Source organism: Sphingobium sufflavum, assembly GCF_021403115.1.
Taxonomy (GTDB): Bacteria; Pseudomonadota; Alphaproteobacteria; order Sphingomonadales; family Sphingomonadaceae; genus Sphingobium; species Sphingobium sufflavum.
In genome coordinates, this window is sequence record NZ_JAJSSH010000005.1 from 1 (window position 1) to 56,560 (window position 56,560).

55 protein-coding genes and 2 pseudogenes (1 of these 57 cut by a window edge) are annotated in these 56,560 nt (G+C 62.2%); 31 read left to right on the plus strand and 26 right to left on the minus strand.

Annotated features, from left to right (window positions below; translation table 11 throughout):
• Together LWE61_RS09075 and LWE61_RS09080 are read right to left on the minus strand one after the other, a co-directional pair.
• On the minus strand, positions 1-244 hold a 244-nt coding region (locus LWE61_RS09075; RefSeq protein WP_234149742.1), incomplete at its 3' end, for a transposase.
• 130 nt (positions 245-374) lie between these two features.
• Positions 375-1,070: a TetR/AcrR family transcriptional regulator gene (locus LWE61_RS09080; protein WP_234149743.1), complete on the minus strand. Its 696-nt coding sequence runs from the start codon at positions 1,068-1,070 to the stop codon at positions 375-377.
• 273 nt (positions 1,071-1,343) lie between these two features.
• On the opposite strand from LWE61_RS09080, the gene LWE61_RS09085 reads away from it, so the two are divergent.
• From LWE61_RS09085 to LWE61_RS09120, 8 genes are all read left to right on the plus strand, one after another.
• Entirely contained in the window at positions 1,344-2,699 is a 1,356-nt protein-coding gene (locus tag LWE61_RS09085; RefSeq protein ID WP_234149744.1) for an NtaA/DmoA family FMN-dependent monooxygenase, read from the plus strand.
• A gap of 71 nt (positions 2,700-2,770) precedes the next feature.
• Complete coding sequence (locus LWE61_RS09090; protein ID WP_267961666.1) at positions 2,771-3,565, plus strand: SDR family NAD(P)-dependent oxidoreductase; 795 nt, start codon at positions 2,771-2,773, stop codon at positions 3,563-3,565.
• A gap of 29 nt (positions 3,566-3,594) precedes the next feature.
• On the plus strand, positions 3,595-4,815 hold the full coding sequence (locus LWE61_RS09095; RefSeq protein WP_234149746.1) for a sulfotransferase family protein: 1,221 nt from the start codon (positions 3,595-3,597) through the stop codon (positions 4,813-4,815).
• 88 nt (positions 4,816-4,903) lie between these two features.
• A complete protein-coding gene (locus tag LWE61_RS09100; RefSeq protein WP_234149747.1) occupies positions 4,904-5,860 on the plus strand; it encodes a hypothetical protein in 957 nt (318 codons plus the stop codon).
• 4 nt (positions 5,861-5,864) lie between these two features.
• On the plus strand, positions 5,865-6,620 hold the full coding sequence (locus tag LWE61_RS09105) for an SDR family NAD(P)-dependent oxidoreductase (RefSeq protein ID WP_234149748.1): 756 nt from the start codon (positions 5,865-5,867) through the stop codon (positions 6,618-6,620).
• Between the two features lie 94 nt (positions 6,621-6,714).
• Entirely contained in the window at positions 6,715-7,482 is a 768-nt protein-coding gene (locus tag LWE61_RS09110; RefSeq protein ID WP_234149749.1) for an SDR family NAD(P)-dependent oxidoreductase, read from the plus strand.
• A gap of 42 nt (positions 7,483-7,524) precedes the next feature.
• Entirely contained in the window at positions 7,525-8,280 is a 756-nt protein-coding gene (locus LWE61_RS09115; RefSeq protein ID WP_234149750.1) for an SDR family NAD(P)-dependent oxidoreductase, read from the plus strand.
• A 63-nt stretch (positions 8,281-8,343) separates the two neighbouring features.
• Positions 8,344-9,153, plus strand: a complete 810-nt coding sequence (locus LWE61_RS09120; RefSeq protein ID WP_234149751.1) for an SDR family NAD(P)-dependent oxidoreductase — start codon at positions 8,344-8,346, stop codon at positions 9,151-9,153.
• Positions 9,154-9,182: 29 nt separating this feature from the next.
• Here the strand turns inward: LWE61_RS09120 and LWE61_RS09125 are convergent, their stop codons facing one another.
• Positions 9,183-10,451: a cytochrome P450 gene (locus LWE61_RS09125; protein ID WP_234149752.1), complete on the minus strand. Its 1,269-nt coding sequence runs from the start codon at positions 10,449-10,451 to the stop codon at positions 9,183-9,185.
• 189 nt (positions 10,452-10,640) lie between these two features.
• Between LWE61_RS09125 and LWE61_RS09130 the strand changes: the two genes are divergently transcribed.
• From LWE61_RS09130 to LWE61_RS09140, 3 genes are all read left to right on the plus strand, one after another.
• A complete protein-coding gene (locus LWE61_RS09130; RefSeq protein ID WP_234149753.1) occupies positions 10,641-11,042 on the plus strand; it encodes a nuclear transport factor 2 family protein in 402 nt (133 codons plus the stop codon).
• A 233-nt stretch (positions 11,043-11,275) separates the two neighbouring features.
• Entirely contained in the window at positions 11,276-12,175 is a 900-nt protein-coding gene (locus LWE61_RS09135; protein ID WP_234149754.1) for an SMP-30/gluconolactonase/LRE family protein, read from the plus strand.
• 129 nt (positions 12,176-12,304) lie between these two features.
• Positions 12,305-13,174, plus strand: a complete 870-nt coding sequence (locus tag LWE61_RS09140; RefSeq protein WP_234149755.1) for an SDR family NAD(P)-dependent oxidoreductase — start codon at positions 12,305-12,307, stop codon at positions 13,172-13,174.
• A 55-nt stretch (positions 13,175-13,229) separates the two neighbouring features.
• On the opposite strand, the gene LWE61_RS09145 is transcribed toward LWE61_RS09140, so the two are convergent.
• The gene (locus tag LWE61_RS09145) at positions 13,230-15,440 is read right to left on the minus strand and encodes a TonB-dependent receptor (RefSeq protein WP_234149756.1); all 2,211 of its coding nucleotides are present in this window, start codon (positions 15,438-15,440) and stop codon (positions 13,230-13,232) included.
• A gap of 341 nt (positions 15,441-15,781) precedes the next feature.
• Between LWE61_RS09145 and LWE61_RS09150 the strand changes: the two are divergent.
• A pseudogene (locus LWE61_RS09150) lies at positions 15,782-15,973 on the plus strand (IS3 family transposase); the annotation flags it as partial.
• An 86-nt stretch (positions 15,974-16,059) separates the two neighbouring features.
• Positions 16,060-16,155, plus strand: a pseudogene (locus tag LWE61_RS09155) (IS5/IS1182 family transposase); the annotation flags it as partial.
• On the opposite strand, the gene LWE61_RS20950 reads toward LWE61_RS09155, so the two are convergent.
• Positions 16,121-16,258 carry a LysR family transcriptional regulator gene (locus LWE61_RS20950; RefSeq protein WP_407696219.1) on the minus strand — a complete coding sequence of 46 codons (138 nt, stop codon included), beginning with the start codon at positions 16,256-16,258 and terminating at the stop codon, positions 16,121-16,123. The pseudogene LWE61_RS09155 and the gene LWE61_RS20950 sit on opposite strands and share 35 nt — an antisense overlap.
• A 104-nt stretch (positions 16,259-16,362) precedes the next feature.
• Between LWE61_RS20950 and LWE61_RS09160 the strand changes: the two genes are divergently transcribed.
• Complete coding sequence (locus tag LWE61_RS09160; protein ID WP_234149757.1) at positions 16,363-18,666, plus strand: arylsulfatase; 2,304 nt, start codon at positions 16,363-16,365, stop codon at positions 18,664-18,666.
• Between the two features lie 291 nt (positions 18,667-18,957).
• A complete protein-coding gene (locus LWE61_RS09165) occupies positions 18,958-19,650 on the plus strand; it encodes a hypothetical protein (protein WP_234149758.1) in 693 nt (230 codons plus the stop codon).
• Positions 19,651-19,656: 6 nt separating this feature from the next.
• Here LWE61_RS09165 and rsgA read toward each other — a convergent pair whose 3' ends face one another.
• A complete protein-coding gene (gene rsgA, locus LWE61_RS09170) occupies positions 19,657-20,691 on the minus strand; it encodes a ribosome small subunit-dependent GTPase A (protein WP_234149759.1) in 1,035 nt (344 codons plus the stop codon).
• 361 nt (positions 20,692-21,052) lie between these two features.
• On the opposite strand from rsgA, the gene LWE61_RS09175 reads away from it, so the two are divergent.
• Positions 21,053-21,403, plus strand: a complete 351-nt coding sequence (locus tag LWE61_RS09175) for a glycine zipper 2TM domain-containing protein (RefSeq protein ID WP_234149760.1) — start codon at positions 21,053-21,055, stop codon at positions 21,401-21,403.
• Between the two features lie 30 nt (positions 21,404-21,433).
• Here LWE61_RS09175 and LWE61_RS09180 read toward each other — a convergent pair whose 3' ends face one another.
• The 3 genes from LWE61_RS09180 to LWE61_RS09190 are packed head-to-tail and all read right to left on the minus strand — an operon-like array spanning position 21,434 to position 22,540.
• Positions 21,434-21,883, minus strand: coding sequence for an oxidoreductase (locus LWE61_RS09180; RefSeq protein WP_234149761.1), 450 nt, complete (start codon positions 21,881-21,883; stop codon positions 21,434-21,436).
• Positions 21,837-22,214, minus strand: coding sequence for a hypothetical protein (locus LWE61_RS09185; protein ID WP_234149762.1), 378 nt, complete (start codon positions 22,212-22,214; stop codon positions 21,837-21,839). The genes LWE61_RS09180 and LWE61_RS09185 overlap by 47 nt, the downstream gene beginning before the upstream one ends.
• Complete coding sequence (locus tag LWE61_RS09190; protein ID WP_234149763.1) at positions 22,211-22,540, minus strand: nuclear transport factor 2 family protein; 330 nt, start codon at positions 22,538-22,540, stop codon at positions 22,211-22,213. Before LWE61_RS09190 ends, LWE61_RS09185 begins: the two co-directional genes overlap by 4 nt.
• A gap of 132 nt (positions 22,541-22,672) precedes the next feature.
• Between LWE61_RS09190 and LWE61_RS09195 the strand changes: the two genes are divergently transcribed.
• From LWE61_RS09195 to LWE61_RS09215, 5 genes are all read left to right on the plus strand, one after another.
• Positions 22,673-23,599 (plus strand): LysR family transcriptional regulator, encoded by a 927-nt coding sequence (locus LWE61_RS09195; protein ID WP_234149764.1) that lies wholly within the window; start codon positions 22,673-22,675, stop codon positions 23,597-23,599.
• 317 nt (positions 23,600-23,916) lie between these two features.
• On the plus strand, positions 23,917-24,492 hold the full coding sequence (locus LWE61_RS09200; RefSeq protein ID WP_234149765.1) for a sigma-70 family RNA polymerase sigma factor: 576 nt from the start codon (positions 23,917-23,919) through the stop codon (positions 24,490-24,492).
• The gene (locus LWE61_RS09205) at positions 24,485-25,171 is read left to right on the plus strand and encodes an anti-sigma factor (protein WP_234149766.1); all 687 of its coding nucleotides are present in this window, start codon (positions 24,485-24,487) and stop codon (positions 25,169-25,171) included. Before LWE61_RS09200 ends, LWE61_RS09205 begins: the two co-directional genes overlap by 8 nt.
• A 74-nt stretch (positions 25,172-25,245) precedes the next feature.
• On the plus strand, positions 25,246-25,815 hold the full coding sequence (locus LWE61_RS09210) for a fasciclin domain-containing protein (protein WP_234149767.1): 570 nt from the start codon (positions 25,246-25,248) through the stop codon (positions 25,813-25,815).
• A gap of 58 nt (positions 25,816-25,873) precedes the next feature.
• Positions 25,874-26,242 (plus strand): response regulator, encoded by a 369-nt coding sequence (locus LWE61_RS09215; protein WP_234149768.1) that lies wholly within the window; start codon positions 25,874-25,876, stop codon positions 26,240-26,242.
• Between the two features lie 3 nt (positions 26,243-26,245).
• On the opposite strand, the gene LWE61_RS09220 is transcribed toward LWE61_RS09215, so the two are convergent.
• A complete protein-coding gene (locus tag LWE61_RS09220; RefSeq protein ID WP_234149769.1) occupies positions 26,246-26,872 on the minus strand; it encodes a hypothetical protein in 627 nt (208 codons plus the stop codon).
• Positions 26,873-27,214: 342 nt separating this feature from the next.
• On the opposite strand from LWE61_RS09220, the gene LWE61_RS09225 reads away from it, so the two are divergent.
• From LWE61_RS09225 to LWE61_RS09230, 3 genes are all read left to right on the plus strand, one after another.
• Complete coding sequence (locus LWE61_RS09225; protein WP_234149770.1) at positions 27,215-28,816, plus strand: SulP family inorganic anion transporter; 1,602 nt, start codon at positions 27,215-27,217, stop codon at positions 28,814-28,816.
• Positions 28,817-28,899: 83 nt separating this feature from the next.
• On the plus strand, positions 28,900-29,145 hold the full coding sequence (locus LWE61_RS20620; protein WP_267961669.1) for a ParB N-terminal domain-containing protein: 246 nt from the start codon (positions 28,900-28,902) through the stop codon (positions 29,143-29,145).
• Positions 29,048-29,446 (plus strand): ParB-like protein, encoded by a 399-nt coding sequence (locus LWE61_RS09230; RefSeq protein ID WP_267961670.1) that lies wholly within the window; start codon positions 29,048-29,050, stop codon positions 29,444-29,446. Before LWE61_RS20620 ends, LWE61_RS09230 begins: the two co-directional genes overlap by 98 nt.
• A 525-nt stretch (positions 29,447-29,971) precedes the next feature.
• Here LWE61_RS09230 and LWE61_RS09235 read toward each other — a convergent pair.
• The 3 genes from LWE61_RS09235 to LWE61_RS09245 all read right to left on the minus strand — a co-directional run bounded on the left by LWE61_RS09235 (position 29,972) and on the right by LWE61_RS09245 (position 32,778).
• Entirely contained in the window at positions 29,972-31,132 is a 1,161-nt protein-coding gene (locus LWE61_RS09235; RefSeq protein WP_234149771.1) for an alpha/beta hydrolase, read from the minus strand.
• Between the two features lie 76 nt (positions 31,133-31,208).
• On the minus strand, positions 31,209-32,237 hold the full coding sequence (locus LWE61_RS09240) for a glycosyl hydrolase family 79 N-terminal domain-containing protein (protein ID WP_234149772.1): 1,029 nt from the start codon (positions 32,235-32,237) through the stop codon (positions 31,209-31,211).
• Between the two features lie 271 nt (positions 32,238-32,508).
• Positions 32,509-32,778 (minus strand): hypothetical protein, encoded by a 270-nt coding sequence (locus LWE61_RS09245; protein WP_234149773.1) that lies wholly within the window; start codon positions 32,776-32,778, stop codon positions 32,509-32,511.
• Between the two features lie 174 nt (positions 32,779-32,952).
• On the opposite strand from LWE61_RS09245, the gene LWE61_RS09250 reads away from it, so the two are divergent.
• Positions 32,953-33,627 (plus strand): TetR/AcrR family transcriptional regulator, encoded by a 675-nt coding sequence (locus tag LWE61_RS09250; RefSeq protein WP_234149774.1) that lies wholly within the window; start codon positions 32,953-32,955, stop codon positions 33,625-33,627.
• 25 nt (positions 33,628-33,652) lie between these two features.
• Here LWE61_RS09250 and LWE61_RS09255 read toward each other — a convergent pair whose 3' ends face one another.
• Positions 33,653-34,270 carry a TetR/AcrR family transcriptional regulator gene (locus LWE61_RS09255; protein ID WP_326490629.1) on the minus strand — a complete coding sequence of 206 codons (618 nt, stop codon included), beginning with the start codon at positions 34,268-34,270 and terminating at the stop codon, positions 33,653-33,655.
• An 85-nt stretch (positions 34,271-34,355) separates the two neighbouring features.
• On the opposite strand from LWE61_RS09255, the gene LWE61_RS09260 reads away from it, so the two are divergent.
• On the plus strand, positions 34,356-35,198 hold the full coding sequence (locus LWE61_RS09260) for a TauD/TfdA dioxygenase family protein (RefSeq protein WP_234149776.1): 843 nt from the start codon (positions 34,356-34,358) through the stop codon (positions 35,196-35,198).
• Between the two features lie 119 nt (positions 35,199-35,317).
• Here the strand turns inward: LWE61_RS09260 and LWE61_RS09265 are convergent, their stop codons facing one another.
• From LWE61_RS09265 to LWE61_RS09275, 3 genes are all read right to left on the minus strand, one after another.
• On the minus strand, positions 35,318-36,574 hold the full coding sequence (locus LWE61_RS09265) for a family 43 glycosylhydrolase (protein ID WP_234149777.1): 1,257 nt from the start codon (positions 36,572-36,574) through the stop codon (positions 35,318-35,320).
• A gap of 52 nt (positions 36,575-36,626) precedes the next feature.
• Entirely contained in the window at positions 36,627-37,709 is a 1,083-nt protein-coding gene (locus LWE61_RS09270; protein WP_234149778.1) for a pectinesterase family protein, read from the minus strand.
• A gap of 80 nt (positions 37,710-37,789) precedes the next feature.
• On the minus strand, positions 37,790-40,651 hold the full coding sequence (locus LWE61_RS09275; protein ID WP_234149779.1) for a TonB-dependent receptor: 2,862 nt from the start codon (positions 40,649-40,651) through the stop codon (positions 37,790-37,792).
• A 355-nt stretch (positions 40,652-41,006) separates the two neighbouring features.
• On the opposite strand from LWE61_RS09275, the gene LWE61_RS09280 reads away from it, so the two are divergent.
• Both LWE61_RS09280 and LWE61_RS09285 read left to right on the plus strand, forming a co-directional pair.
• Positions 41,007-42,335, plus strand: coding sequence for an MFS transporter (locus tag LWE61_RS09280; RefSeq protein ID WP_234149780.1), 1,329 nt, complete (start codon positions 41,007-41,009; stop codon positions 42,333-42,335).
• A 110-nt stretch (positions 42,336-42,445) separates the two neighbouring features.
• Positions 42,446-44,188 (plus strand): hypothetical protein, encoded by a 1,743-nt coding sequence (locus tag LWE61_RS09285; protein WP_234149781.1) that lies wholly within the window; start codon positions 42,446-42,448, stop codon positions 44,186-44,188.
• Here the strand turns inward: LWE61_RS09285 and LWE61_RS09290 are convergent, their stop codons facing one another.
• The 5 genes from LWE61_RS09290 to LWE61_RS09310 are packed head-to-tail and all read right to left on the minus strand — an operon-like array spanning position 44,189 to position 50,382.
• Entirely contained in the window at positions 44,189-45,085 is an 897-nt protein-coding gene (locus LWE61_RS09290) for a LysR family transcriptional regulator (protein WP_234149782.1), read from the minus strand.
• Between the two features lie 45 nt (positions 45,086-45,130).
• Positions 45,131-46,546, minus strand: coding sequence for a glycoside hydrolase family 28 protein (locus LWE61_RS09295; protein WP_234149783.1), 1,416 nt, complete (start codon positions 46,544-46,546; stop codon positions 45,131-45,133).
• 50 nt (positions 46,547-46,596) lie between these two features.
• Positions 46,597-47,973: a mannitol dehydrogenase family protein gene (locus tag LWE61_RS09300; protein ID WP_234149784.1), complete on the minus strand. Its 1,377-nt coding sequence runs from the start codon at positions 47,971-47,973 to the stop codon at positions 46,597-46,599.
• A gap of 11 nt (positions 47,974-47,984) precedes the next feature.
• Positions 47,985-49,391, minus strand: a complete 1,407-nt coding sequence (gene uxaC / locus LWE61_RS09305; protein ID WP_234149785.1) for a glucuronate isomerase — start codon at positions 49,389-49,391, stop codon at positions 47,985-47,987.
• Positions 49,392-49,401: 10 nt separating this feature from the next.
• Positions 49,402-50,382: an alpha/beta hydrolase gene (locus LWE61_RS09310; protein ID WP_234149786.1), complete on the minus strand. Its 981-nt coding sequence runs from the start codon at positions 50,380-50,382 to the stop codon at positions 49,402-49,404.
• Between the two features lie 117 nt (positions 50,383-50,499).
• Between LWE61_RS09310 and LWE61_RS09315 the strand changes: the two genes are divergently transcribed.
• Together LWE61_RS09315 and LWE61_RS09320 are read left to right on the plus strand one after the other, a co-directional pair.
• Positions 50,500-51,885: a pectate lyase family protein gene (locus tag LWE61_RS09315; RefSeq protein WP_407696220.1), complete on the plus strand. Its 1,386-nt coding sequence runs from the start codon at positions 50,500-50,502 to the stop codon at positions 51,883-51,885.
• A gap of 41 nt (positions 51,886-51,926) precedes the next feature.
• Complete coding sequence (locus LWE61_RS09320) at positions 51,927-52,271, plus strand: cupin domain-containing protein (RefSeq protein ID WP_234149963.1); 345 nt, start codon at positions 51,927-51,929, stop codon at positions 52,269-52,271.
• A 1-nt stretch (position 52,272) separates the two neighbouring features.
• On the opposite strand, the gene LWE61_RS09325 is transcribed toward LWE61_RS09320, so the two are convergent.
• The 4 genes from LWE61_RS09325 to LWE61_RS09340 all read right to left on the minus strand — a co-directional run bounded on the left by LWE61_RS09325 (position 52,273) and on the right by LWE61_RS09340 (position 56,020).
• The gene (locus LWE61_RS09325) at positions 52,273-53,283 is read right to left on the minus strand and encodes a sugar kinase (RefSeq protein WP_234149787.1); all 1,011 of its coding nucleotides are present in this window, start codon (positions 53,281-53,283) and stop codon (positions 52,273-52,275) included.
• Between the two features lie 7 nt (positions 53,284-53,290).
• On the minus strand, positions 53,291-54,046 hold the full coding sequence (kduD, locus tag LWE61_RS09330) for a 2-dehydro-3-deoxy-D-gluconate 5-dehydrogenase KduD (RefSeq protein ID WP_234149788.1): 756 nt from the start codon (positions 54,044-54,046) through the stop codon (positions 53,291-53,293).
• 1 nt (position 54,047) lies between these two features.
• Positions 54,048-54,884, minus strand: a complete 837-nt coding sequence (kduI, locus tag LWE61_RS09335; RefSeq protein ID WP_234149789.1) for a 5-dehydro-4-deoxy-D-glucuronate isomerase — start codon at positions 54,882-54,884, stop codon at positions 54,048-54,050.
• A 107-nt stretch (positions 54,885-54,991) separates the two neighbouring features.
• Positions 54,992-56,020 carry a LacI family DNA-binding transcriptional regulator gene (locus LWE61_RS09340; RefSeq protein WP_234149790.1) on the minus strand — a complete coding sequence of 343 codons (1,029 nt, stop codon included), beginning with the start codon at positions 56,018-56,020 and terminating at the stop codon, positions 54,992-54,994.
• A 116-nt stretch (positions 56,021-56,136) separates the two neighbouring features.
• Here LWE61_RS09340 and LWE61_RS09345 point away from each other — a divergent pair, with 116 nt between their 5' ends.
• Positions 56,137-56,560, plus strand: the 5' portion of a protein-coding gene (locus LWE61_RS09345; protein ID WP_234149791.1) for a UxaA family hydrolase. It continues 1,055 nt past the right edge of the window; only the first 424 of its 1,479 coding nucleotides appear in the window; its start codon is at positions 56,137-56,139; the stop codon falls past the right edge of the window.

Consider the following 56,560-nt stretch of genomic DNA (forward strand, 5'->3'; position numbering starts at 1 on the left):
AAAACCATCGGTAGACTGTGCGCCATGGCGGAAAGCTGTCGGGCAGAAGCCGCCAAGGACATCCTGCCCGCAGCAAATAGAAAATAGCCTCGAAAATCTCGCGCATCGGCCAACGCCGTCGCCGTCCGCATTGGCATGGCGCGGGCAAATACGGCTCGATCAAATGCCATTCCGCGTCGGTAAGATCGCTTCCATAGCGAACCCCTGCACGGCTATGATGCGCGCGGGCGGTCGGGTTCCACATGATGGCTTCCAAGGTTGGTGTCGCAACCCCTCGGAATCATATCGAAACTCGATCGTCCACCGTTACATCAGCGTTCCGACACAGCCTCTAAGGCAGCAGCAGATGTCATTTGCTTCGAAAATGTCGTAGCCTAAGGCCGCTTTTCCGTCTGGAGCAGGAAATTCTCGACGACCGCCTTGGCGTCATCATGACCTGTCGTGACACCCAGTTCGGCCTCCCTCTTCATGGACAGCGCCAGACTTGTTGCGAGTAGCGCGATGACAGCAGGCGGCAGGGCTCCCCCCATCCCCGACTTGGCAGCAGCTTTGCTAAGGACCTTCATCTGCATCTCCCGGGATGCCTCAATGAAGGTGATGACCTCGCCACGCAGCGCCTGATTGCGGTTGGCCAGCGCCATGAATTCTGAGATCAGCCGGGCATCGCTGGTATGGACGCAGAGATCCCAAATTTCTCGCGCGGGCTGATCTGTCTCCATGGCTTCGGCGAGGCGCTGCAACTCCCTTTCCGACAAGCGGCGAAACGTTGCAACGATCAGGTCGTCCATCGTCTCGAAGTAATAATAGACCAAACGCTGCTTTACACCAATTCGGTCCGCGACGGCCCGCGAACTCAGCGCACCATAGCCCTCCTCTCGCAAAATGGCTTCGGCGCTGTCGAGCATGGCGAGCCAATTGGCCGAACCCGGCTGCGCCATGCGGCGTTTTGTAGTCGATTGCACTTTTGTCATACTTTCGCCGCCCTGCTCGCTGCTCCTAACGTCCAGACGGTGGAGCGTAAAGTGCTGGCTACTTGCTGCCTTGACAGCACCTTCACTTGCTAACATCATGACGAACGTCCTGCGAGCCAGTTTTCTGTCAAACTTGGGTCGACACACACCGCGATCGCGCGGGTCGCAGCTTCCATTGATGGGAGCGCAGAAATCGGGAGAAGGATGGTGGCCCTCAATTCAGTCCCCATGGATTGCGAGCGACTAACTCGCGGCTCCAGGCGGGCGCTGGGCATCTCCTCCCTTTTTCCGTTCGCCCTCTGATCGGCCAACGGACGATTTTCATGCATCGACATCCTTTGCAAGCGGAGCGCAGCAATCATGACCAAGAGAATGATCTTCACCCTCGCCGTCATGGATTCGGTTGGGCACAATTTCCAAGGTTCTTGGCGCCACCCCGACTCCCGATCGAGCGAATATAAGAAACTCGATCTGTGGACCCACCTCGTCCGTAAGGCTGAGGCGGCAAAGATCGATGCGATCTTCTTTACCGATCAACTGGGGATGACGGGCACGTGCAATGGATCGGAAGACATTGTGCTGGAAATGGCCGTCACCGTTCCGCTGGGCGAGCCAAGCATGCTGATCTCCGCTCTCGCCCAAGCGACGAAGAATATTGGTCTCACGTGGACGAGTTCCATTATTCAGCATCCGCCGTTTACCTTTGCGCGCATGGTCTCCACCCTCGATCACATCAGCGACGGACGCGTGGGATGGAACATCGTCACCTCCACCAACGACCGGGCCTATCGCGCTTTCGGCTTTTCCGGCGTGCCGAGCCATGAGGAACGTTATGGTCGGGCGGACGAATATCTGGAGGTCGTCTACAAGCTGTGGGAGGAATCCTGGGAAGATGGCGCGGTGCTCGCCGACCGGGAACGGGGCATCTACACCGACCCGCGCAAGGTACACAGCATCTCACACCATGGTCCGCGCTTTGATGTGGACGGCTACCACCTGATGGAGCCGTCACCGCAACGTTCGCCCGTGCTCATGCAGGCGGGCGGTTCGCCCATCGGGCTGGATTTCGCGAGCCGTCATGCGGAGGTTATGTTTCTCGCCGCCATGTCGCCGGAGGGCGCCGCCAAGCAGATCAATGCAGTGCGAGATCTTGCCCGCGGATATGGGCGCACCGCAGACGACATCTTGTTTCTTCAGGGCCTGTCCTTCGTCATCGGTTCTACCGAGGATGAGGCCGCCCGCAAGCTGGAGGAATGGGAGGGCTGGCGCAGCGCAGAGGGGCAGATCGCCTATTGGACCGGCCTGACCGGTCTCGACCTCGGACAGTTCGACCCACAAACCCGGCTGGAGGATTTGGTCGATACCATTCCCGGCATAAGGGGCGCGTTCATTTCTGCCATCAACGCTGCCCCGCCCGGCGTTAAGCCGACCGTCCTGAATTTTCTGACCACAGCGTTCAAGCCGCATACGATCGCCGGCACGCCAGACATGATCGCCGACAAGATCGAGGCGTTTCAGGCCGTCGGCGTGGATGGCATCCAGATCATGTCTGTCGTCATGCCCGGCAGTTATGAAGAGTTTTTCGAACATGCCGTGCCGGTCCTGCAAAAGCGTGGACTGATGCAGCAGGATTACGCGCGCGGCACCCTGCGCGAAAAACTGTTTGCGGGACGCGGGGCACATCTGACCGCCACCCATCCCGCTGCTCGATGCCGCCGATATACATGACGCACACATCGCATTGACGGGCAGTGGCTCGCTTGCTAACAATATGACGAACACGGAGAGGAGCGGAAACAATGCCGCAGTCAGGCCTATTGACCGGACGCGTCCTGTTTATCGCAGGGGTAGGCGCTCAGATGGGTGCAGCCACAGCGTCCATCGCCGCGCGAGAGGGAGCGAAAGTCGTCTTGGCGGCCCGCAATCGCGACGTAATAGATCAGGTCGCCAACGACATAGGCGACGCCGGTGGCGAGGCCATGGCCATCCAGTGCGATCTCACTGACAAGGCATCGACCGAATCCGCTGTCAGCGCAGCACAGCAGCACTTCGGTCCCATTGACCGCGTTTTCTACAATGCCGGTTTCTACGATAACGATCGTGACTCCATCGATGTCGACGAGGATCTTTGGCAGACCACGATGGATGTCAATCTGAACGGGGCGCTGCTGCTGTCCCGGCTCACGATCCCGTCGATGGTGGAGCATGGCGGGGGCGCCTTTGTGTTCAACTCCTCCGCCGCCTCCCTCGTCGCCGGGCAGGTCCGGTTCGGCTATCAGGTCGCCAAGGCGGGGGTAAATGCGCTGACCCGCTTCATCGCCGCGAAATATGGCCGCGACCGCATCCGGGCCAATGCCACCCTCCCCTTCGTGGTGGGGGGCGAAGTGGGGGCCGTGGCAGGCGCCCAGAATTGCATCGGCCGTTCAGGCACGGCGGAGGAGATTGGCGAGGCCGTCACCTTCCTGCTGTCGGACCGCGCATCGATCATCACCGGACAGGTCATCCATCTGGATGGCGGGCTGTTCGCGCGGGCATCCTGGCCGACCAACGCCGCGCCCTTCCAGCCGCCCGCGCCATTGAAGACATCCCATTGACCCCATCACCAATGAATGAGGAAATGCCCATGGAGAGCGATCACGATTTTCAGTCCTGCCCTCGCACGAACGACCTGCTGGCCATCGCCAAGGCGCGCACAGGCTTGGACGATTTCGGCGATCCGGCCCGCAACGCCGGGCTAGATGCCTTTCTGGAATCATTGCGTGCCGAAACCTGGGACGGGATGACGCCGCGCGCACGATCCATCGCGATTGATTTCCTGATCCATCATCTCGAAAGTCGGCTCAAGATGGTGGCCGACCGAAAGGCGAACCCGGAAGTAAGCGCGCAGCGCATCATCGCGCCGTTGATCGTCGTGGGGCCACCACGCTCCGGGTCGACCCTGCTGCATACCCTCCTCAGCCTCGATCCCGAGACGCGGGCGCCGGAACATTGGATCTGCCGCGAGCCGTCTCCCCCTCTCGCGCTGGCCGCCCCGTCGAAAGAGCGGCTGGAGGAAGCGGAAAAGCGGATGATGGAGTTGTTCGAACTCATCCCGGACATTTTCATCACCCACCCCTATATGATCGAGGAAGGCTCCGGCGCGCTGGCGGAATGCGGCAGCGACATCAACAATATGGTGTGTACCAGCCAGCAGATGTGGTGCTTCTGGGGCGGCGAAATCTATCGCAAATATCTGCTCGAAGCGGACCACACGGCGGCGATGGGCTTTCACCATGATTTCCTCCAGCACGCCCAGTGGGGCAACAATGGCAAGCGTTGGGCGCTAAAGGGATCCGACCATATGCTTTGGATGGCCGAACTGGCCGCGCAATATACCGATGCGAAACTGATCTGGACCCACCGCGACCTGGCGCAACAGTTGGGATCGCTCGCTAGCGTGCAGTCAATCCTCCTCGGCCTGCGCGGCCACCCCGTCACGCCCGAAGACCGAAAAGCGCAGGGCAAGCGGGCCATCGAACTGCAATCCGCCAGCGTCGCCAAGGCCATGCGCGCGCGGGAGGCCATTGGCGACGACCGTTTCATCGACATTTCCTATCATGACATGATGGCGGACCCGTTGCGCACCGTCGAGCGCATCTATGCGCAGAGCGGCCTGACCGTATCGTATGAGCACAGGGCCGCTATCCGCGCATGGCTAGCCGACCATTCGTCCACCAAACATGGCGTCCATAAACATTCACCGGAGGAATTCGGCATGGATGCGGATGATGTGAACGACCGGTTCCGGGCCTATCTCGACAAGTTCGGTTTCGGCTTCGGCATTCGCCCCGCGCTGACGGTCTGACATGGCGCTCAATCACTCAGGGGATCTTTCCGGCGGGCTGAATCCCGACTTCGAATATTTCCGCGCGGAAATGCCTCACGATCCGGGGATGCGGGATTCCGCAACCATCTGGGTGATTGACCAGGGCGGCGAACTGGCGCTGCCCCGTGTCACCTTCGACGGCATCGGGGAAAGCTGGGAGAGGCCCTGGCTGCAACTTAACTTCGTGCATGCGGACGGACGCACCCTGCGCATCTGGGATCAGGTGCCTGGGAACGTGGCCTGCGACGATGCGGGGAACGCGGCCATTCGGGGCGTAGGGCCTTTGGCCATCCAGTGTCTCGAGCCGTTTCGCCGCTGGACATTCGCATTCGACGGGATAGCGAACCAGTCCACGACGGCAGAGGAACGAGCGGGCAGTCGCAGCGACCGAACGATGCCACTCTCTTTCGCGGTAGAAGCCCAAATGGCGGCTCCGCCCTGGCTGATGGGTGGCCTGTCCGCAGACGCAGCGGCGCGGATGCAGGCCTGCGACGCCAGCGCTCTCATGGGCGGGGTGCGGTATGAACAGATTTGCCGCCTGACGGGCACTGTCTCGTTCGACGGCAGGACATATCCGATAGACGCCACCGGCATGCGGGTCAGGCGGCAAGGCGTGCGGAACATGGGCGCCGCCTTGGGCCATTGCCAGCATTCCGCGCTGTTCCCCTCCGGCAAGGCGTTCGGGGCTATCGTCATGGCGCCGGGGCCGGAAGGACCGGATGCCTTCAACGAGGCATTTCTGCTGACCGCAGACGGACGCAAAATCGCTGCCCGCATCGTTAGCGCGCCATGGATGACGCATTTGCAGGACAGCGGCGACGACGCCAGCCTCCTGCTCGAAAGCGAATGGGGACGGGTCCGCATCGAGGGCACGACTTTGCTCACCATGTTCGACCATCATAATTTCGAAATGGCGGCGACCTCCATCCTTCACCAGGGCACAGCGCGTTACATCTGGGACGGGGAGGAGACGATCGGCCTGATTGAGCGATGCACCCTGCGCGACAGATTGCAGGGGATTTGACCTTATGACGAACGGCATCAAAACGGCGCTGGTGACGGGCGGCGGCGCGGGCATTGGGGCGGCGACATGCCTGCGATTGGCGCGCGATGGGATGGCGGTCGGCGTGCTCGGACGCCACCTCACCAACGCCGAACAGGTCGTGCGACAGATCGTGGATACCGGTGGCATGGCCCATGCGGTCGAGGCCGATGTGGCGGATCGCGCACAGGTAGGTGCCGCGGTTGAACAGGTCCGGCGTAATCTCGGGCCGATCACTGTCCTCATCAACAATGCGGGCGTGGAGGCTTTCACACCCTTTGCCGAAATCGATGGCGCCGCATGGGACCATATGATGGATGTCAACCTCAAGGGCATCTATCATGTTACCCAGGCCATATTGCCCGACATGCTGGCGGCAGGCTGGGGGCGGATCGTCAACCTGACCGCGCTGGGTGCGCAGATCGGTGCGGCCAACATGGCGCATTATACCGCCAGCAAGGGCGGCGTCACGGTCCTCACCCGGTCGCTGGCCGTGGAACTGGGGGCGGCGGGAATCACGGTCAACGCCATCTCGCCGGGATTCATCCTGACCCCCATGGCGCAGCGTGCCATCGACGGCGCGCTGTTTACGGTCGCCTATGAGGAGATCGTCGCCACCTACCCCATCCCGCGTGTCGGGCGCCCGGACGAGGCGGCTGCCGCCATCGCCTTCTTTACCACCGATGACGCTGCCTATGTCACCGGTCAGGTGCTGGGCGTCAATGGCGGCTGTTGCCCCTGACACACATTCGACCGGGGGAGTGGCGTCGGCATGATTGACCGGCCCCGCTCCTGTTGCTACCAAACCGACGAACACAGATATGCAGGAGAAGGCCATGAGCGGAATCGGAGAGCGGCTGAAGGGCAAGGTCGCGATTGTCACCGGCGCCGGACAGGGCATCGGCGAGGCTATCGGACGCGGATTTGCCAGTCAGGGTGCAAAGCTGGTCATCACCGGGCGCACGGCCAGCAAGCTGGATGACGTCGTGGGCAAGATCAGGGCCGATGGCGGCGAAGCCATCGCTGTAGAGGCTCTTGCAGGAAACCGGGAGCATGCGGTGCAGACCGTGGACCGTGCCATTGCCGAATGGGGCCGCGTCGATGTGCTGGTGAACAACGCACACAGCTTCACCGACTATCTGCCGCTCGAAGATCCCAGGATGGAAGAAAATTGCCTGATCGACATACAGTCGGCCTTCATGGGTTCGCTGCAACTAATGCAGTTGGCCTTTCCCCACATGCGGGATCAGGGCGGCGGCTCCATCATCAACATGGGGTCCAGCTTTGGCATTCGCTGTGAGCCGGGCTTCCTCGCCTATGCAGCCAGCAAGGAGGCAATCCGCGCGCTGACCAAGACCGGCGCGCGCGAATGGGGCAAGCACAAGATCCGCGTGAACACCATCCTCCCCTCCGCCCTCTCGCCCAAGGCGATCTGGTATCTGGAGGAGAGCAAGACGCATGAGCAGGAACTGGCAAAGGTCGCCATGGGCCGGTTCGGCGCGCCCGAGGACATTGCGCCGACCGCCATCTTCCTCGCCAGCGACGAGTCCGACTTCGTCACCGGCCAGACCATCGGCGTCGAAGGCGGCGCCACCATGCTGTAACCGCGCCGCGCACGGGCATATCTTTTGAAGACAAGGACCGATATGACAGATTTGAAGAAGGTCGCACTCGTAACCGGCGGTGGCGCAGGCATGGGGAAGGCGACCAGCCTGCGACTGGCGCGCGACGGCATGGCTGTCGGCGTGCTCGACATCGACGGCGATGCCGCCGACGCGGTGGCGCGCCAAATCGTGGAGTCCGGTGGCAAGGCCGTGGCGCTGAAAGCCGACATATCGGACCGTAGCCAGGTCGAAACGGCTGTCGCGACCCTGCGCGCGGCGCTGGGGCCGGTCACTGTCCTCATCAACAATGCCGCGATCGAAAATTTCTGTCCCTTCCCCGATATTCGGGAGGATGTGTGGGACCGGGTGATGGCGGTCAACCTGAAGGGCAATTACTTCCTGATCCAGACCGTCTTGCCCGACATGATCGCCGCAGGCTGGGGCCGGGTCGTCAACCTGTCGGCGTTTGGCGCACAGCTCGGCGCGCCCAACATGGCGCTCTATACGGCGACCAAAGGCGCCATGATCTCCATGACTCGCTCTCTGGCGGTGGAACTGGGCGCCAGGGGCATCACCGTCAATTCGGTGTCGCCGGGCTTCATCGATACGCCCATGGCCCGGCGCGCTATCGACGGCGATCTGTTTCCCGTTCCCTATCAGGACATCGTGGCCAACTACCCTGTGCCGCGGCTGGGTAAGCCGGAAGAAATCGCCGCCGCCTGTGCCTTCTTCGCGTCTGACGATGCGGCCTATGTCACGGGACAGGTGCTGGGCGTCAATGGCGGCGCGGCCATGTAGCGCGCGCACCGCCCCCTGCCCTTCTCCCCCATGTACGCCCCATAACGCCCGAGGACCAATCCCATGGCCATTGCCGATGTTTCGCAAAACAGCGTTGCCGAACTCATCTCGCTCGCGGGTCGACGGGCCGTCGTCACTGGCGGTGCACAAGGATTGGGCAAGGCGATGGTCCGGCGACTGGCCGAGGCCGGCGCGTCAGTCCTGATCGGCGATCTCAATCTCGACCAGGCAGAGGCGGCTGCGCACGAAATCAGCACGCGCTACGGCGTGGACGTTATCGCGACGACGTTGAACGTCTCGGATAGCGGCTCCATCATGGCGGCGGCGGATCTGGCAGTGCAGAATCTGGGTGGCCTCGACATCTGGGTCAACAATGCCGGTCTTTATCCCAATATCCCGCTACTCGACATGACCGACGCGGTCTGGAACGATGTCATGGAGGTCAATCTGCGCGGTGTCTTCGTCAGTTGCCGGGAGGCGGCCCGCCGCATGATCGACGCGGGAACCAGCGGCGTCATCGTCAACGTCGTGTCGACGGCAGGCTTCAAGGGCGTGGCACCGGGCGTGTCGGCCTATGTCGCCTCCAAACATGGGGTGCGGGGACTGAACAAACAGCTTGCCATCGAACTGGCACCACACAGCATCCGCGTGCTGGGCGTTGCCCCCACCTTTTGCGAGACGGAAGGGAATACGGCGGCCCTCGCAAAGCTGCCGGATCGGGTACGGGCGGAGATTTCGGCCACCCTCACGTCCATGCTCGGCCGCGTCGGCGTGCCTGACGATATTGCGCGGGCCGTACTTTTTTGCGCGTCCGACATGTCGCTGTTCATGACGGGCAGCACATTGCTGGTCGATGCTGGCGAAACGGCCTGAGCCATTCGCCAGCATGACCGGTGGCCGGTTCAGACCGGTGTGAACTCAACGTACAGATCGGCCAGACTGCGAAACGTATAGGTCGGCTCGAACCGATAGCGCCGGTCGCCAGCGGGACCATGATGGGCGTCGGACAAGCGAATGTCCGATGTCCGCGCCAGCAAGCGCTCGATAGCGATGCGCGATTCCATCCGGCCCAGCGGCGCACCCAAGCACCCGTGAGCACCCCGGCTGAAACCCATATGATCGCGCACATGCGGGCGGTCGATGTCGAACCGCTCCGGTTGTTCAAAATGCGCCGGGTCATTGCTGGCTGCGGCCAGTGCCACCGTCAGGATCGTGCCTGCGGCTATATCCAGTTCACCGACCTTCGTGTCGACCAGCGCAAGGCGATAAGCGACCTTGACCGGCGCATCATAGCGCAGCACCTCCTCGATGAAGTCCGGGATTCTTGCCGGGTCGCTTCGCAGCCGCGCCTGCAACCCCGGCTCTTCCGCCAGCATCAGGACGGCCATGGCGATCAGCCGGGATGTCGTGTCCTGCCCCGCCCCGAAGAGAAAGCGGGCCAATGCAGACAGCGCATCGAAGTCAGGCTGCGATCCATCCCTAAACTTTGCATGGACCAGTTCGGTCATCAGGTCCGCGCGCGGCGTCGCCAGCCGATCCCGCAAATAGCCATCGAAGCGCTCCTTGAGAAAAATCAGCGGGTCTGATCCGACCTTGTGAACCGCATCGCCATCCACCTGGCTGGGCGGCGCGCCGATCAGTTCCAGAAGTTCAGCGCGATCCTCCACCGGGATGCCCATCAGGTCCGAAATGGCATAGGTGGTCGTGGCGTGGGCATAGGCCGGGACGAGATTGCAGGCACCGTCCGCGATAAACCCGTCGATCAACCGATCGGCCAGATTGTGGAGATACTCCTCATTCTGTTTGAGCCGCTTGTAGGTCAGCAGGCTGAGCAGAAGCGCGCGATGGTCCGTATGCGTCTTGCCATCCATGCAGACGAGGTGATCCGCCCAGGGCATCTCCGCACGATGGGCATCCAGGCTAGCCCGTATGTCCGGCGCCTGCGGCTCGAACGGCAGACCCGGTATGGGGCCGACGACCGAGCAGGCGTTGGAAAACACACCATCCTTGTCGCGCAATATCTCCGTCGCCTCCGCAAAGCCTGTCACCATGACCGTATCATGATAGCCTTCACGCGCGACCGGGCACTTGGATCGCATATGGTCGAAATAGGATCGGGGGTTTTCGATCACCGCCGGATCGCTGAAAAAATCGGGTTCCACCTTCTGCATCATCCCCTCACCTTTCTGCACCCTATCGGATGGCTGTTCTATTGCCGTTCACCGGCAGGATCAGGAGGCGACCAAATTTTCTGTGGCCAGCACCCCTGTTCGTCATTATGTTAGCATGCACTATGCGGCGGAGCAATGGTCTGCGGCAAGCAAGCAAGCCGGCTTCGCACAATATGGAGATGATGGATAATGCCTGACAACAGCAGCTTCGAAGATCGCTTTCTCATCCGCGAGCTTTATGGTCGCTACGCCCTTGCCGCCGCGCAGCAGGACGGTGACACATGGCTTTCCTGCTGGGCCGAAAATGGCAGCTGGAAGACACCGCACTTCGAACTGACCGGCAGGCAGGCCCTGCTCGGCGCGTGGGATGCGACATGGACCAATTTCAGCAAGGTGTCGGCCTTCAACGAAGTCGGCGAGATTCACCTGTCCGGCGACACCGCAAAAGCGACATCCTCCGTATTCGAGATCATAACTCTGGTCAGCGGAGGACAGACGCAAATGGTGGGCATTTATGCGGACGAATTTATGCGTGAAGACGGTCAGTGGCGCTTCGCACGTCGGGACTACACATTGATGAGCCAGCAATAGAATTTGGCGGCGCTCGCGTCCCTTGGGCATACCGCCCGCACCCGACGCGCATTGCGCCGACACCAGAGCATTTTCGCAGCAGATGACATCATCTGCCGGCTCGGAAAATGCGCGAAGCAAGACAAATAGGGCGGGGCATAACCACCTAATTCAGGGCGATGGCGCCTCCTGCGGGGGGACGCTATCGCCCATTCACGCCGGGTATAAAACCGTTCGGAGAGAGGAACGCAGTCATGGCAGAACAGACCGTGGATTCATTCGTGAAATTGGCATCCGGCACATATCTGGAAGGCCTCGCCATCGATATGGCGCGCGACATCATCTGGTATAGCGACGTCATCGCAGGCGGCATCCACGGCATCAAGCCCGATGGCACGAAGGTCACATCCTTCAACGAAGAGCGGATGTGGACGGGCGGGATCATCGTCAATGCCGACGGCGCGGTTCTTTCCACCGGCGAGGGTGGCATCATGTGGAACAATCCCGATACGGGTGCGTCGGGATGGCTGCTGTCCGAACTGGACGGACAACCGATAAGCGGCATCAATGAGATGGTGCCAGATGGCACAGGCGGCATCTTCTTCGGGACCACCGACATCGAAATGGTCATCAAGGGCGAAGCCACCCGCCCCACCGCCTTGTATCGCCTGACGGTTGATGGGGAGGCGATCAAGCTTGCCGATGGCATCGGCTTTACCAACGGCATCATGTATGACGCCGCGCGCAAGCGGCTTTACTGCAACGACACGTTCCATGGCACTTGGGTCTTCGATGTTCGCGACGACCTGACTCTGGAAAACAAGCGCATGCTACTGGCAAAAGAGGATGCCGACGGCATGGCCCTCGATGCCGATGGTAACGCTTGGATCACCGGCTTTCGATCCAGCTATTTCGCCCGGATGGCGCCCGATGGCACGGAGCTGTCGAAACTGGAAACCGGTGGCGGCTCCATCACGCAGGTCCGCTTTGGCGGTCCTGACCTGCGCGACTATTATTTCAATTCGGTCCCCTCCGATGGCGGCGACACACTGAAGGAGGGTGGCGAAATGACAGGGCACAACAGCTTCCTGTTTCGCGGTCGGTCCGACACGCCCGGCATGGCCTTCTCACCACCCCGATTTAAGCTGAGGTAGGGTCAAAGGCCACTCACCGCGTCCGCCGCGATGGCCATTACAATCCCGGCAGAGTGAGACAATCCATATCCCGCGGCATCCTGCGGCCAACATCAATCTCAACATATTCCACGATCGGAGAGGAGCATCATGTCGGATAAATCTATCGTCGCCGTCGTTACCGGGGCCAGTCGCGGCGCAGGCCGCGGTATCGCTATCGCGCTGGGCAGCCACGGTTGCACGGTCTATATCACGGGTCGCTCGCAAAAGACCGGGGATCACCCCCTTCCCGGCACGATCTACGAAACGGCGGCCGCTGTGAGCGCTGCTGGAGGCAAGGGCATTGCCGTCGTTTGCGATCATAGCGACGACGATCAGGTGAAGCGCCTGTTCGACCAGATACGGTTGGAGCAAGGCCGCCTGGACATTCTCGTCAACAACGCAGCCGCGGTCTATGATGAACTAGGCGCACCCGGCAATTTCTGGGAAAAGCCGCTAAAGCTTGGCGACATGATCGATGTCGGCATCCGCAGCGGTTATGTGGCAAGCTGGCTGGCCGCACCGACGATGATCGCCCAGAATGAAGGGCTAATCATCTTCACCTCCGCATCTGGCGCTGCGCATTATTCGCTCGGTCCGGCCTATGGCGCGCACAAGGCGGGCGTCGACAAGATGGCCTTCGACATGGCTGTGGATTTTCGGGCAGCCGAAAGCCAGGTGGCAGCCCTGTCCATATGGATGGGCGCGCTGGCGACGGACAGGTTGCTGGGCATGATAGCGGCCGATCCGGACAAGTATGGCTATCTGCGTAATCAGATCGAAACGCCGGAGTTCACCGGGCATGTGATATGGGCGCTCTATAACGATCCGCAGCTATCGGCACTGAACGGACAGACAGTCATCGGTGCGGAAATGGCCGTCAAATATGGCATTCAGGACGAAGGGGGACGCCAGCCCCCCTCCTATCGCGACACGCATAAGATCGTCCCTCATACGCACCATCCACTGGTCATCCGGTAGGTATTGCGGGGTGTGGCGGCACGATATTCGCCATATCCCGCAAGTTTATCCCCGGTCAGAACTTCGCACCCAGCTCAATTCCATAAGTCGTCGGCGCGCTCCAGTTGGCGCCAAGGCCGAAACTGTTATATTGAACCGCCGTAAGATAGCGGTTGTTGGTCAGATTATCCCCCCACAGTGCGATGGTGTAGGTATCGCTAGGATCCGTCCATTGCGCGCGGGCCGTGGCAACTTCATACGCTTTTTGCGGGAACTGAATTCCGGCCGGTCCGAAATTGAAGCTCGACGTATAATAAAGATTCCCCGACAACTGGAATTCGCCACCCGCCAAATCCGTTTTATAGCGGGCGCCGACATTGCCGGTAAATTCGGGCGTCCTCTGCATGGGCACATTATTCAAAGTCGTGCCGGCAGGAATGAAGAAAGACGTACCGAAACCGCAACCTGCGATCGTCGGGCAACGCTGATAGACTGGCGCGTTGGTGAATTCTTTATACCGCGCATGCGTCCAGGACGCTCCCCCATTGATGCTGAACTGGCGGCTCAGTTCATAGCGCAGCGAACCCTCGACACCATAGATTTCGGACGTCGCAGCATTGGTGATGTTGGCGCGACCGTCACCGAGATAGCTTGAGACCTGAAGGTTCTTGTAGTCATAGTAGAAGGCGGCCGCCTCGATGGACAGCCTGCGATTATCAAATTTCGCACCAACCTCGAAGGCGTTTACATCTTCGGGCCGCACGACATTGCATTGGAAGGCGGGCGGGTTCTGGCAGGAACCGCCAACGTCGAGGATCGCTGCCTTGTACCCTTTGCTATAGGACGCATAGATGCTGGATTCGTCCGATGGCTTGTAGCGGATGACGGCACGCGGCGTGACCTTGTCACTGCTGATCGACGGGACGTAAAAATTGTTCGTGCCGACGCTGTAATAGGCATCGGTCACGGAATCATGCGCGTAACGCACACCCGCCGTCAGGAAGAGCTGGGACACGAGTTCATAGGTCGCATCGACAAAAGCAGCATAGCTTTTCGTTGTCGTGCTGGACCCGCCCAGCCGGTTCGGTCCCGCCGGTGTGCGAAAGGCGCCGCCCGTGTCCAGATAGGTCTGGTATCGGTCCTTGTTGCTGAAATAAAATAGCCCTGCCGTCCACTGGAGCGGCTCACCGGGCTTGGCACTCAACAAAATCTCCTGGCTGAATGTCTGGTTAAGAACAGGAATGCCGATCTGAAAGATAGGCAGTCCGGTCGCATCGAGATCTTGGGAGAGATTGACGTCTTCCGTCCGATATTGCGTATAGGAAGTGAGGTCGGCGATCCCCAGATCGACCTTCCATGTGGCCTGAAGCGTGTCGTTCTTTGACGTGAAAATACCGGCCCTGTCCTTTGCCACGAGGCTCGGGTTAGCCGTATAAGAACTGGGAGGCGCAAAATTGGGCGCGCCGACACCCAGCACCGGATCGAAATAGCTGTTTGCATTCATGGATGTCGGGTCATCGACATTGCCGTGCATGTATCTAACGAGCAGCGACACGCTGTCCGAAAAATCCATTTTCAAGCCGAGCCGCACGGACCAGGATTCATATTTGCCGATTTTATTGTTGCCGTCGACGATATTGGTCTGGAAGCCGTCCCCCCTGCGATACATGCCCTCGGCATCGATAGCGAGACCTGGAGCAAGTCCATAAGTGGCATATCCCTGCGTGACCAGCTGGTTGAATCGACCATAAGACACTTTGACGCTCGCGGCGGGATCCTCGCTGGGTTCCTTCGACTGGATCAGAATGGCACCGCCGGTCGTATTCCGGCCGAACAATGTCCCTTGGGGCCCTTTAAGCACCTGGATGCTTTGAACATTCAACAACTGACTGTTCGCGGCAAGTGGATTAGGAGAGTAGAAGCCGTCTATGTAGATACCAACATTGGACCCCACGCCCGATGTTACAACAGCAGTACCGATCCCTCGAATCGTTGGCTGTGCGAAGGCCGCCGCATTGTCGAAACGCAACGAGGGCGTGACACGTGATATGTCCGAAAGGTCCCGGACATTTGCAGTTGCAATCTGGTCTGCACCCAACGTTGTTACAGTGATTGGAACGTCGACGGAGCGCTCCGCTCTACGCTGAGCGGTGACCACTATTTCACTGTAGATCTCCGTCTCAGCTGACTTGGGTGAAACAGTTGGCTCAACAGCGCCACTTACCTGTGCTTTCGCGACGCCCGGTAATGCCCCAAACGAAGCGAGGAGCGCCAACATCGATGACATTTGAGATCTTTTTAAGGCCAACACATCCTCCTCTATGACGGCTGCATCTCCCAATTGAAGGAGACATATAGCCGTGCATTCCATATTGTGCCGTCTGCGCGGCGAGCTTGTTCGTCATTTCGTTAGCAACGAAGGATTTGGGAGTCAACGTTCGCCCTTCCGACGTCATTACGCGTCCCTTTTCCCCCGACCGCAGGGTGGTGGCGCCCACGTGGTGGCACTCAAACTTGAGCCCCCTCCCCGGCCTCGAGCCAAGAGGAAGTCGAGCACTCTTGTCCAGATAAACACTTTGCGGCCGAGAAAGATTAGGCAGCTTCAAGAGCTGATTTGGCAAGATTTTGCGACGCCTGATGCTGGAAGGAGGGATCATCGCGGTGAGTGGCGACGATGATGTGACGAACAACAAGCTGGTTCGCCAGATGGAGCAGCGCATCCGCGAGCTCGAGCGTGATCTGGGACGCAAGACGCTCGAGGCGGAGATTCTCAGGGAGGCGTTGGATAAGGCACGCCCAAAAAAACCGATCTTGCTTAGAGGCTGTGTCGGAACGCTGATGTAACGGTGGACGATCGAGTTTCGATATGATTCCGAGGGGTTGCGACACCAACCTTGGAAGCCATCATGTGGAACCCGACCGCCCGCGCGCATCATAGCCGTGCAGGGGTTCGCTATGGAAGTGATCTTACCGACGCGGAATGGCATTTGATCGAGCCGCACGGGTGAGCGCAGGTTGCGAGATGCCCAGTTCCTCCGCAGCCCGCGCAAAACTGAGGCGCCGCGCCAAAACCACGACACACCGGAGGTTCCGCAAATCCATCATCAGCTATAGGTATCAAAAATCATATCTGAATGTATTAGACACATGTCCCCTGCCCAATCAAACCTGTTGGAAAGAGCGCATCATCGCGTAGCAGGGGAATTGCCATGATCCTTCGCCGCACCGTCCTTGCCATCGCTCTGGCGGCAACGGCTTTGTCGCCGGTTCCGGCGCAGGTCGAGGCCGCGTCGCCTGCTGCGCCGCCTGCCGCTCCCGCGCCTGTCCAGCAACAGCGACCCAACGTCCTGCTCTGGCTGATGGATGATGTGGGCTTTGCGCAAGTGTCCAGTTTTGGCGGCCTCGTCCAGACGCCCAATATCGACCGGGCGGCGGCGATGGGCCTACGCTATTCCAACTATCACACGGCGCCGATCTGCTCGGCCTCGCGCGCTTCCCTGCTGACCGGACGCATGCCGCATAGCGTCCATATCGGTGGCCATGCGACAGCGGCGCGCAATTTCTCCGGATATGACGCCCATATCCCAGCGGGGGCTGGGACCGTCGCCGCCAATTTCCACGCCGCAGGCTATGCCACCTATGCGCTCGGCAAATGGGACCATCTGCCCAATGCCGATGTCTCGACCGCCGGCCCCTTTACCTATTGGGCGACGGGTCAGGGTTTCGACCGCTTCTATGGCTTCCTCTCGGCCGACGCGAATAATTGGGAGCCGCAGCTTGTCCGCGACGTCACAACTATCGGTCGCCCGCGGACTGCCAATTATCATTTGAGCGCCGATCTCGCCGACCAGGCCATCGCGATGATCCAGTCGCGCGGGGCCACGGATCCCGAGCGCCCCTTCTTCATGTACTGGGCCACCGGCGCGGCCCACGCACCGCATCACGCACCGCCGGAGTGGATTGCTCGATACAAAGGCAAGTTCGATCAGGGCTGGGACAAGGTCCGCGAAGAGATATTGCACCAGCAGATCGCCAAGGGCCTGATGCCCAGCGGTACGAAGCTGGCGCCATTGCCCGACACCATGCCGCGCTGGGACAGTCTGAGCGCGGAAGAAAAGCAGCTTTACGCACGGCAGATGGAGGTGTTCGCCGCCTCCCTTTCCTATGCCGATGCCCAGTTCGGGCGGATACTCGATACGCTTCAGTCATCGGGCGAACTGGACAATACGATCATCGTCATCACCTCCGACAATGGCGCCAGTGCGGAAGGCGGTCCTCATGGACTGTATAATGAGGCTGCGGTTACGGGCCGGGGCCTGTCCGTGGCGGATAACCGCGCGTTTCTGGATCAATGGGGGAGTGCATCGACCTATCCCCATTATGCCTATGGCTGGGCGGTCGCGGGGGACACCCCTTTTCGCTATTACAAACAGACGACGCATGAGGGCGGGACACGCGTTCCTCTGGTGATCGCCTGGCCAAAGGGCATCGCCGCACGGGGGGAACTGCGCCCGCAGTTCGCCCATGTCGCGGATATCGCTCCCACCCTGCTGGCTGCGACCGGCGTAAAGCTCGCCGAAACGGTGAACAATGTGCCGCAACTGCCGATGGAAGGCCAAAATCTGACGGCGAGCTTCGCGTCCCCAAGGGCGCCCGGCCATGAAGGGCCGCAATATGTCGAACTCTATGGCAACAAGGGCCTGTGGCAGGATGGTTGGCAGATTGTCACCTCCCATCGATACAAGACATGGGACTGGCAGACCGCCAAGACCTTTGATGAACCGTGGGAGTTGTACGATCTGCAAAAGGATCCCGGCCAGACGACGAACCTAGCCGCGCGCTACCCAGAGCGCGTCACCGCCATGGCCGCCGCATTCAACGAGCAGGCCAAGCGCTATAATGTCTATCCCATCCATAATCTGAGCGACACGGCAGGCGAGTCCGCCAGAATCGCCGCGGAGGATTTCGCGCGGCGCAGGGGCAAATGGCATTATGCCGGGCCAACCAGCAACCTCGCCTCTATGATCGCACCGCCGATCAACACACGAGGCTTCCGCATGTCGGCCAAGCTGAACCTGGCGGACGCGGGCGTGACCGCGCCGATCTTCTCCATGGGCGGACGGATGGGCGGCATCGCCTTTTATCTGAAGGACGGTATTCCCATGCTGGTGATGAACGATCTGGGTGGTCGCAGCGTGCCGGTCGCCGCGCGCCAGGCGCTGACCACGGGGCCACAGCGTATCGCCATCGATGTGGTGCGCGGCACAGCGGATGCAGCAGGCGCGGTACCGTTCAACGTCACGATCCGGTCGGGCAGCAAGATTATTGCGCAGGAGAAGGTCGACTTTACCTTGCCCGCCTATTTCGGCATTCCGGAGACATTCGACATCGCGACCGACTGGGGCTCGCCGGTGCTAGCGGGCTATCGGGCAGGCACGGCGTTTCCCGGTACTTTGACCGACATTCTCTTCGACTTCAACGGCATGGGCGGCGGCGGACTATCTCTTCATTGAGCGTCGCTTCTGCTGCATCCAACCCATTCTGGTTACTCAGCGCCTGACTTTCGCTCCCTCGATGCGGAAGGTCGGCTATTTCTGATGGCTATCGAACAGCCGGTCATCTCTACGTTCTGCTAAGCTGCGGGAGAGGTCATCGGCCATAATCAGGCCAGCGCAATATTGGTGGAGAGACTTGCCCCGGCACTACAGCATCACCACCGCCCCGGCTGATGCGAGCGTGGATATAGCATGGCAGAGGCACCCCCTCTCCTTGACTGCTTGGGGCTGGGATGGTGGAACGGCACCATGACCGAAGAACCCTCCCGCAACGATACGCCCACACAAACAAAGGCCACCGCAAACGCCGAGGTGCGCGCGGCAGAAGCGGCAGCCATTCGGCGACGCTGGATCACATTGGGCGAGATACTGGCGGTCATCGCGGTGCTGATCTCCGGGCTGACCCTGTGGAACAGCTGGAGCGAACGCAGCGCTACAGAGGCGCGGACAAATGCCGACGCCCGGCAGTCCTCTGCCCGCGCCGCGTCTCTGGTGCTCCTTGCGACCAGTTCGGGCGATCACGAACTGCTTTTGAAGCCGGTTTCGGCGGATCAGTCCGTTCAGAGCCAGACGATGACCTTCCCCACCGCGCTCGGCGTCGCGGCAGCGGAAACGACGGGTGAACCGAGGATCGAGGCCGCCTGGTTCGAGGACGCGCTGAAGACGGCGCGCAACCACGCGAGGCTCCCCGATGATAGTCGCGGCGACGAGCGACTCCCTATCGCAATATCCACTCGCTTTCTGGTCGATGGCGAACCCCATGAGGACATGGCGATCTATGATGTCGGTTACAGCATATCCGGTCGGTGGCTCAGCGGTCACAAAGTCGCTTTGCGCGGCCTCTCTTTCGTGTCCCATGTGAAAGGCAGCCATGCGCAGACAAAGCTGGATGCGCGTTGGAAAGCCGTGCTTGCCTCAAAAAGAGGCGCCGCAGGAACGTGACCAGCGCTATCGCTTGCCGCGCCTGAACGGCACCGCCTTTGGTGCTATCCGCGCCAGCGCCCTGCGCTCGGCCATGCTGGCGCTGTTCAGACGATCCTCCGCCGCCAGGTTGCGCCATCGCTCGAACCGGGCCGTGGTCAAGGTTCCGGCGGCGATACCGGCCTGAACGCCGCAGCCCGGTTCCGCCTGATGCGCGCAGTCGGAAAAGCGGCATTGCTGGGCGGCCGCCAGGAAGTCGTCGAAAACCTCGGCAATGCCTGATGCGGTATCGGATAATTGCAGGGCGCGCATACCCGGCGTGTCGAGCAGCCAGCCCCCCTGCGCCAGTCGGTGCATCTCCCGGACAGTCGTCGTGTGACGACCGGTCCCGTCTGCCTTGCGGATCGCCTGGGTGGCGATACTGTCGCTCCCCCTCAGCGTGTTGACCAGCGTCGACTTGCCAACGCCCGATGATCCCATCAACGCGACCGTCAGACCTCTGGCGCACCATGCCGCCAGTTTGGCGACGCTGGCGGGATCGCGGGCGTTCACCATTTCCACCAGCAAATCCGGCTGGAGGCCCCGTGCCGCTTGCGCAAAGCGTTCCGGCGCATCGGTCAGGTCGATCTTTGTGAGAACGATGACCGGCCGCACGTTCACCTCGCGCGCCAGGACCAGATATCGCTCCAGCCGGGCGACGCTGAAATCCTCGTTGCAGGATGCGACCAGGAACAGAGTGTCGACATTCGCGGCAATGAGCTGATGCTTCCGGTCGGTTCCCGGCGCCGGCCGCCTGAAGAGGTTTTCGCGGTCCAGTACCCGTCTTGGCTCATGACTGCGCCGATCGAGCAGAACCCAGTCGCCGACCGTGGGATGTTCCTGCGCAACGCCATCCACACAGATGTGGGGTGAGATCAGCACATTCAGCCCCGCGCCCGACACCGCGATTTTGCCGCGATGCACCGCCATCACCCGGACGGGAACGGTGGTTTCCCGGTCGCTGTCGGACATCTGCTCGTCAAAGGACGGCCGCCAGCCAAGCTCGATCATCACCTCGGTCATTCCGTTTCCAGCCGTCAAACAAACGATAGCGGTCATCCCTCACATCTACGCGCCTCAAACGATGAGGCCTTTCAGTTGCAAAGTGGGCCAATGCCATGTCTGCAACTCGGTCAAAGCGCTGCACATCAACCCACTGTCTTTCACTGCGATCGGTGCGTCCTTCTCCGACAGATGCGTTTCGGCGTTCCTGGCGGGCGATCGCTGCCTAGCGCAGATCGTTCCGTGTGGCACAGAGATTCTGGATATCGTTCCCGCTCACTTCCGTTCCGACAAGGTGAACGCAGGCTGCACGGCTGGTTCAGCGTTGCGCCACCTGCATCATTGCAGAAGATGATCACGGCTTTGATAAGGGAACAGGATCATGAAGAAGACACTCTTGAGCATCGCTCTGGTCACTGCAACGTTGACTGCGCCGGTCGCCGCGCAGGCGCGTGACCATGATCGTGGCTGGAGCCGGCATGAGCGCAGCGGTTATCGCAGCGACGAGTATCGTGACCGCTATGACAACCGTCGCGCCCATAATGATCGTCGCTATTCCAACCGCAGCAACTGCCGCTCGGGCGGCACAACCGGCCTGTTGCTGGGCGGCGTGGCTGGTGGGCTGCTGGGTCGGGCCATCGACACCAGAGGAGAGCGCACGACCGGAACCGTTCTGGGTGCTGGTGCCGGCGCCCTGCTCGGCCGTGAGGTCGAGCGGTCAGGCAAGTGCTGATCGGCAGCAGAACCGCCGATCAACTCTCATTCACGCCGTCGGCACCGTCCCGCCGTCGATGACATATTCAGTTCCGGTGATGGAGCCGGCAAGATCGGAGGAGAGGAACGCGATCAGGCCGGCAACCTCCATCGGCATCGACGGCCTGCCAATTGGAATACCGCCGAGCGAGTCCATGATAATTCGCCGGCCGATCTCGATGTCTCCGCCATGCTCGGCGGCGACCCGCGTGAGGAACGCCCCGGTGCCCTCCGTTTCGATCCAGCCGGGCGAGACTCGGACGACCCGCACACCACTCGGTGACACCTGCTTCGACAGGGCCTTGCTATAGGTGGAAAGCGCGGCCTTTGCGGCGGCGTAGGCGGTCGTCGCCTCCGGCAGCGGGAGTTCGTGCTGGATCGAGGTGACGTGGATGACGACGCCGCTCCCTCGGTCAACCATCTCCGGCACCAATTCGCGATCGAGGCGAATGGCAGGCATCAGGTTGAGATCGATTTCCGCGCGCTAGTGCTCGTCGCCCAGTGCAGCGAAGCCGCCTGCGGGCGACGATGAAACCGCCGAGCATATGGACGATAACATCGACACCACCCAGGCGCGTCCGCACAGCGTCAACAAGGTCTGCGCAGCCCTTGAGGGTCGTGAGGTCGGCGGCAAGGAATTCCTCGTCCGATATATCCGACGTCTTGGTCCGGGCCGTCGTCAAAATCCGGGCGCCAAGCTGGCGGAACAGGGACACGGTGGCCTTGCCTGCACCACGGGTGCCCGAGATGATGAGCGCGCGCTTGCCTTCCAGGCTGAGGAACGGGCTCATGCGGTGATCTCCAGAGCCGAGATCTTCCCGCTGTCGAGCGTGAAGACGTAGCGCAGATCGACGGGGCTGCCGGGGAAATCGCCCTGCACATGTCCCGTCACAACCGTGTGACCACAGTCCTCCGCCATCGCGATGGGCTCGACTGTGGAGTTGTATTTCTCGGTATATTCCCGCTTCCAGTCGCGAATGGCATCGTGTCCTTTGCGAGTCTCGCCATCGTCCTTCACGACGGCATCGACAGTGAAGCACCTTGCCAGCCCCTCGGCATCATTCGCCGTGTCGGACAAGAAGAAGCGGGCTATGACGTCTGGCAGGTGGATGTTCATGATGTCCTCCATTGACCGGTGACCAGAGCATGGAGAGGTCCATGGCGCCGCGGGTATGGAACCGATTTAGCGCTGGACGCGCTTCGCGATAATCGGGACAAAGATGGATGTGATATTGCGAATAACGGAACAATGAACCGACACAATCTGATCGAACTTGATGCGGTGATCGCGATCGTGCGCCGGGGCTCGTTTCGGGCGGCGGCGATCGACCTTGGCGTTTCGACCACGGCGCTCAGCAACGCCATAGGCAAGCTGGAGAAGCAGCTTGGCGTTCGGCTCTTCAACCGCACCACCCGGAGCGTCTCTCTGACGGACGCCGGAAAGGACTTCGTCGGCAAGGTCGGTCCCGCCTTGCAGGATATTCACGATGCGATGGAAACAGCGCGCGCGCAGCAGGAGGTGCCATCCGGAACGCTGCGTATCAACGCGTTCGCGACCGGTGCGCGCGAAGTTTTGAAGCCGCTCATCCTGGAATTCCTGCGGCGTTATCCCAAGGTCCATATCGACCTGGTCACGGAAGGCCGCCTTGTCGACGTCGTTGCCGATGGCTTTGACCTGGGTATCCGCACTGCCGATCTGGTTCCAAGCGATATGATCGCCGTATCCCTCGGAACGGCGCGCCGTTTCGCTGCCGTCGGGTCGCCAGCCTATTTCGAGCAACATGGCACGCCACAAGTTCCGACGGACCTTCATAACCACCAGTGTATTCGTGTCAGGCTGCCCAACGGGGCGCTATACCGATGGCATTTTGAGAAGAACGGACAGCCGGTCCAGATTGACGTCGCAGGCCCCGTCACACTCGACGAGGCAAGCCTCTCCCGCATCACCGTCTTGAACGATTTCGGGATCGGCTTCTTCATGGAGTCCGATGTCCGCGAGGATCTGGAGTCAGGCCGGCTGGTGCGGGTGCTGGAGGATTGGACACCACCGCTCGCTTCGCTTGCCCTATATTATCCAAGCCGACGCAATCCGTCTGCGGCCTTCAAGGCCTTCATAGATCTCGCCCGCGATTTCGCGGCAGATAGAATAGTGCGTCGATCAGCCGTACAATCATAAGCGGATGCCAGATGGCCCTGTCCGTCAGGTGCCTCTCGAAACCAGCCAGGCTCTTGCTTGCCTTATCGACCCATTACAGACCTTCAGCGGTCAAATTTCTTTCTCCTGCCGCAGACCGTCCGCTAGTCCGGCCGGGACGATCGGGAGTGGCAGACTGCCGCAAGGAAATCATTGCGCGAGATGAGTGCCAACAACGCGTGCCGACAAGGGCGGAGGCGACATCCATTATTTTTATCTGTGTCCGGGTGCTGGGATGGGAGATTATCGCCATACTATTGTATTCATGCAGTGCATGAGATGCAGGAGACGGGGTGGTCGTGGCGAGGACAGTCGACAACAATGCGCACAACGCCCGAGTCCGGCTGGTGTCCGCCCTACATCGGACCGCTGCCGGGGACCGATCCGGCCTGCGCCATGTCTATGATCTCACCTCCGCGAAACTTTTCGGCATCTGCCTCCGTATCTCCGGGGACCGGGAAGCCGCGGAGGATATTTTGCAGGATGTCTATGTGAAGGTGTGGCGGCGGGCAGCATCTTTCGACGAAGGATTGGCAAGCCCGATAAGCTGGCTGGCGATGATCGCGCGCAATGCCGCGATCGACTGGCGACGGACGCAAGCTCGCCATGATGCGGCGGGCGAGGATGCACTTGACACGGTCGCCGATGACGCCCCGCTGGCGGATGCGACGATACAGCAGGACGAGGCGCAGAGGCGTCTGCTCACCTGTCTCGATGGTCTCGACATCAGGCAGTCCGACGCCATCCGCCGGACATTCCTGGGCGGTCTGACCTATCAGGAACTGGCCGAACGCATGGGAACCCCGCTCGGCACGATCAAAAGCTGGATCAGGCGCGGGATGCAGGGATTGAAGGAGTGCTTGGGCGATGGTTGACGGTCCCCTTCCCCCGGATCGTGCCGATCTGGCGGCGGAACTGGCGCTGGGCCTGCTCGAAGGGTCGGAGCGTGCCGAGGCGCTTCGACTGTGCTTGTCCGACCCCGGTTTCGCGGCCGAGGTGGAGGCATGGGGACACCGCCTGTCCCCGCTGCTCGACGCCACGCCGCTGGAATGGCCCTCGCACCGGGTGTGGAACGCCGTCGAGGTGCGGATCGCGGACCGCCCCTCCAGCGGGCAAATCCGCAGCCTGCGCCTGTGGCGTGGCGGCGCCATCGCCGCGGGGGTCATGGCCGCCAGTCTGGCGCTCGTCCTCATCCTCCCCCGCCCGGCATCGCAAGCGCCGGAAACGGTCGGTGTATCGCAACTGGCCGACGCGCAAGGGTCGGCAACCATGGCGATCAGCTATGATCCGCAGGCCGGCGTGCTGCGCCTCGGCCCCAATAGCCTGCAAGGCGGCACAAAAAGCCCCGAACTATGGGTCATACCGGAGGACGGGGTGCCCCGCTCGCTCGGCCTGATCGGGGCGGATGGGGGCAGGCTCGCGGTCGAGGGCCGACTGCGCCAGTTCCTGCGCAATGGCGTGACACTGGCGATCACGCTGGAAGATCCGGCGACCGCCCCGCACAAGGCACCCACATCGACACCGATCCTGACAGGAAAAATCTCAATAATCTGATCCGCCCCTGCATCCGGCACGCAACCGCCGCCGTATCTTCTCCCGCACTCCGGTTTTGGTGTGCCAGAAGAAGGATGCTCATCGTGAAAGCACACCCCCGCAAGATTGCCTTCGCCCTCGCCGGCGCGCTGCTGCTGACCGGAACCGCATCGGTTCAGGCCAAGAACCCGATGGTGGGCGGCGCGGCCATGTACCCCGCCAAGAACATCATCCAGAATGCGGTGAACTCGAAGGACCACACCACGCTCGTCGCCGCGGTCAAGGCCGCCGGTCTGGTCGAGACGCTCTCCGGTCCCGGCCCCTTCACCGTTTTTGCGCCGACCAACGCCGCCTTTGCGAAGCTGCCGGCCGGTACGGTCGACACGCTGGTGAAGCCGGAGAACAAGGCCACGCTGACCAAGATCCTGACCTATCATGTCGTCCCCGGTCGCCTGACCGCCGCGAACATCGAGGCCAAGGCCAAGGCGCAGGGCGGCAAGGCCATGCTCACCACGGTTCAGGGCGAGCAACTCACCGCGTCCAAGGACAAGATGGGCGGCTGGTGGCTGACCGACGCGAAGGGCGGCAAGGCCAAGATCACCATCGCCAATGTGATGCAGTCCAACGGCGTCATCCACGTCGTCGATACCGTCCTGATGCCCTGAGCGGGTCTGGCGGAGGCGCCCATCGGCACCTCCGCCTTCCCGTCAAGCCGTGGAGCGCATGATGCGGCCAGACGTGATATTGCTCGTCGAGGACGAGGCGATGCTGCGACAGATTCTGTGCGAAACGCTGGAGGATGGCGGCTTTCTGGTGGAGAACGCCGCCACGGCCGACGCGGCGTGGGCCATGGTCGACGGGGGCCTCACCTTCGACATCCTCGTGACCGATGTGCAGATGCCGGGCGAGATGGACGGTCTCGACCTTGCCCGCAGGGTGAGCGGGCGGTGCCCCGATGTCCGCATCATCGTCATGTCGGGCTTTACCTCGCGCGCCGATTTCGACAGGCGGCTCGGCAAGTTCCTGAGAAAACCGTTCACCTCCGCAACACTGGCGGCCACGATCACCTCATATGACGGCTGCGCGAATTGAGCCTCAATCCTGCCGCCGCCAGTCGCCCGCGTCACAGCGCCCGACAAAGTTTGTGGCTGCGTTGATACGGATGCTCCGGGTGCGGCGGTCTATGTCCAGACGCGGCTTGTTCATGCCGTTGAGGCGATAGCGACCTGTTATCCGATCGGGTGTCACCACCAGTTCGTCGATCGGCCACCATCCGTCAGTGCCACCGGAATGAATGGGTGAGACCAGCTTGCCCGCCAGGTGGATGCGGCCACGACCGCGCCAGATCTCGACCTGAACGTCGGATGCGAACCCCTCCCGTCCCAGCGTTGTGCCGAACTGCGGCTCGAACCGCTTGCTCCGGCTGTTATAACTATAGCCCGAATAGCTTTGCGCCGCAGGGCCACTGCCAGAGCCGTAACAAATGAGCGTGAGCGACTCCCCGGAGGGGCGCTCCGCTTCAGGCTGGGGCCGATAATCAGGGCGTGATGATCTGTCTGCCGTGACGCGGCAATTTTCCTCCGGGACGGCGTTGATCGCCGTATAGCGTCCGTCGGAGGTCGCAACCTGCGCGCACTGCCGGAGCCGTTGATTATACCAATAGGACCATTTGGTATCGCGGACTATGTTGGTCGTAACGAAGCTATACCCCCGTGCCTCCAATTGGGTTTCCCCCCCAGCCGCCCTGGCCCCCACGAGGTCGGCAAGCCCGCTTGTCGGCTGTGCCACGACGGCCGTGCCGATGACCGCCACACACAATGCTGCGCCCAATCCAAGATACCGAGACATCATTACGAATCCTCCGAGATGCCACTGAAGATTAATAGTTTTCAGCCGCCTAGCCAGCGCCAATCGATGACTTTTCATTTCACGTTCGTTACCCCAAGCCGATGCGGCGGCGCCTCACACCTGACACTCGACCGTCGAGCCTGCGCGTCCGCATTGAGAAGCGGTTGTGTCAGCCTCTCCCGCTCGTAATGTGAGTTTGTGAGAGGACTCGACGGGATGAAAATATTGCCGGGGCGCGATATGCTGGCGGGGCTTGCGGTGGCCGGTCTCATATTGCCGGAAGGCATCGCCTATGCGGGGATAGCGGGACTGCCGCCCGGCCGGGCGCTGGCGGCGGGCATCACGGGCGGCCTTGCCTATTTACTCGTCGGACGAAGCCGTTTCGCCATTATTTCCCCCACCTCATCCTCTGCCGCGATCCTCGCCGCCGCGTTGGTGGGCCTCAACACCGATCCGGCGCACAGGGCCATGATGGCGACCGCGCTCACGCTGATTGTCGGTGTCATCTTCCTGGGACTCGCCGCCTTTCGCGTTGGCGGTCTGGCAGGCTTTGTCTCCCGCCCGGTGCTGCGCGGCTTTGCATTCGGCCTCGCCATCACCATCGTCATCAAGCAATTGCCGAAACTGACGGGCGTTGCCACCGGGGGCGGTTCCATCCTGTCCATTCTGACAACACTGGGCGAACAGACGGGCCAGTGGCATTGGCCGAGCATCCTTCTGGGCATGGCGGCGCTCTGTTCGCTGATCGTCCTGCGACGGGTGCCCCGTATGCCGGCGGCGCTCCTCATCATCGTGGCCGGGATCCTATTCGGGCAAGTGGTCGACCTGCACGCGCTGGGCATAGCCGAGGGCGGGCCTGTCGCCCTGAGCCTGTCCGCACCGTCATTGCCGGACACTTTCGCGCTATGGGCGCATCTGGCGCAACTCGCTGCACCGATCGCGCTCATCCTCTTTGCGGAAAGCTGGGGAACGATGCGCGGACTCGCACTGGCGCACGGCGACACAGTGAACCCCAATCGGGAACTGGCGGGGCTTGGCCTTGCCAATGGACTGTCGGCTCTGGCGCAGGGTATGCCGGTCGGGGCGGGGTTTTCGGCAGGAACGGCGAACGAGGCGGCCGGCGCCACCAGCCGCGTCGCGGCGTTGACCGCCAGCCTTGCCCTCCTCGCCCTCGCGCTGTTCGCCGCGCCGATGATAGCCCATATCCCGGAGCCCGTTCTGGCGGCGGTCGTCATCGCCGCGCTGACCCACGCGCTGTCACCGCGGCCGCTCGTCAGGCTGTTCCGCATCCGCAGGGACCAATGGGTCGCCGTGACGGCGACACTGGGCGTTCTGGTGCTGGGCGTCCTCAACGGCATGCTCGCCGCCATCGCCCTTTCGATCGTGGAATTGCTGTACCGCCTGTCGCATCCTTCGTTCAGCGAGCTGGGACAACTCGATCACGGGCATGACTTCGTCGATCGCGCCCGTCATCCGGAGGCGACCGCCCTTCCGAACATTCTGATCTTTCGCCCCAACGCACCGCTGATTTTCGCCAATGCCGAAAGCGTTCTGCACGCCATCGCGGAGCGGGCGCGGATCGGCGGCGCCGGCACGCTGATCCTGAGTCTGGAGGAAAGCGATGACCTCGACAGCACTGCCGTCGAAGCGCTGGGTGAGTTCATGACCGCCCTTGGCTCCATGCAGTGCCGCCTGCTTCTCGCTCGCGCGCATGATCGCGTGCGCGACATATTGATGACGAGCGGTCAGGACCAGTTTGCAGACATATTCACCTACAGCGTCGCGGATGCCACAGCGCGCGCGGGCAAGGAGAGTTGATCATGGCGATCGGCAGTCTGGTACAACCGATATTGAACCCCGTGAAAATCAGCGACCTGCGCCCCACGCAGATCACCGTTGGCATGCGTGAGGTGGACCGCAAGGCGCACGAGTGGCGCGGCCGCGCGCAGAACGAGGCCGGGCATTATCTGGGCGAGCGGATGATCCCGGCGGTTATCGGCCCCGACAAGCGCCCCTTGGATCGTCGATCATCACCATCTGGCGCTCGCGCTGCATCTCGAAGGGGTGGAGATGGTCCTGATCTCCATCCTCGCGCGTCTCGACCATCTGCCGAAGAAGCGCTTCCTCGCCTTCATGGACGCGCATAACTGGCTGCATCCCTATGACGAGGAAGGACGGCCATGCTCGTGGAAAGACATTCCAAGCCATGTCGGCGGTTTGATCGACGACCCCTATCGCTCGCTGGCGGGGGACGTCCGCGAGGCGGGCGGGTTTGCGAAAACGCCGACGCCCTATTCCGAATTTCTCTGGGCAGACTATTTCCGCGATCATATCCGCAAGCGGATGCTAAAGGAGAAATACCCCAAGGCACTGGAACGCGCTCTGGTCGTCGCCCGCGCTCGCGATGCCCGCCATTTGCCGGGATGGGCGGGTCGAAGCGGCGAATAGTCAGGCGCAGAGGACCATCCCTGTTTCGTCAAGCCCACTGCGAAATCGACCCTTGCCGATCGTTAGTTCCCCAACATATGCGTCCAGGTCGGTCATGGTGAGGCGGCATTGCGCATCCAGTTAGGGGAGGCAGCGTCTTTCACAGAATCCTCCATTTACTGACCCAAATGCGCGTTCAGTGCCTTACCCTGGAATGAGGTGAGGAAAACGCAGTCGTTTGCTCTGAACCGATCATCGCCACGGCGAACTGAGAATCCCTCTGCATCTCCCGCCGTGCCAACATTGCCCGCCAGACGCTGTTGGTCAGCCTCAGCGGCGTGGATGGCGAGTGCATCGTCCTTTTCGTGGCCGGATAGACCCTTCATCGTCTCGCTGACCGCGCCCACACGGAGCGTCGCCTTCTGCAGGCTGTACCCATTGCAGTGGAAGGCCCGCCACGAAGGAAGGCAACAAGGCTAAACGTAGTCCGATAAGGCCATGACGATGCCGTCACCGATGCCGCGAAACCGCCTGGCATTGGCCGCGTCAGGTCCAGTGTCGCGCCAGCCACCGCAAGGCATCCGCGACCGCATCCCTATCTTCGGGGGTGCGCCCGCCGAAACCGCCGTGCGGCATGGCCTCCCCAACATAGAGATCAGCATCAACACCGGCCTTGCGCAGGGCGGCGTGGAAGCGAACGGTGTCGGACAGGAAGAGGTCGCGGGTGCCGGTGCGCAGATAGGTCAGCGGAAAGCCGCGCGACAGATCTCCCATAAGGGGGGAGAGATAGGGATTGGCGAGGTCAGCGCCACCTGCATAGAGCGCGACATTCGCATCCTGCCGCCAGACTTTCAGCAGCGTATCGAGATATTGATTGGTTTGCAGGGAGTCGCTGGTGCCCGTCAGGTCCACCACCGGCGTATCCAGCAACAGCGCGCCCGGCTGCGGTAATCCCGCGTCCCGTGCCTTGTGCATCAGCGCAGCCGCCAGATTGGCGCCTGCGGAGCCGCCCGAAACCAGAATCTTCTCCGGCCGATAGCGTTTCGTCATGTCGCGATAGACCGCAAGGCAGTCATCGAGGGGCACCGGGAAGGGATGATCCGGCGGCATGCGATAGTCGACCGCGTAGATTATGCCGCCATATTGCTGGGCCTGCACCTGCGCGAGAACGCGGTTGATCTTGCCGCCCAGGCTGGTCCAGCCGCCGCCATGGATGCTGAGATGCGGCTTGCCCTGATTGGGCGCGGAAGCGGGCGGCGTGATGACATAGACTTTCGCGCCCCCGACCATGCGGTCTTCCACCGTGAAGCCCGGAAGGACAAGGTCTCCGCCGTTCATCATGCGCAACATGCGGGCATCGTGATCGGCGATCTTCTTGCGCCATGCCGCGGCATCGTTGACCGGCGGCGACGGCTCTGCCGGTGTACTCGCGCCCTTACGCAGATAAGCGCGAGCAGCCTCGCTGATGGAGAGCGGCGGTTCGATATTGCGAGCCGGCAGGTGAACCGCGCCATCGGCTGCGGTCGTTACCGCTGCATCTGTGGTCGCGTGCCCCTCTACAATCGTGGCCCCCTCCGCAGTAATGGATAGCGTTCCGGCCGCTCCGACAAAGGCGGCAGACAGGCCCAGCATACCACGGCGGCTCATCGCAAGTGCCGGATCGTCTCCGCCAGACTGTTGGCCCTTCATCACGTCCCCGCTCGCCATGCTGTTACCCTTCCCTGTTCCGGGACGTTCCGCAATATCCGATACATTACATCTTTTGCCGACACTGCCGTGTATTCTATTGGCGGCAGACAGGATTGTTCGCGCCCCGTTGCACCAGAAAATTGATGCTGGTAGGCGCCAGGACGGCGTTGCCCGAAGGCAGAGACTGCGGCTTCAGGACCGGGATGCTGTCCCGATCACCCAGCCTCAGCGGACGGCCGTTCAGCAACACCGTCTTGTCCTGCAATTCGGGGGCAGTGAGCGCGTAGAGATCGCTCTTCGCCCCCAGTTCCAATGTTTGCGGCTGCGTCGCGGTGTTGATGGCGACGATGGTAACGCCGCCCTTCCCGCCGCGCTGGCAATGGCCGTAGAGATGGAGGCCCGGCTTACCGGACCCCGCATCGAGGACCGTCGACCCGATCAGCCGCCGCCAGAGCAGCGCAACCCAATAGTTCGGGCGCGGCGTGAAGCTTTCTGGATCGAGCAAGCCATAATTCCCGCCCACCAGCGTCTGATGGAAGACCATGCTCGCGCCCATTTTTGCCAGCCTCCCCAACTGGTCGATATAGCGGAAGGAGTCGATGAAAGTGGCGCTCCAGGGTGCGCCACTGCACGCCGCGCCGGCCGTCTCCGTATTCCAGATCGGCGCGCCGGGGGCGAGACGGTCGCGCAACGCCTTATGATCGAGGAAGGATTTGTCCGTCCGCGCAAGCCAGTCGTCGGTCAGCGCCTTGTCCGGGCTGGTGCCGACCGGCGTGTCGGACGGAGCGCAGCGCGGCGCCACAGCGGGATAGAAATGATAGGAGATGACATCGAAGCGCGGCGTCGGCGTGCCGGTCATCAGCGCGGCTCCCGTCATATTGCCGGGCAGCGGCATGTTCGCCACCACCACATCGCCCGGTCCCACGATCTTCATCTTCGGCAGTGCCTTGGCGGCAAAGGCGCGGAACGCCACCTGATCCCGTGCGAACCGGGCCGCGTCATAGCCCTTTGGCGCGCCGCCATAGTTTGGCAGATTGGGTTCGTTGAACAGTTCCGCCGCGTCGATCGCACCGCCGATGCGGTGGGTATAGTCGACCAGAGGAGCCGCCTGTAAAGGGTCCACACCCCTTCGCTGTCCCGCACCGCCATATTGACGGTGAAGGACATGAGCAGCTTTGCATCGACGGCGCGGGTGAAATCGATGACGCCCTTCCACTGGGCGCGGGTCAGCACCGAACCATAGCCCGCCGGGGACTGCGCCAGCGGCGACCTGTCATCATTCTGGAAGTAAACGGAATTGGCGGACGTACCGCTGGTGCGCAGATAGGCCGGACCCAGGGCAGCGGCCAGCGCGCGCAGGCGCCTATTGCCAAGGTCGAGCGGCTTTTCGAGCTTCACCCGCTCATCACGGTATGGAGGCGCTCATCGCTGTCTGCTTCCTCGCCCGCCCGTGGTGCCCCAGGAGCCTTTGGCGCGGGCGTCGTCATACCCGTGATCGCGATAAGATCGAGATTATAGGATTGGAAACGCGGGTCCATCTGCCCGACTTTCGGCAGGCGGGACGGAGCCACGCTGACCGTTTCCGCTCCGACGTTCGAACCCGCGACGCCCGTCAGGCCGATCAGGACCGCTGTTGCCGTGCGGCATGTGAAAGCCCTCATCATCCTCTATCCCCGTAGTGCCGTTGTGCCTGACCCCAGCGATATCTCTGGTCAGATCGGGGATGTCAATTAAATATACTATTAGTATATTTATGGGCGCGCGCTTTCGGGTTGCCGTCATTTGCATTACGCGCGGAAAAAACGCCCTCTCTGCGTCCATGGAAAGGAAATCATCCGGTGAGCCGACAGGACGAACCCGACAGTCTGCCATCGCCCCCGGAAAGCGAGAAAATGCGGCGCGGGCGCCCATCGCGCAAGGAAGCCCAGGCGATTGACCGGCGTGTCCTGGATGCGGCGCGAGCCTGTTTCCTCGCCAACGGTTTCGCCGGGACGACGATGGATGCCATCGCCAGCCATGCGGGCGTCACCAAGGTCACGCTCTACCAGCGTTACGCTGACAAGGTGGCGCTGCTTCGCGCCATGATGCGGGAGCGGGTGGAGACATGGTCGGTGATGGCGCAGCAACGCCCCGCACCGCGCGGCGACACGCTGGAGGACAGGCTCCGCTATTTTGCCAGATCGATGCTGCACTGGAGTCAGGATGCGGAAGTAAAAGCCTTCGGAAATCTGATCCGCGAATGTTGGGGTAGCGCCCGTCCGGTGGCCGAGGAGGTGCAGAGCATCCGTGACGGTCGGATGATCGATGTGCTGGAGGAGCAGATGGCGCAGTTCAGGGTGAAGGAGGGAGTCGTCATTGAAAATCCCCGGCAACTGGCCGCCATTTTCGTGGGGATGCTGACGGCCTTTCCCGGCAACGCCGCCGATCCGGGCGCGGTGGTCTCCGAGCAATCCATGGCTGGCTATGCCGACAAGGTCGTCGATATTCTCTTTTCCGGACGAGCGGGCTGGTAGCCACGGATCGGCTGTCCATATCGCGCTACCCGCGGAAGAGTGCGTCGCGTCCCTTGGTGAGCTCCCCTTCCCGCAACCGTGCCAGCAACGCGTCGACGCAGGCCCGCACTTCGGAATGGCCGCGTGTAATACCGACGCTCTCCTCATTCGCCAGCGTGCGCGCGATCCCCACCAGCATCATCGCCAGCGCCACCGGCGGCAGCACGGTCGTATCGACGCCCGAACGCTCCAGCGCCTTTGCTATCGCACTGGCCTGCACGTCTCTCGCCGCCTCGGTGCGCTCCGCGATCAGTGGCCGGATAGCCTTGCGATGGTTGGCGAGCGCGATAAACTCCACGCCCAGCGCGGACTGCGCCCAGCCTGCCTGATACTCCCACAATGCTGTCACCGGATCGGCGCAGTCCAGTATCCGGCCAAGGTCCGCCACCTGCCGCTCTGTCATGCGTCGGTGCAAATCCACGAACAGGTCGTCGGTCGTCGGATAATAATAATGGACAAGGGGCGCAGTCAGCCCCGCCTCCTTGGCAACGCGCCGCGAACTGACGGCGGCATAGCCCTCCGCCTGCATCAATGCCTCAGTAGCATCGAGAATCAGGGTCCGCGTCTCGGCTGGCTCGCGCCTTATGCGTTTTTTCTCGCTCACGTTACCCCGTTGACAGATGGATACTCGCTACTAAACATATGTTCAATAGTGAGTCAAAAGCCTGTTATAGGGGTAAGCGGAAACCATGTCCTTTGTCATCGAACCCATCACTGCGGGCCTTGGCGCCTCTGTGCATGTTCGCGCGGAGGATGTGCTGGCGCCCGGCGTGCCCGAAAAAATGCTGGAGGCGCTCAACCGCTACAATGTGCTCGTCTTTCCACAGGTGAACATGGACGACGACATATTCGCCGCCTTCACCGCCGCGATGGGCGACCAGCACCATCTCTCCGTCACGGCGGACAATTCCGCCGCCAGCGACAAGGGCATCTACCGCATCGCCCTCGACAAGGATGACAAGACACAGCTCGATTATGTGAAGGGCAATGATTATTGGCACATGGACGGCACCGTTTACGACACGCCGGGCAAGGCCACCCTGTTGAAATGTGAAAGCCCGCCCAGCACCGGCGGCGACACCGAATTTGCCAGCCTCTTTGCCGCATGGGACGCGATGCCGGACGATCGGAAACGCGAACTGGAGGGACAGCGGGTCATCCATTGCCTGGCTGCCGTCGGTCGCCTGATGTACGTGCATCCAAGTGAGGCGGATTATGCGCGCTGGCACAGCGTCTTCCCGCCTACCGAACATCCGCTGGTCTGGCACCAGAAGGACGGCCGCACCTCGCTGCTGATCGGCTCCACTGCCGATACCATGGTCGGCATGGAGCGGAAGGCAGGCCGCGCGCTCCTCGACGGTTTGCTCGATTGGGCGACCTCCGCTCCATTTACCTATCGCCACCGCTGGCAAAGGGGCGACCTCGTCATCTTCAACAACCCCGGCCTGCTCCACCGGTCGCATCCCTATACGGAGGCAGCGGGCCGCGTCATGCATCGCACCACGCTCAAGGGGCATGAGGTCATCGCATAGCAAGGCTGCGCCCTTTTCCAGCCTTCGGCCATCGACGCCGCTAGACCCGCATAGACAAACGTCCAGATACACCGGGCCCGAACGGATCGAAATTTACATTGCCGTGGAATATAGCCCAGCTAGACGGAACGGCGTCCAAAATCCGGCACGAGATGACCGCGTTCATCCATTCGTGCAGGAACGATTCCCGGCTTTTCCCGGAACGGCGCTTCATCGTCATTGCCGAAAATGGTGCACCACCACTGTCCCTGCTTGTCGCGGAAGACGTTGCCGCCTCCGCCGCACGATACGCTTTCATAGCGGTCGCGATAGGGACCGAATGGCGAACGGGATGTCGCAAAGGCAAAGGAATAACGGTTATTCTCAAACCGGTCGACCGCACCGAGATAGTAGCGGCCGTCATGCTTGAACATGGTGGCGCCCTCAAAGCCGATATCGGTATAGCCGTGCCGCACGCATTTCTTGTTATGATGCACCGGGTCCAGATCCGGCGTTTCGAGCGTGACCGCCCGCCACTCCCCGTCATAGCCGGACAGGTCGGGCTTCAGGCGCACCATCTCGAAGGCGCCGCCATAGGTCAGATAGACCGACCCGTCGTCGTCACCGAACAGGGTCGCATCAATACCGTTGCGCAGCGGTTTGTCCGGCGAGAAGGCATGGACATAGGGGCCTTCCGCCTTGCCAGTCGTGCTGCGCAATATGGCAATGCCGGAACGGCTGATCGAATGACAGATATAATAATTGCCATTGATGAAATGGATTTCCGGCGCCCAGATTGCCCGGAAATAATCGCCTTTCCTGACCTTCCACTGCTTTTCCCAGCCGCCGTCCCGCTCGATGCTCCAGACAAGACCCAGATAATCCCAGTTCTTGAGGTCGGGCGAGCGCCACAATTCTATGCCGTCATTATGTTTCCATATGTCGTCCCCGGTCGATCCCGTCATGTAATAATGCCCGTCTCCGCCGAGGCAAATGATCGTATCGCGCAAGTGCAGGTGGAGCAGCGGCTTTACAGGAGGGATCAATCCTTGTGTCACCACGCGCCCGGAATCGGAATTGCCCCATGGCAAGGGGTTCGCGGGTGCCGGGCCCGGCCCCTTGAAGCGCACCCCCTTGCGATCCACCGCCGCCTCGCTGGTCACCCAACCGCCCCGCTCGGTGTCCGGCGTAACGGTGAGACCGGGACCGCTGCGGCCGCTTACCGCGAAATAGCCCGGCGGCGGTGGATCGATAGGGCGTCCTATGTCGTCATCGACCGGGAACGGCGGTTTCCCCACCCCCTTTTCCATGGCGCGCGCCAGCGGGCTGAGCGCCATGCCCAGCGCGACGGTGCCGGCCATGACCGAGCGGCGGCTAAACCTGTCTTCTTTCGCCATATCACTCTCCCGATGTTCGGTGCATGTCACCGCGCGCCTGCCGCCCGACCGGTTATGAACCGGGCTTCCATCCATTCAGGAAGCGGACGCGCAGCCCGTCGATGTCCCTGTCCGGCCGCCAGTTCATGCCGATGTCGACGTGCCGTGCGCCCGGACCGCGGCTTCCCGCCTCAAAGAAACGGGCCTGCTGCGGCTCAAAGATGATGCTCTTGCTGCCGTCCCGCGCCGTTCCGGCCATGCTCGTCCAGTGCCGGTCGCTGATATGCGCGTCCATCCAGCAATCAATGAAGAGCGCCTGACCAATTGCGTCAGGGTCGGCATAGCGACCATCAGGGAAACGGGTCGTGGGATGCCATGGGCGGGCCAGCGCCACCGAATTTGGCAGCACGTCCGCCTCCCGTGTCAGCCGCGCGCCCTGCACGACAATCCCCAGATACTGGCCGGCCGGCGTTGACGGCGCGGCGATATAGGACTGGATCTCATCCTTTACCATCGGGGCGGATCGGGGCCGCGACCGCAACTCGCCCCGCTCGATCCACAGCATCCCGTTGCCGAAAATGAAATCAATATTGCCCGTAATCAGGCTGTCGCGAACAAGGGCACGGTGTCCGTTGGCGAACAGCGTATCCTGATACCCTTTCAGCGCGACCCGATCCAGCAACACCCGGTCGCTGTCGATATCGAGCAGCAGGGCGACGGCCTGTGCCTCGGCAATCCGGTTAGGATCGTCGCGGCGCAGGGCATCATTGGCGAGATAGTTGAACCCGTTCTCGACCGTCAAATCGCGCACGATCACTTCGTCGGCGTTGATGGTTAGCGTGGCGGAACCCGGCGTGCCCCAGCCGTCGCGATGGAAGGCGCGGGACGTCTTTGCGACCGCATCATGACGCAGGCGGCTGCGCGCGGCGCCAGCGCCGATCAGGCGCGTTCGTGACCGGCCAATCGTCACCTTCTCCCGATAGTCTCCGGCAGCGATGCGGATGTTCACCCATTGCCCGGCGGGAACCGTCACCGCCTGCTTCAACGCCGCCGCTATACTGCTGTAACAGCCGGAACGCCCGTCGCAGCGAGGACTGACCTGATAGGAGCCGGGAGAGGCTCCAACACCGGCCGGAAGGAGAAGCGCGGGCAGCATGGCCCACATCCATCCACGCCGGAAAAGCGGAGAGCCGGGATGGACGTCTTTGCTACGTGACACCCCGGCTCTCCCAGCCATCAATATTTGAACCGCACACCAAAGTAGAGCTGACGGCCAAACCGGTGATTGAGAACGACCCGGTCATCCGCGTCGATATACTGGTCCTTGCGCTCGTCGGTCAGGTTGTTGCCTTCGATCGTCAGGGTGATCTTGTCCGTGATGTTGATGCCCAGCGACGCATCGACATTGAGCGAACCGTTGACGCCCTCTTCCGAGCTTTGCTCACGGGCGCCGCCGCCGAACGCCTCCACATATTTGGAACGGTAGGACACCGATCCGCGCAGATTGATGAGTTTGTCCTCATAGAAGAGGGTCGCGTTGGCGGTATGCTTGGACAGGTTGGTGAGCGGCCCGATGACCGTCCCCACGCCGCCCGGACCCGGATAGCGCAGATCCGCCTTCACATAAGTGTAGTTGGCCAGCACGCCGAGGTTTTTCAGGAAGCCGGGCAGGAACGACAGCTGATGTTGATAGTTGATCTCGAAACCGCGCAGCATGCCCCCCTCGCCGTTGATAGTGCGGCGAACGGTGACCGGAACATCGGCCGCCAGTCCCTGATCGGTAGCGAGATTGAGGGGGAAGCCCAACTGGTTGAACGGGATCAGCGTCGAAATCTGGGTGCCGCTGAGCGAACCAATATTCTTCTGGAACAGGCTGACCGCCAGCAACGACCCCCGTGCGAAATACCATTCGGCCGCGAGGTCGAGGTTGGATGCCGTGGTGGGGTTCAGGTACGGATTACCCTGGTTGAACACCTGGTTGGACGCCTGCAACGTCAGGCTGCCGCCAGGCGACAGGGCGCCGAGGCCCGGACGGGTCAGCACCCGCGCGGCACCGAAGCGCAGCAGGAACCGCGGCGTCAACTCGGCGACGAGGTTCATGGACGGCAACCAGTTTTCATAGCTGCGATCGACGGTGGTCGCGATCGCCCGGCCGCTGGCGAGACCATAGCCGAAGGAGTTTTGCTTGGTCTTCACATAGCGAAGGCCAGCGTCGCCCCGGAAGGTAATGCCACCGATTTCCCGCTCGAAATCCGCCTGGAACCAGAAGGCCTTTTCACTTTCCTGGATGTTGCCGGTATTGCTGGCCGCCGTTGCATTGGGATTGGTGCCCGCCACATCCCGGCCGTTCACGCGGAAATCGACGTTCGTGCCGTTGATTGTCGTGACGCAGTTGCAATAGATGCCCAGCGTATCGACAAAGCCCTGAAGGTTCGGGATCAGATAGCTGTTATAGGCCGGGTCGCCGGTAACGCCGGAGAAGGACTGGGTCAGTGACGCAACCTGTGCCAGTGTCAGCGTGCCGGAGGAGGTTTCCGCAGCATAGCGACGCGATTCAAACGTATTGTAGCGGAACCGGCGATATTCGCCGCCGAACGACAGTTTGAAGTCGTCGGTCACATCCCATTCGCCCGCGAGCTTGGCGGAGATATAGTCGTTGACCACCGAATTCTGCCGGATGCGAATGTCCGACGTACCGTTGATGAACGACCAGTTCGCGGCATTGTTGGGATCAAAGCCCCAATTCATCACCGGCTCTCGATCATTGCCGCGATAATCCCAGCTGAAACCGTTGGAATTCAGGCGATCAAGAACGACCGTCGTCTGTATCGGGCTGTTGAAATTCGACTTGGAGTAGCCGCCATAGGCCTTGACCCGGAAGCCGTCGCTCAGCTCATGATTGATGACGGTGTTATATTGGTAGAATGTGGTGGTGAATTCATCATGGCGTGACTCGATACGCATATCGACCCGGTCGAACACGCCATAGACCAGCTCATTGTCCTTGTTGACTTCGCCGGTCCGAATGACGGTCTCGGCCTTGCCCGATGCACCCGTCCGGCTAAAGGACAGCGCCTCGATGTAATTTTCGTCACGTTTGGTCTTGGAGCGGGAATACAGGCCCTCGATGATGATTTCGGTGCGATCCGAAGGTTTCCATTGAATGGCCCCGGTCAGGCCCAGGCGGCTGATGTCGTTAGACCAGCTGTCATAGCGCGGGATACGGGGATGATAGAGCAGCTGGTTCCAGTTCGACCCGTCGGCGGCAGGCGCCGCGTTGATCTGGGCCGTTGTCCAGCCCGGCAGCGTCGACGTGGGGCTGAAGCCGCCATTGGCACCGGACGGACTCCACCGAACGGTCGAATGGCCTTGTTCCTGGATGCGGCGGGTCGAATAGGCCGCCGACGCGAGAACGCCGAAGGTCGCATCCGTATTTTGCCAGCTGATCAGACCGGCCAAACGCGGATCCCAGGCCTTTGAAAGATCATTATAGCCTGCGCGTGCAGAGCCTGCGACCACGAACTTGTCGCGATAGTCCAGCGGGCGGGCCGCCTGAAGGTCCACAGTCGCGCCCAGCGACCCCTCCTCAACCGATGCGGATGCGGACTTGCGGACCGTCAGGGAGTTGAAAAGTTCGGATGCAAAGACGTTGAAGTCGAAACCGCGACCGCGGTTCACGCCGCCGCCCGCGTCGGACCCGCCCGTCGTCGCCACGGCTTCCATGCCGTTGATGCGCACGCGCGTATATTCGGGACCGAGCCCGCGAACGGAAATGCTGCGCCCCTCGCCGCCTTCACGGGAAATCGCGACACCCGGAATGCGCTGAAGCGATTCAGCGAGGTTATTGTCCGGGAATTTGGCAATGTCTTCCGCCTTGATGACGTCGACGGCGGCGGTAGCTTGCCGCTTTTCGATCTGGGCGTTCTGGACGGAGTTTCGGAAACCCGTGACGATGATGTCAGCGACGCTCGGTTCATCCGCACCTTTCGAAGCGGCAGCGGCATCCTGAGCCAATGCGGGACTGGCACCGACCATTGCAAGCACGGCAACGGACGCACCGGAAACCAGATGGCGACGAACCCACGATGAAAGAATCATACAACCTCCCCTGCTGTGTGCCCCGCTGGTTTCGGCAGGAGATGAACCTCCTCGAACCAGTCATTGACACCGCTTACCTAATTTATGACACCGGTATCAAACCTTGGCAACCCTTGGCATGATAGGAAATGATCCGGATGGCTTCGTCGGCAAAAAGGGGATCGATCAATGCGCCCATCGCAATAGTTCTCCAGCCGCCACGCAAACCATATTATAGCGGAAAGCCCGGTGCTTCTGGCATGAATCATGCCGGGGACGCATTGATCGATCCGTTTTGCGGCATGGACAAGCGCGCGTCCCGCTGACCTAATTATCAACGATAAAGACCGACTTACGGCGGACGGAGAGACAGACCATGCCTGGGGCCAGCCATTCATCCGACCGGGCGACGCGCGTTCGCTTCCTTGTGATCGCGCTGATATTCATCATCACGTCGCTGAATTATGCGGACCGCTCGACATTCTCCATCGCGGGTGTGGCCGCGTCCAAGGAATTGGGCCTCGACGCTGTCCAGATGGGCTTCATCCTGTCCGCCTTTGCATGGTCCTATTCCGCTGCACAAATTCCGGGCGGCGCGCTTCTGGACCGCTTCGGAACCCGGCCGGTCTATATATCGGCTATCGCCATCTGGTCGGGCTTCACCCTGTTGCAGGGGTTCGCGGGCTTTGTGACGGGCCTTTCGCTAGTCACGCAATTCTTCATCCTGCGCTTTCTGGTGGGCCTGTTCGAGTCGCCCTCCTTCCCCGGCAATGCGCGCATCGTCGCGGCGTGGTTCCCGGCGCGGGAACGCGGCACGGCATCGGCCATCTTCAACTCCGCGCAATATTTCTCCCTCGTCGCTTTCGCGCCCCTGATGGGGTGGATCGTCCATGATTTCGGCTGGCGGGCCGTCTTTTTCGTGATGGGCGCGTTGGGCGTGCTGGCGGCGATCGCCTTCGCGCTCTTTATTCGCGATCCTGCACAGCATCCCCGGGTCAACCAACACGAACTGGACCTGATTCGCGAGGGCGGCGGCCTGGTGGAACTCGATACGCGATCGGACACTCAGCGGGCAGCGACCTTTACCTGGCACAATATCCGCCAACTGCTGACCAGCCGTATGATGATCGGCATCTACGTCGGTCAATATTGCATCAATGTGCTGACCTATTTCTTCGTCACCTGGTTTCCGATCTACCTTGTGAAGGATCGCGGGTTCGACATATTGCAGGCTGGCTTCATCGCCGCCATTCCCGCGCTGTGCGGTTTCTTGGGCGGCGTAGCGGGCGGCGTGATTTCCGACCGGCTGCTCGCCCGCACGGGATCGCTGACGTTGGCGCGTAAGATGCCACTCCTCATCGGCATGCTCCTCGCCAGCATCATCATGGCGGCGGCGCTGGTGGAGAGCCAGGTCGGCGTCATTGCGCTCATGTCGCTCGCCTTCTTTGGAAAGGGCGTCGCATCGCTCGGCTGGGCGGTGATGTCCGACGTCGCTCCCCGGCAACTCGCTGGCCTCGCGGGTGGCGTCTTCAACACCTTCGGTAATGCGGCGGGCATCATCACGCCAATCGTGGTCGGCATCCTTGTCGCCAGCGCCGGTTCCTTCGATACCGCCCTGATCTTCGTGGGATTGCACTGCCTCATGACGATCATCGCCTATTTCTTCATCGTCCAGAAAATCGAACGACTGGAACTGGTCCCGTGAACATCGATCGTCGAAGCCTTCTCGGCGGGAGCGGCGCCCTCGCCCTGAGCGTAGCCCTCCCCGCCGCATCCGCGAGGGCGGCACTGCCGGCCATTCTCATCGACACACCCATGGCGGCGCCGCGATGGGCGATATTACAGCGGCATCTCCTCGCTACCCAGCTCGATGCCGCGACTGCCTTTCATGATCGCTATTTCAACGCGCGCCATGAGATTCAGGCTTTCCTGCGCTGGGGCGCGAATGACGGGCCGGACGATGCGATTGAGGCGATCAACGACTGGCCCTACCTCTATCTTGCCGGGGCGGACGACCGCCTGCTCACCCTTGCCCGCGCGGTGCAGGAAGCGCATTTCGCTCAATATTCCCGCGCACGCACCACGGACGTGCCGATGGGCCGGAACGGCATGTATGTGCGCGACTTTCCGCCACAGATGGACTGGCAGCATATCAGCGAAGGCCTGACCACGTTCAACCTGCTCGGCCTCTGCGAACCGACCGATGCAAAATTGATCGCCCGCGCGCGCCGTTTCGCCGATTTCTATACCGGACGCGACCCGAAAGCGCCCAATTACGACACGAAGCTTCACCTGATCCGGTCCATGTTCAACGGCAGCATCGGCCCGCTGATGCGCCCCGCCACGATGCTGGACTGGGCGGGTGACCCGTTCGACACCCGCCCCTTTGAAATGGTGCATGGTGAAACCAGCTATCAGGAAACCCTCGAACATTATCGGGACTATACGGAGACGGTAGGGGACAACCCGCTGAACCTCCATTCGACAGCGCTTGGGTTCAACGCCTGGATGCTGACAGGCGAGGACCGTTTTCGCGACTGGATGCTGGGCTATGTCGACGCCTGGGCGGGCCGCGCGCGCGCCAATGGCGGCATCATGCCCAGCAACATCGGCCCCGATGGCACCATTGGCGGCGGCGCGGGCGGCAAATGGTATGGCGGGACCTATGGCTGGGGCTTCAGCCCCGTCTCCCCCGTCACCGGCAAACGCGAGGATCGCAACCGCATGCCGCGCGCAATCATGGGTTTCATGAACGCCTATCTCGCGACTGGGAACGATGATTATCTTCAGGTCTGGCGGGACCAGAACGCTCGCATCAACGCCGCCTCCAGAAAAATCGACGGCGTGCTCTGCGCGCCAACTATGCATGGCGATCAGGGATGGTACAGCTTCAGGCCCGGCCCCTATCGGCTGAACACCGGCGAGATCTGGTATCTGACCATGCGGGAGAGCGACCGGGCGGCGATGGCCCCGACCCCCTGGACGGACTTTCTGGGCGGACAGGCGCCCGACTGGCCGGAGCAGGCGCTTCTGGCCGACATCGCGCGAGTCCAGACGCAGATGGCGCGCGTCCGCGAAGACAGGACAACGGCGCAGACCCGGCTGGCCGACAATCCAATCGAGCGCAACCCTGCCTCGGTCACGGCGCTGCTGCACCAGACCATGGGCGCGATCCATGTCGCGCGTCCGCCATGGTCGCCCAACTCACCCAATCAGGGCGGTACATTGATGTTCGCGCGGGTTCGTCCCTTCGACGCCGACCGGCGCCGGCCCGGCCTGCCGCAGGATGTCGCGCTGCTGGTCGAGAAGTTGGAGGCGGACAGCACGACCCTGTCGGTGGTCAACCTCAATCCGGCCTATTCCCGCCATCTGATCTTGCGCGGCGGCGGTTATGGAGAGCATCGGATCGAGGCCACATGGATCGGCGACCGACGCATGAGCGCCGGTTCGCGGGATATTTCCATCCGCCTCGCTCCCGGCGCGGGCACCCGCATCGTGCTGGAGATGCAAAGATACAGCCAGAAACCCACACTCGACCGACCGGTCTGGCAAAGCTGATCAGGCGTCCCCAGCCACCGCTTGCAGGCACAGTTCGCGAAAAGCCGGCAGTGCCGGATTCTCGCATTCTCTCCGCCACGCGAGATACAATTCGACCGGAAGGGCCGGCTCGGTCCGCAGCGGGCGGAAGACGACGCCGCGCGGGCTTAGTCCGGCGGCGGATTCGGGCACTATACCAGGTGCGAGCGAGGCCCCGACGAGGCCTAGCAGCGAGTGAATCTGCGTCACGAACTGGACGTAATTCGGCGCCGCCCCCGCCCGGTCGAACAGGCCGGACAATAGCTGGTTGAAATAGCCTGCGCCACGCTGCGCATACATGACGAGATCCTTGTCGTCGAAATCACGCGGCTCGAAACTCTCCTGCTCCGCGCGCGGATCATCCTCCGGCAATGCGACGAGCAGCTTTTCCAGGAGAAGGGGGGCCGAGTCGAACTGGACCCGATTCACGGGCGGCCGGACAAGGGCGAGGTCGATCAAACCGGTGTGCAACGCCTCGGACTGGTCGCCCGACACCAGTTCGTGCAGTTGCAGTTCGATCCCCGGCAGAGCCACTGCCGCACGTTTCACGATGCGGGGCAGAAGCATATAGCCCGATACGGCTGTAAATCCGATGGAGATGCGTCCCGCCTCGCCCTTCCAGACCCGCCGGGCGGCAAGCGCCGCACTTTCGGACAGCCGGACGATACGCCGCGCTTCGTGCAGGAAGGTTTCCCCCGCCAGCGTCAATGTCACCCGGCGGCTGGTTCGGTGGAACAGCTCCACGCCTAGCACCCGCTCCAACACCTGTATCTGCCGGCTGAGAGGCGACTGGGTCATGTGCAGCCGGTCGGCCGCTTTGCCGAAATGCAACTCCTCCGCAAGGACCACGAAGCAGCGAAGGTGGGTCAGCTCGAACATGATGGCTTTTTACAATCTCTGGAGGGGCGAGAACAGGATGAAAAGCTAGGCCAGCCTGTCGGTGGGCCGTCCGTTCACCCGGACATTGACAAGAGTCACGTCGGGGCTGTGCACCATCAGGGACGGCTGGCTGACCCCGTCGAAACGGCAATCCTCCAGCCGCAGCGATCCGACGGCCGCACCGGGGAATCCTTGGCTGTCCAATACGCGATTCGTCCGGGCCACGGTCAGCCGTTGGACGACGATGTCGCGCAATATCGGCTTATGCGATCCATTTGCACCCTCCTCATAATTGAAGTCGCAGGCGATGGCGGCCTTCGACACCTGCCCCACCTTTATGTCGCGGAAGTAGAAATGCTCCAGCAGGCCGCCGCGCAGCGCATTATTCTTGAACCGGAGCGCGTACCAAAGATCCGGCGAATCCATGACGCAGCGTTCGGCATAGACATGGTGCGCGCCGCCCGAAATCTGGCTGCCGACCACGACACCGCCATGCCCTTCCTTCATCCGGCAATTGCGGATCACGATATTGCGCGCAGCCGTGGCCAGACGACGACCGTCGGCGTTGCGACCCGAATTGATGGCAATGCAATCATCACCGGTGTCGAAGGTGCAATCCTCAATCAGCACCATATCCACCGATTCCGGGTCGCAACCGTCATTGTTCGGCCCATGGCTCATGATATCGACGCCCCGGATCACCAGATTGCGGCAGAGGACAGGATGAAGTTGCCAGAAGGGCGAGCGGCGAAGCTTCACCCCTTCGATCAAGACACGGTTGCAGGCGTAGAATTGGACGAAGGCGGGGCGGAGATAGTCGCCCTTGCCGAATAGCCGCTGGTCGGGCGGCACATTCTCCTCCGCCATCTGGAACAGACGATTACGGGCGGGCCGCTGATCGGGCATTCCCTCGCGCCAGCCATGATCTACTGTCCCGCCCCAAGGGCCTTTCCACGGCCACCAATTGTCCGGCCCGGCCTGTCCGTCCAGCGTCCCGCCCCCGGTCAGGGCCACATTCTCCTGTCCATGGGCGTAGACGAGCGGGGAATAATTGATGAGTTCAATGCCCTCCCAGCGCGTGAACACCGGCGGATAATCCTCCGGCCGGGTGGAAAAGGCGATGGTGGCGCCGAACTGAACATGCAGATTGACGTTCGACTTGAGGTGGATCGCCCCACTCTCCCAGATGCCCGGCGGCACGACCACACGGCCACCCCCGGCATCATGCGCCGCGCCGATGGCGGCCTCGATGGCGCGGCTGTTGTCATGCCCCTTTTCGGCGCGTGCGCCGAATTGGGTGATCGGAAAATCCACGTCGGGGAATCGGGTCCGCTTTATGTCCCGCACGATCCGCGCCGCCTGGTCCCATGGGTCCGACGCCGTGGCGGCGATGAGCGGCACGATCGGGACCAGCGCGACGGATGCGGTCGCGCACAACAATGCGCGTCTGGACAATTCCATGGTCATAAACCTTCCCTCTCCTCCAGCCTTCATGATCGAGGCATGACGGTCTAGGCCTGCTGCGCCATCTCATGGACCAGCAGGGGCGTTGCCGCCGCGTCCGCCTGCCAACTGGCCGCAAACAGGCCGTTTTCACCGAACAGGGCCTGCACCATTTCCGGTGCAGTCTTCCCCTCCCATAGCGCCGTGAGCCGGCCCGCCATCGGATCGTCGACCGGTCCCCACTGGGCGACATTGGCGCCGCGAACATGCTGCATCCATGCGGCCAGTCCCGCCATGATCGCAGGGGAGGTCTTCCCCTCGCCCTGCCGAGCGGCGACCGTGGCCAGCCAGCGTTGCGGGATTTTCTGACTGCCATCCATCGCGATCTGGATCAGGCGATGGTGCAGTGAAGGATTGGCGAAGCGGTCAAGCAACGCCGCGGCATAGGCAGCAAGATCCTGCCCCCGCACCGCCGCGATGGTCGGCCGCGCCTCCTCCAGCATCAGGCGGGACGCCAGATCATGGAGCATGGGATCGCCCACCGCCTCATGCACAAAGCCATGGCCCCGGCGCAATCCGCAATAGGCCAGCAGCGAGTGCGCGCCGTTCAGCATCCGCAGCTTCGCCGTCTCATAGGGAACGACATCGGCCACCAGTTCCGCCCCCACCTTCTCCCAGACGGGACGGGGACCGGCAAAACGGTCCTCGATCACCCACTGGCTGAACGGTTCGGTCACGATGATCCCCTCGTCGCGAACCCCCATGATCGCGCCAATCTCCTCCCGATCCCCGTCAGTCGTGGCGGGCACGATGCGGTCGATCATCGTCATGGGGAAGGTGCAATGGCTTGCGACCCACTCGCCCAGTGCCGGATCGTGGCGGGAGAGATAGGAATCCAGCAGCCGCGCCAGCTGGGGGCCATTGTCGGCAAGATTGTCGCACGACAGGAGCGTCACGCCCGGCAACCCTGCATCCCTGCGCCGCGCCAGCCCTTCGCGCAGGAAGCGGTACAGGCTCCCCGGCCCGGCCAGCGCGAGATCGAGCGAACCGTCGCCCGCACGGCAATAGCCCTTCTCGGTCACCGTGAAGCTGATGATATGCGTGCCCGGCGCGGCGATCCGGTCGATCACGGCAGCGGGGTCATGGCTGGCGACCAGCACCTCCCGCACCGCGCCGATAGTGCGGAGCACCGTTCCCTGCGCCGACCGTTCCGCCAGCGTATAGAGGCCGTCCTGCGGATTGAGCTGCTCGGCCACGTCGGGCGAGCGCAGCGACACGCCGCAGATCATCCAGTCGCCGCCGTCCGCCGTCATCGCGCGGTCCGTGTACCAGGCCTGATGCGCCCGGTGGAATGCGCCGATGCCGAAATGCACGATACCGATGCCCCGCGCATCGCGATCATAACCGAAAGGCTCGACCTCGGCAGGTAGCCGGTCGAGATTCATGCGGCCCAGCCTCACAGCCGATACGCCCGCTTGACCAGATTATAGCTGAGATCCTGCGCCAGTTCGGCCGCCTCCCAATCCTCGATCCGATGCTGGGTGACCAGTTCGGCGAGAAAACCGCAGTCGATGCGCCGCGCGACATCATGCCGCGCCGGGATCGACAGGAAGGCGCGCGTATCATCGTTGAAGCCAACGGTGTTGTAGAAACCGGCCGTCTCCGTCGTCATACTGCGGAACCGGCGCATGCCCTCAGGGCTATCATGGAACCACCATGCGGGGCCGAGCTTCAGGCAGGGATAGTGCCCCGCCAACGGCGCAAGTTCGCGGGCATAGCTGCTCTCGTCCAGGGTGAAGAGGATGACCGACAGATTGGCATTGTTGCCGAAGCGGTCGAGCAGTGGTTTCAGCGCGTGCACATATTCGGTGCGGGTCGGAATGTCGGCGCCCTTGTCCCGACCGAAGCGGGTAAAGACGGCGGCATTATGGTTACGGAACGCGCCCGGATGGATTTGCATGACGAGGCCATCGTCCACGCTCATCGCCGCCATCTCCGTCAGCATCTGCGCGCGGAAGAGTTCGGCATCGGCCGCATCACCATCGCCCTTGCTGACTTTGCGGAACACCGCCTCCGCCTCCACGGGCGCAAGATCGGCGGTCAGCGCCGTGGGATGGCCGTGGTCCGTACTGGTCGCACCCATGGACGCAAAGAAGGCGCGCCGCTGGCGATGCGCAGCGAGATAGCCGGCCCAGGAAAAGCAATCCTCCCCCGTCAGGTCGGAGAAACGGACCAGATTGTCGCGGAAACCGTCGAATTGCGGATCGACCACGGGATCGGGACGATAGGCGGTGATGACCCGGCCCTGCCAGCCGGAAGCGCGGATCGCGGCATGATGCTCCAGCGTGTCGAGCGGGCTTTCGGTGGTGGCAATGACTTCGATGCCATAACGCTCGAACAGGGCGCGCGGCCGGAACGCGTCGGTCGACAGCGCCTGCGTGATCGCGTCGAAATAATGGTCGGCGCTTCCCGCATTCAGTTGCACGTCCAGGCGAAAGGCTTCGGCAAAGACCCAGTCCAGCCACATGCGCGAGGGGGTGCCCCGGAACAGATGATAGTTTTCGGCGAACAGACGCCACGCCGCGCGGGGATCGACGCCGGGATTGCGCACGCCCAGATCCTCCATGGCGATGCCCTGCGAATAGAGCATGCGGAAGACATAATGGTCTGGGACCAGCAGCAGTTCGGTCGCATTGCCGAAGCTTTCGTTCTGCGCGAACCAGGACGGATCGGTGTGACCGTGCGGGCTGACGATCGGCAGGGCCGCGACGCTGCTGTACAGTTCCCGCGCTATCGCGCGCGTCGCCGGTTCGGCGGGTAGGAGGCGGTCGGGGTGGAGGTGTAACGCTCTGGTTTCGGTCATCATGTCGTTCCTATGCAAGTCTCATCCGCCGCGCCCAGCCGAGCCACAGCTCCGGCCAGGCGGCGACCGGCATTCCGGCGATCCGGGCCAGGCCGAAGCCATGCCCCCCTTCCGCGAAAATATGCGTATCCACGGACACTCCCGCCGCCCGGAGCGCCGCGCGCAGGCGCAATGTGTTCTCGACAGACACGGTCGCATCATCTTCCGCATGGACGAGGAAATGAGGCGGTGACTGGGGCGTGGTGGTGCGATGCGGCGAATGGGCCGCCTCCAGTGCCGCGCCGGGATTCGGACCGAGCAATTTCTCGCGCGACCCCGCATGGGCAATGGTCCGGTCCATGCTGACCACCGGATAGATGGGCGCGGCGCAAAAGGGGCGCGCGGACAGAGCATCCGCCGCATCGACCGGCCGATAGCTGGCATAGGCAAAGCGCGCGGCGAGGTCCGCACAGACATGCCCGCCCGCCGAAAAGCCCATGACCGCCACGCGCTCCGGCGACAGGCCCCAGCGTACGGCACGATGACGGATCAGCCGCATGGCCCGCTGCGCATCGGCCAGCGGCACGTCCGCCCGCTCCGCCCAGCCTTCCCCCGGCAGGCGATAGAGGAGGACAAAGGCATGATAGCCATGACCGGTCAGCCAGTTGGCGATCTGGTAACCACTGTTGTCAAATGCCTCCTGCCGATAGCCGCCGCCCGGCGCGATCAGCACCGCAGCCCCATTGGGGCGATCCGGCGTAAAGAGCGCCATCCGGGGCCGGGTGACGCCGGTTATGATCCGATCGGGACGGTCAGTGACGGCGGATCGCTCCTCAATCCGCTCGACGGGCAGGATGGACGGTGCGCCCGGTGGCACTGTCGGCCAAAGGTCGATGGTTTCGGCGGGTTCCGGTATGGCAAGGATCGACGCCATGGTCGCCCGCGCTGGATTGGACGCCACGGCACCCGCAAACAAGGCTCCCGTCACCATGCTTCTGCGATCGATTCCCAAGCGCCCTTCCCCTCACCTTGTCCAACAGCTTTGGTAACCGGTGTCATTTCTGGTTGCAGCAGTTGTGCCTTGCTGTCAAGAATAGGTCCAACAGGAGAGAGAAAGGCAAGTTATTCCATGGCGAAACGGTTCGATTCTCGCATGATTCTGGCCGGAACGGCCCTTGCCTGCCTGTCCATGACGGGGGTTGCGACTCACGCCGCGCCCGCCTCCGCTCCCTCGACCACCACGCAGCCAACCTCCCCCGCCGAGCCGACGAAGGGCGGCGCGGGCGGACGTATCCTACGCGTCACCACCCTCGCCAAGGACGGCCCCGGATCGTTGAAGGCCGCTGTCGAGACAAAAGGACCGCGCATCATCGTCTTTGAGGTCGGCGGCGTGATCGACCTCCAGCGCAGCGTGCTGGAAATCACCGATCCCTATCTGACCATAGCGGGGCAGACGGCCCCCTCGCCCGGCATCACCCTGATCCGCGCAGGCATCGACCTGAAAACGCATGACGTCATCCTGAGCCATGTGCGCGTCATGACCGGCGCCGATGGGCAGCCCCATTTTTCAGACTGGGAGGCGGATGCCTTTTCGACCGTCGCGGCGCATCATGTGATCGTGGAACATTGTAGCTTCCTGTGGGCCATAGACGAAAATATGTCCGCCTCCGGCCCCCGCTTCACCGGCAAGTCGGTGGAGGAATGGCGAGCCGGGACCAGCCATGACATCCTGTTCCGCGACAATCTGGCGGCGGAGGGCCTTGCCTTCGCCAGCCATCCCAAGGGGGAACATTCCAAGGGGTCGCTGGTGCATGACAATGCGACGCGTATCAGCTTCTACCGCAATATCTGGGCGCATCATGTCGAGCGATCGCCGCTGGTGAAGGGCGGCGCGCAGGTGACGATGATCAACAATCTGATCTACGATCCCGGCCATCGCGCGGTGCACTATAATCTCATGAACCTGGAATGGGCGGGGCACGACTATGTCACGGGTCAGATCACCGCGATCGGCAATGTGATGCGCGGCGGCAATTCGACCGATCCCGGCCTGCCCTTCCTGATGCTGGGCGGCGATGGCGACCTCGGCTTCTACGGGCGGGACAATCGGGCGGTGGACCGCTTCGGCAACGTCCTGCCGATGACGGGCCGCTATGGTGAGACGAAGGCGAAACTCATCACCGCCAGGGCGCCGCTCTCCGACATCAGGGGCTTCGACATACTGCCGTCGGGCACAGTGGAGATGAGCCTGCTCGCCAGCGCCGGTGCGCGGCCGTGGGACCGAGCGATCGACGACATCCGCGTCCTCTTCTATGTCGCGGAGGGACGCGGCGAGGTCATCAATGACGAGCATGACGTGGGCAAAGGCTATCCGCAGCTGGAAACGAAACGCGCGCCGTTCGTCGAGGGCGATTGGGATCTGACAACCCTGACGCCGAAGTCCGGCCGCTATCCGGGGCAGAAGGGCGGCGCGCAGGAGGCGCTGTCCGGCCGCGACAAGGCCATGCGCCAGTGACGACGGGCCTCGCGCTGCTGCTCCTCGCGAGCGCCTCGCCGATGATCGTGGTGGACGAGCGGGCGACGATGCGGCGCGAGCCGCCACCGCATGGAGCCATCGGCATGAGCACCGCCTATCGCATTTCCGATGCCGTGCCTGCCCCGCGCGCCATGGAGTTCCGCCGCCGGATACTGGACCGGGGCGCGGCAATCGGCGAACATCCCATCGCCCACGACGAGGTCTATCATGTTCTCGACGGCGAAGGAGAGGTTGTCTCCGACGGCCAGCGCGCGACGCTGCGCAAGGGCATGACCGCTTATCTCTACAAGGGTGCGGTGGTAGGGATCAGCCAGCGCGGACGGCGACCGCTGTCGCTCATCGTCGCCTACCCCAACACCCAATAGGTCAGCGGCGCACATCGCCACTGCTGGCGGAAAAGCCCTCCAGCGCGGCGCGACCCAGAAGGCACATGTCGCCCGCTATGCTGTGCTTGAGTGCCGTGAGCGCCAGCCCCGCCTCGGCTATGGCGCGGGCATCGCCGCGCTCCAGCCATTGGTGGACGACACCGGCCGCAAAGGCATCGCCTGTGCCGATGCGGTCGACAATGCCGGTCACGTCGATCTCCGGCGTCTGATACGCTGTCGAGCGCAGGTCGATGCGGGTGGAGAGGCGATGATGGTCGCTGGTCACCAGGTGCCGCGCGGTGGAAGCAATAATCTCCAGCCGGGGGAAGGCCGCAAAGGCCGCTTCTGCCGCTTCCCGCCGCCGATCTGCCCCGTCACCGGAGAAAGGCTTTTCGAGCAACAGGGAAATGTCGCGATGGTTGCCAATCAGGATCGTCGCCTGCGCCACCAGTTCGGTGAGAATGGCACGGGGATCGCTGTCCCATGCGTCCCAGAGCTGCGCACGATAATTGCCATCGAAACAGATCGGCACGCCCGATATGATCGCGGCCTCCTGCGCCGCGCGGGCGAGAGCGACACCGCCGGGGCCAAGTGCTGGCGTGATGCCGCCCGTGTGCAATAGCCGGGCGCCTGCCAGAGCGCCCGCAAAGTCGATGGCCGCCGGGTCCGCCCCCGCAAAGGCGCTGCCCGCACGATCATAGGTGATGGCGGATGGACGGAGACCGGAACCCGCCTCCATAAAATAAAGTCCCATCCTCCCCGGCCCACGAGACAGAAAGCGCGTGTCCACATGGGCGGAGCCGAGCGACGCGCAGGCCCGGTCGCCCAGCGCATTATCGCTGACCAGTCCCACAAAGCGAACGTCATGGCCGAGCGACGCCAGCGCAGCGGCGACATTGGCCTCTGCCCCGCCGACGACCAGATCCAGACTGTCCGCCTGCACCATCAACCGGGCGCCGGGCGGGGTGAGACGGAGGAGCAACTCCCCGAAGGTGACGACCGCGCCTGTCATGGACGACCTATCGCGCCAGCCAGCCGCCGTCGACGGCCAGCACATGGCCGGTGACATAATCCGCCGCCGGGGAGGCGAGGAAGACCGCCGCGCCCGCAATATCCTCCGGTCGGCCCCAGCGACCCGTCGGTATGCGCTCCATGATCTGCCGGTTGCGCGTTTCGTCACCTTGCAGCGCGGCGGTGTTGTTCGTCGCGATATAGCCGGGTGCGATGGCGTTCACCTGCACGCCCCTGGACGCCAGTTCGTTCGCCAACGCCTTTGTCACACCCGACACGCCGGATTTTGCGGCGGCATAGCTCGGCACCCGGATGCCCCCCTGAAAGGATAGGAGGGAGGCAATGTTGATGATCTTGCCCGCACCGGCGGCCAGCATGGGCCGCGCCGCCGCCTGGCTGAGGAAGAACAGCGTCTTGAGATTGGTGTCGACCACCGCATCCCAATCCTCCTCCGTGAAAACCTCCAGGTCGGCACGGCGGATGATGCCCGCATTGTTGACGAGAATATCGATCCGCCCGAAGCGTTCGATTACCGCATCCACCACACGCTGCACCGGTTCGATCGAGGAAAGATCGGCGCGAATGTCGAGCGACGCGCGTCCGGTCCCGGCGATGCGGTCAAGCGTTTCCGCCGGCTCGCTGCGCCCAGCGACCGCCACGTCCGCACCGGCTTGCGCCAATGCGACCGCAATCGCCTGTCCGATGCCAGTATTGGCGCCGGTGACCAGCGCCACCTTGCCGGCAAGGTCGAAGGAAATGGCCATCTTACTTCAGCTGGCAAATATCGAGGACGGACATGTCGGTATAGTCGAGATTTTCCCCGCCCATGGCCCAGATGAAGGCATATTTCTTGGTCCCCGACCCCATGTGGATCGACCAGGGCGGGCTGATGACCGCTTCTTCATTGCCGATGACAAGATGGCGCATCGAATCCGGCTCGCCCATATAATGAAAGACCCGGTCATTCGGCTCCGGCATGTCGAAATAGAGATAAATCTCGCTGCGTCGGTCGTGGAGGTGCGGCGGCATGGTGTTCCAGACACTGCCCTCCTCCAGCACGGTGAGGCCGAGGAGCAGTTGCGCGCTCTCGCATACGCCGGGGATGACCAACTGATAGATGGTCCGCTGGTTGGAATTGGCAAGGTCACCGCGCGCCAGCGGATTGGCGTCCTTCAAGGTGATATGCCGGATGGGACATGCCTTGTGCGCCGGAACCGAGGCGATGTAGAATCGGGCCTCCGCCCCCTCGAACAGGACATCCTTGCTGCCCATGGGGACATAGAGGCATTCCTTGTTGCCCATCTCAAACCGCTGGCCATCGACGGTGATCGCGCCGGGCCCGCCGATGTTGACAATACCCGCCTCCCGCCGCTCCAGGAACGGATGGCCCACCGCGCTGGGCGGCTCCGTCTGGTCGGGCAGGCGGATGGCCTTGCCCGATGGCACCGCGCCACCGATCACGAATCGCTCATTGTGAGAATAATTGAGTCTTACCTCGCCCGACGCGAACATGTCCGTCACAAGATAGCGGTCGCGCAGGTCGTCGTTGCTAACGCCCTCCATCATGTCGGGGTGGGTGGCGTGATAGGTCTTGCAGAACACTGGATTCTCTCCCTGGCAACACATGCGGGCATTGCACGCTGCGTGATGCCCGCATTGGTAACCGGTGTCATTTTTCGGATCAAGGCTTTTTCGGGCAGGCGAAGACGTTAGTTTTTGGGGGACGCTGTGGAGGCGCGGGGGACGAACTCGGTCGCGAACTGCGATTGTTCCTTGCTGGCCGCCTCCGGGTAGATGAGTTTGCGCGCGGCCGACTGGGCCATCAACCGTATCGGCCAGCGCACCGTCGTGAGCGGCGGTGAGATGACTGCTGCGATCGCCGTATCGTCGAACCCCACCACCGACAGATCGCCGGGGATGTTGATTCCCCTTTCCAGCGCGACCTGCACCACACCGGCGGCCATGACATCGTTACTCGCGAAAATCGCGGTGGGCGGCTCCGCCCCCGTCAACAACGCGATTCCCGCCTCCCGCCCTGTCTCAAACGTATAATTGCCCCGCGCCATCAGGGTGTCGTCGCAATCGAGACCGTGGGCGTTCATCGCGTCCTTCCAGCCCGCACAACGCTCCATCGCCGACCGGAACCCTTCCGGCCCCTCCACCAGACCGATGCGCCGATGCCCCTGCCCGATCAGATATTCGACCGCCCGACGCACCGCGTCGCGGTCATCCGACTGCACCAGATGGGCCGGATCATCGAGTTCAGCCGACCCCATGCGGACATAATTGCAGCCCAATTCGGCGAACAGTGCCGCAATTTCGTCATTTTCCGACAAAGGTGGCAGGATCATCACGCCATGGAGGCGCTGCAACTCGATGAATCGGCGGATATGATCCATCAGGTCGGGACTGTGCCGATCGACCGGGTGCACCAGAAGGGCGAATTCCGTCGTCCTGATCGCGTCCAGCACGCCCTCCTGAAAGTTCAGGACCATCTGGGCATTGGGATTGTCATAGATCATGCCGAGCACGAAATTGCGCCGCAAAGCCAGCGCCCGTGCCTGCGGATTGGGAACATAGCCCAGCTCAGCGATGACCGCTTCCACCTTCTCCCGCGTGGCCTGGTTGAGCAGCGGAGAACTGTTGATGACGCGGCTTACCGTCTTCTTGGAAACGCCCGAAAGCCGTGCGACGTCGTTGATCGTCGGCTTATTCTCGCGCTTGCCCTTGCCCGCCATAATGTCTTCGGCCTTCCTGTCGGCGTGATGCCGAAGCTTTGTGCCTTGCCTTTTCAAACCCGGCAAGGCAATCTTGACACCGGTTACCATAACAATTCAGCACGGGAATATCGAAGTTGCAAACCGCCGCCCCCTTGCTCCGCGTCCATGAAAGCGACACGGTCGCCGTCGCCCTGCATCCGCTCGATGCCGGGACGCAGGCGCTGGGCGTGACATTGGCCCAGCCTGTGCCGCAGGGGCATAAGGTCGCGCTCGCGGCCCATGCACGGGAGGACGTGGTTCTGAAATATGGCCAGCCGATCGGGCGCGCGACGCAGGCGATTGAACCGGGCGAGCATGTCCACAGCCATAACCTCGCCACCGCCCTCGCGGGGGAACTGCGCTATGCCCAACATGGCGATGCCGCGACAAATGTCGTCCCCGCGCAGACGGCAACATGGCGCGGTTATCGCCGCAGCGACGGGCGCGCCGCGACCCGCAATGAGATATGGGTTCTGCCCACCGTCGGCTGCGTCGGCCTGACCGCAGAGGAAGTCGCGC

Coding starts and splice junctions, on each gene's coding strand:
- LWE61_RS09080 (WP_234149743.1), bottom strand. CDS start 1,070: ATGATGTTAGCAAGTGAAGGTGCTGTCAAGGCAGCAAGTAGCCAGCAC.
- LWE61_RS09085 (WP_234149744.1), top strand. CDS start 1,344: ATGATCTTCACCCTCGCCGTCATGGATTCGGTTGGGCACAATTTCCAA.
- LWE61_RS09090 (WP_267961666.1), top strand. CDS start 2,771: ATGCCGCAGTCAGGCCTATTGACCGGACGCGTCCTGTTTATCGCAGGG.
- LWE61_RS09095 (WP_234149746.1), top strand. CDS start 3,595: ATGGAGAGCGATCACGATTTTCAGTCCTGCCCTCGCACGAACGACCTG.
- LWE61_RS09100 (WP_234149747.1), top strand. CDS start 4,904: ATGCGGGATTCCGCAACCATCTGGGTGATTGACCAGGGCGGCGAACTG.
- LWE61_RS09105 (WP_234149748.1), top strand. CDS start 5,865: ATGACGAACGGCATCAAAACGGCGCTGGTGACGGGCGGCGGCGCGGGC.
- LWE61_RS09110 (WP_234149749.1), top strand. CDS start 6,715: ATGAGCGGAATCGGAGAGCGGCTGAAGGGCAAGGTCGCGATTGTCACC.
- LWE61_RS09115 (WP_234149750.1), top strand. CDS start 7,525: ATGACAGATTTGAAGAAGGTCGCACTCGTAACCGGCGGTGGCGCAGGC.
- LWE61_RS09120 (WP_234149751.1), top strand. CDS start 8,344: ATGGCCATTGCCGATGTTTCGCAAAACAGCGTTGCCGAACTCATCTCG.
- LWE61_RS09125 (WP_234149752.1), bottom strand. CDS start 10,451: ATGCAGAAGGTGGAACCCGATTTTTTCAGCGATCCGGCGGTGATCGAA.
- LWE61_RS09130 (WP_234149753.1), top strand. CDS start 10,641: ATGCCTGACAACAGCAGCTTCGAAGATCGCTTTCTCATCCGCGAGCTT.
- LWE61_RS09135 (WP_234149754.1), top strand. CDS start 11,276: ATGGCAGAACAGACCGTGGATTCATTCGTGAAATTGGCATCCGGCACA.
- LWE61_RS09140 (WP_234149755.1), top strand. CDS start 12,305: ATGTCGGATAAATCTATCGTCGCCGTCGTTACCGGGGCCAGTCGCGGC.
- LWE61_RS09145 (WP_234149756.1), bottom strand. CDS start 15,440: ATGTCATCGATGTTGGCGCTCCTCGCTTCGTTTGGGGCATTACCGGGC.
- LWE61_RS20950 (WP_407696219.1), bottom strand. CDS start 16,258: ATGATGGATTTGCGGAACCTCCGGTGTGTCGTGGTTTTGGCGCGGCGC.
- LWE61_RS09160 (WP_234149757.1), top strand. CDS start 16,363: ATGATCCTTCGCCGCACCGTCCTTGCCATCGCTCTGGCGGCAACGGCT.
- LWE61_RS09165 (WP_234149758.1), top strand. CDS start 18,958: ATGACCGAAGAACCCTCCCGCAACGATACGCCCACACAAACAAAGGCC.
- rsgA (WP_234149759.1), bottom strand. CDS start 20,691: ATGACCGAGGTGATGATCGAGCTTGGCTGGCGGCCGTCCTTTGACGAG.
- LWE61_RS09175 (WP_234149760.1), top strand. CDS start 21,053: ATGAAGAAGACACTCTTGAGCATCGCTCTGGTCACTGCAACGTTGACT.
- LWE61_RS09180 (WP_234149761.1), bottom strand. CDS start 21,883: ATGCCTGCCATTCGCCTCGATCGCGAATTGGTGCCGGAGATGGTTGAC.
- LWE61_RS09185 (WP_234149762.1), bottom strand. CDS start 22,214: ATGAGCCCGTTCCTCAGCCTGGAAGGCAAGCGCGCGCTCATCATCTCG.
- LWE61_RS09190 (WP_234149763.1), bottom strand. CDS start 22,540: ATGAACATCCACCTGCCAGACGTCATAGCCCGCTTCTTCTTGTCCGAC.
- LWE61_RS09195 (WP_234149764.1), top strand. CDS start 22,673: ATGAACCGACACAATCTGATCGAACTTGATGCGGTGATCGCGATCGTG.
- LWE61_RS09205 (WP_234149766.1), top strand. CDS start 24,485: ATGGTTGACGGTCCCCTTCCCCCGGATCGTGCCGATCTGGCGGCGGAA.
- LWE61_RS09210 (WP_234149767.1), top strand. CDS start 25,246: ATGCTCATCGTGAAAGCACACCCCCGCAAGATTGCCTTCGCCCTCGCC.
- LWE61_RS09215 (WP_234149768.1), top strand. CDS start 25,874: ATGATGCGGCCAGACGTGATATTGCTCGTCGAGGACGAGGCGATGCTG.
- LWE61_RS09225 (WP_234149770.1), top strand. CDS start 27,215: ATGAAAATATTGCCGGGGCGCGATATGCTGGCGGGGCTTGCGGTGGCC.
- LWE61_RS20620 (WP_267961669.1), top strand. CDS start 28,900: ATGCGTGAGGTGGACCGCAAGGCGCACGAGTGGCGCGGCCGCGCGCAG.
- LWE61_RS09235 (WP_234149771.1), bottom strand. CDS start 31,132: ATGGCGAGCGGGGACGTGATGAAGGGCCAACAGTCTGGCGGAGACGAT.
- LWE61_RS09245 (WP_234149773.1), bottom strand. CDS start 32,778: ATGATGAGGGCTTTCACATGCCGCACGGCAACAGCGGTCCTGATCGGC.
- LWE61_RS09260 (WP_234149776.1), top strand. CDS start 34,356: ATGTCCTTTGTCATCGAACCCATCACTGCGGGCCTTGGCGCCTCTGTG.
- LWE61_RS09265 (WP_234149777.1), bottom strand. CDS start 36,574: ATGGCGAAAGAAGACAGGTTTAGCCGCCGCTCGGTCATGGCCGGCACC.
- LWE61_RS09270 (WP_234149778.1), bottom strand. CDS start 37,709: ATGCTGCCCGCGCTTCTCCTTCCGGCCGGTGTTGGAGCCTCTCCCGGC.
- LWE61_RS09275 (WP_234149779.1), bottom strand. CDS start 40,651: ATGATTCTTTCATCGTGGGTTCGTCGCCATCTGGTTTCCGGTGCGTCC.
- LWE61_RS09280 (WP_234149780.1), top strand. CDS start 41,007: ATGCCTGGGGCCAGCCATTCATCCGACCGGGCGACGCGCGTTCGCTTC.
- LWE61_RS09285 (WP_234149781.1), top strand. CDS start 42,446: ATGGCGGCGCCGCGATGGGCGATATTACAGCGGCATCTCCTCGCTACC.
- LWE61_RS09290 (WP_234149782.1), bottom strand. CDS start 45,085: ATGTTCGAGCTGACCCACCTTCGCTGCTTCGTGGTCCTTGCGGAGGAG.
- LWE61_RS09295 (WP_234149783.1), bottom strand. CDS start 46,546: ATGGAATTGTCCAGACGCGCATTGTTGTGCGCGACCGCATCCGTCGCG.
- LWE61_RS09300 (WP_234149784.1), bottom strand. CDS start 47,973: ATGAATCTCGACCGGCTACCTGCCGAGGTCGAGCCTTTCGGTTATGAT.
- uxaC (WP_234149785.1), bottom strand. CDS start 49,391: ATGACCGAAACCAGAGCGTTACACCTCCACCCCGACCGCCTCCTACCC.
- LWE61_RS09315 (WP_407696220.1), top strand. CDS start 50,500: ATGGCGAAACGGTTCGATTCTCGCATGATTCTGGCCGGAACGGCCCTT.
- LWE61_RS09320 (WP_234149963.1), top strand. CDS start 51,927: ATGATCGTGGTGGACGAGCGGGCGACGATGCGGCGCGAGCCGCCACCG.
- LWE61_RS09325 (WP_234149787.1), bottom strand. CDS start 53,283: ATGACAGGCGCGGTCGTCACCTTCGGGGAGTTGCTCCTCCGTCTCACC.
- kduD (WP_234149788.1), bottom strand. CDS start 54,046: ATGGCCATTTCCTTCGACCTTGCCGGCAAGGTGGCGCTGGTCACCGGC.
- LWE61_RS09340 (WP_234149790.1), bottom strand. CDS start 56,020: ATGGCGGGCAAGGGCAAGCGCGAGAATAAGCCGACGATCAACGACGTC.